Genomic DNA, 48,685 nt, shown 5'->3' on the forward strand with positions numbered 1-48,685 from the left:
CGCCCCGGTGGGCGGTTGAGGGGCATGGGCTACGGTATGCGGTCATTCATACACTTGAGGGTAGTGAAGGAGGCCTTCACGGACTTGGGAGTCAGCCGCGCTTGAACTCCTCCCAGGTCACCTTCTTCACCTGGGGACCGTCGTCCTTGGCGTGGTTCGCCAGGCCGTTGCGCCCCTTGAAGTAGTCACCGGCCTGGGCCTGCGCCTGCGGCGACATGTCGGTGTCGCTGATCGCGATGCCGTGGATGTGCTCGGCCCAGTCGCCCTGGCTCGGGGTGCGGTGCCACGCGGCGAACCCGACCTCACGCAGGGCCTTCACCGCGGCGGTCTTGTTCGAGATGTTGTTCACCGAGATGTCGACGGCGCCCCCGCCATCGTGCGTGCCGCCCGAGGCGCCGACGCCACCGGCGTTGTACGAGCCCTGGGTGACGGTGAACTTGACCCCGGCCTTCTTCTCGGCGGCCGCGATCATGTCGGCGGTGCGCTTGTTCACCGTCTTGCCGTCCAGGCTGGTCTTCGAGCCGACGCTGATCGGCGCGGTCACGGTGTAGCGACCCTTGCCCAGTTCGGTCAGCGAACCCTTGCCCGGCAGACCGGTGGCGGCCAGGCCGCTGTGGCCCAGCGACTTCTGGTACTTCTCGTAAGCCTTGACCGTCGAGGTGCCGAAGTGGCCGTCGACCTGCTTCTTGTCGAGCAGGTTCTTCGCCGCCAGAGCCTCCTCGACCACCTTGACGCTCGGACCGGATCCCGGAGTGATCGCCTGGTCGGCCTTGTACGGGTCCCACATGGCCGCCTTGATCACGGCCTCCATGTCGACCGTCGGCGCGGCCACCGCGGGCTGTCCCGCCGTCACCCCCATGAGCGCGGCTCCGGCCAGAGCGGTGAACGTCGCGGCGGTTGCCACCTTGCGCATGACTGCTCCTTCACTCGGTGCTGCTCCCTGTGAACAGCTTGTGACCGACACTGCCCTGGACGGCGGGCGTCCGGAAGCGCCTGTACGGAACGTCTGACGTCAAAAACCGCAGGTTGACAGCGTTTGACAGTGCCACGGCCAGGGCGATCCCGCTGGTCGGCACGGCGATCCGGACGAAGTTCGCGATATAGTCACCTGACCGCGCAGGGTGACGAAAATCGTTGTCACGTTGGACACGAACGCGAGGGGAAGCGTGCCGGGAGCGCAAGCGGGAGAACGAGCGCCGGAGCTCGACGCGTTCATGGACGAGCTGCGGAAGCTCCGGACGCGAGCCGGGGAGCCCTCCTTCAGGAAGATGGCCGCGAAGTCCGGCGCCGTGTCGCACGCGACCCTGCACCTCACCGTCACCGGCAGGCGGCTCCAGCCGTGGGAGACCGTCCGGGAGTTCGTCCGCGCCTGTGACGGCGACGAAGAGGAGTGGCACGCCCGATGGCAGGGCGTCCAGCTCGTGCTCTCCGCCGAGCGGGAACCGGAGCCCGCACCCGCCCGGTCGCGATGGCGGTCCAAGCGGGTCCTGGTACCGCTGGCCCTCGTCCTCGTGGCCGCGATCGCCGCCGTCGTGGTCGTCCTCCTGCCGGGTGGCGAAGACGCGTCCGAACCGCCGCATCCCGGCGATTCGAGCAAGTTCGTCGCCGACGTGACCATTCCCGACGAGACCGTGGTCAAACCGGGTACGCAGTTCGTGAAGGTGTGGGAGCTCAAGAACACCGGCACGGTGGACTGGAAGAAGCGGTACCTGCGCCGCACCGATCTCCCGGTCGCGCCCGGCGCCTGCCGCACCCCGGAGCGGATCCCGGTCAACGACACCGCGCCGCAGGGAAACGTGCAGGTGACCGTCACCGTGGGCACTCCGCCGACCGCCCCGGCCGACTGCAAGGTGTTCTGGAAGATGGTCGACGAACAGGACCGGGAAGTGTTCCCCGGGAACAGGCCGATCTACTTCTCCGTACTCGTGCGCCCCTGAATCACGCGTGTCGTCCCGCTGATCACGTGTGTCGTCCATCTGATCACGGCAGCGCCACCGGACGACACGCGTGATCAGACGGACGACACTCGTGTGTGAATGGACGACACGTCCGGCGAAAACACCTCGTTCGACCGGAAAAGTGCGCTAGCCCCCGCTTTCCCGGCTGCCTACGCTGAATTCCGCGCACGGAAATCACAAAATTCCTCGGGAGTCTCCAGTGAGAAAAACGAGAATCGTGTTCTGCGCCTTGGTCGCCCTCGGCGCCGCGTGCCTTTCCCCGACGGTCACAGCGGCTCCGAACGCGTTCACCCTGTCCAGTACCGCTTTCGCCAACGGCGGTCTCATTCCCCGAGTCCACGAGTGCACCAGCGGTGGCGGGAACGATCCGGCCAAGAAGAACGAGTCGCCGCCGCTGGCCTGGTCGGGTGCTCCCGCCGCGGCCAAGAGCTACGCCATCGTCATGCGCGACCTCGACAACAACAACCTCATCCACTGGGTCATCTACGACATCCCGGCGGCCACGGCCTCGCTCCCCCAGAACGTCCAGCACGTCTACCAGCCGCCCGTTCCCGCCGGCTCCCGCCAGGTCTACTACCGCGGGAGCGCGAGCCTCTACGGCTACCAGGGCCCGTGCTCGCCCTCGACCGTGAACACCTACGAGTTCGTCGTGCACGCCCTCAACCGGGCGTCGCTCACCACTCTGAACAACACTTCGTCGACGCAGACCGCCGCCAGGGCGATCGCCGCGGCCTCGATCGGCACGGCGAGGATGACCGGCGAATCGTAGCTCGGTGACACCGCCGGGATACGCAGAGCCAACCGGTGTCCGCGCCGGTGGGGCCGCTGATCACCCGTGGCAAAATCGGCCCAATGCAGATCGGGATGCTGGGTTCCTTCGAGGTTCGCACGGATGACGGCGTCCTCGCCGACGTCCCGGGCGCCCGGCTGCGCGGGCTGCTGATCGCCCTCGCGCTCGAACCGGGCCGAGTGGTCCCGAAGGCGACGCTCGTCGACTGGATCTGGGGCGAACAGCCGCCCGCCGACGCGACGAACGCGTTGCAACGCCTGGTTTCCCGGCTGCGGAAGGTGCTGCCGGAAGGGGTCGTCGAGGGACAGACCGACGGCTACCGGCTGAAGGTCGCGCCCGAGGACGTCGACGCCGTGCGGTTCGAGCGCCTCGTCGGCCAGGCCCGTGGCGACGAGGGGCCGAAACGGCTGCGCGAGGCCTTGGCCCTGTGGCGCGGCGCGGCCATGCAGGACGTCGGTCTCCAGGACAGCGACGCGTTCGACGCGGCGGTCACCCGGCTCGACGGGCTTCGCCTGACGGCGTTGGAGGACCGGTTCGACGCGGAGCTCGAACTCGGGCACGGCGCGAACCTGGTCACCGAGCTGACCGACTTGGCGGCCGCGCATCCGCTGCGGGAGCGGCTCGTCGCCGCGCTGATGCGGGCCCTCGCGGCGACCGGGCGCGACACCGAAGCGCTGCTCGTGTACCAGCGCACGCGGGAAGCCCTGGCCGACGCGCTGGGCGTCGACCCTTCGCCGGAGCTGTCCGCGGTGCACGTCGCGCTGCTGCGCGGCGAACTGGGACGGCGGGAGGAGAACCGCAAGACCAACGTGCGCGCCGAGCTGACCAGTTTCGTCGGCAAGGACGCCGACGTCGCCAAGGTCCGCGACCTCGTCGCCGAGCACCGGCTCACCACCCTGATCGGCCCCGGCGGTTCGGGAAAGACCAGGCTGGCCACGGAAACCGCGCGCACCCTGCTCGGCGACCTGCCGGACGGCGCGTGGCTGGTGGAGCTCGCCGCCATCGGCCCGGACGGCGACGTCGCCCAAGCGACACTCGCCGCGCTCGGACTGCGGGACGCGCTGCTCGGGGACTCGCCGAACGCCGAACCCGCCGACCGGATCATCGCCGCGATCCGCGACCGCGAAGTCCTGCTGATCCTCGACAACTGCGAGCACGTCATCGAGACGGCCGCGGCCTTCGCCCACCGGGTCCTCGGGGAATGCCGGCGGCTGCGGATCCTGGCGACGAGCCGGGAACCGCTCGGCATCACCGGCGAGGCGTTGTGGCAGGTCGTCCCGCTGGCCTTGCCGGGCGAGCACGCCGCTGCCGGCGAGATCGAATCCTCCCCCGCCGTCCGGTTGCTGCGCGACCGGGCTAGCGCGGTGCGCAAGGATTTCGTGGCCGACGAGGCGACGCTGGCCACGATGGCTCGCGTGTGCCGGGTGCTGGACGGGATGCCGCTGGCGATCGAACTCGCCGCGGCCAGGTTGCGCACCATGTCCATCGACCAGCTCGCGAACCGGCTCGACGACCGGTTCCGCCTGCTGACCGGCGGCAGCCGGACCGCGTTGCCGCGGCACCGGACGTTGCGCGCCATGGTCGACTGGAGCTGGGAACTGCTCAGCGACGCCGAGCGGACGGTCCTGTGCCGCCTCTCGGTGTTCTCGGGCGGGGCGAGCCTGGAGGCGGCCGAGCACGTCTGCGTGAGCGAAGCCGTCGAACAGTACGAGGTGCTCGAACTGCTCACCGCGCTGACCGAGAAGTCGCTGCTGGTCGCCGCGGGCGACGAGGCGCCGCGCTACCGGATGCTCGGCACCATCAAGGAATACGCCGAACTCCGGCTCGCCGAGGCGGGCGAATCGGCGCTGGCCCGCGACGCGCATCTGGCCTATTTCACCGAGCTCGCCGAGGCCGCGGAACCGATGCTCCGCCAGGCCGAGCAACTGGCATGGCTCGCGAAGCTCAACGCCGACCACGACAACATCACTTCCGCGATGCGCGGCGCGCTCGCGGCGGCCGAGGCACCGGCGGCGATGCGGCTCGCGGCGGCCTGCGGCTGGTACTGGTGGCTCAGCGGGCACCGCACGGAAGGCATGGAGCTGGTCAAGGCGGCCGTCGAGACGCCGGGCGAAGTGCCCGACAACGTCGCGGCCATCGTGTACGGCCTCGTCTCGCTCTTCGTGAGCTCCGGCTTCGCCGACGAGAACACCGCGGCGGAGTGGATCCACGAGTCGTACCGGCTCAGCCGGAAGACCGACGACAACCACCCGCTGCTCGGGCTCGTCGTCGCGCTGGAGCGGATGCTGACCGGATCGGAGGCGCTGTCCGCGTGGGAACCGGTGCTGGAGGACGAAAACGCGTGGGTCCGCGCGCTCGCCCGGCTGCACCTGGGCAAGATGCGGATCACGCTCGGCCATCCCGGCCGGGAGGCGGACGAGTACCTCGGACAGGCGCTCACCGAGTTCCGCGCCCTCGGCGAACGGTTCGGGATCTCGTTCGCCCTGACCGAATTGGCGGACCGGATCGCCACGCGCGGCGAGTTCGCGACCGCGTGCGAGTACTACGAACAGGCGATCACGGTGGTGACCGAGGTCGGTTCCGTCGAGGACCTCATCCGGCTCCGCTCGCGGCAGGCGCAGCTGTACTGGCTGATGGGTGACGAGGAGGCCAGCGCCGCCGCCGCGGCCGACGCGCAGCGGTGCGCCGAACAGGTCACGTGGCCGGGCGCGCTGGGCATGCTGGCCCTCGCCCGCGCGGAACTCGCGCACTGGCGTGGTGAGGCCGGGGAAGCCGCGCGGGAGCTCGACATCGCGATGAGCGTGATGGGCGACGAAGCGGAACTGGGTCACGTCCGCGCCATCGCCCACGACCTGCTGGGCTATTTCACGGACGACCTCGAAAAATCCCGGGAACACCGGGAAGCGGCCTGGCAGGCGGCGGCCGAGGTGCGGCACGTGCCGCTGATCGCCCACATGCTCGTCGGGGTCGCGGACTTCGCGCTGCGCAAAGACGACCCGGAGCAGGCCGGGCGGCTGCTCGGTGCCGCCGACGAGCTGCGCGGGCTGCCGGACCGGTCGCGTCCGGACGTGACGAGGATCGAGGAGACAGTGCTGCGCCGCCTCGGCGAAACGAAGTTCGCGGAGACGGCGCGAGAGGGCACCACTGCGGAGTGGAAACAACTCGTCGAGGTCACGCTCGCTTCTTGAACGTCGAGGACGCCCACAGGTAGCCGACCAGCGCGATCCCGGCGCACCAGCCGAGGGCGGGGAACACGTCGCTCGCGGCAGGCGCCCCGTCGAGGAGCCCGCGCAGGGTCTCGATGATCGGGGTGAAGGGCTGGTACTCCGCGAATTCCCGGAGGCCGGGGCCCATCTTCTCGGCAGGCACGATCGCGCTGCTGAAGAACGGCAGCATGACCAGCGGCACGGAGGCCATACCCGCGGTTTCCGGGGACTTCGCCGCCAGGCCCAGTGCGATGGTGAGCCAGCCCGCCGCGAACCCGAGCAGCACGACGATCCCGACGACACCGAGCCAGTCGAGGAAACCCGCCGACGGCGAGAAACCCAGCAGGAAGGCCACCCCGGTGAGCGCCGCGATGGCGATCAGGTTGGTCAGCAGGCTGGCGACGACGTGCCCGGTGAGCACCGCGCCGCGGGAGACGTCCATGACCTTGAAGCGGTTGATGATGCCCTTCGTCATGTCGGAGTTCACCGCGGTCGCGGTGGCCCCGAGGCCGTAGCAGACGGCGAGCAGCATCAGGCCCGGCGTCGCGTAGTCGATGTAGTCGACGCCGACGCTGAACGCGTCCCCGAAGACGTAAACGAACATCAGCATCATCACGATCGGCATCAGGATCGCGTTGAACACCGACGTCGGATTGCGGGTCAGGTGCTTGAAGTTACGGCGCAGCATCACCAGTGAAGGGGACTTGGCGCGCGCGGCCGAGGTGGTCGTGTTCTGCGTGGTCATGGTTCGAGTGGTCATTTCGCTGCCTCCGTGTCGTGGCCCGTCAGGGCGAGGAAAACGTCGTCGAGATCAGGGGTTCGGACGGAAAACTCTTCGGCGCCGAGCGCGTGCTCGTCGAGCCGGTCCAGCAGCGCCCGCAGGGATTTCGTCCCGCCGTCGCTGGGGACCCGCAGGGCCAGCGCCTCGTCGTCCCGGGTGGCGCCGGGGAAGATCCCGGCCGCCGTGTCGAGTTCGGCGACGGTGGTGAAGCGGAGCCGGACGTGCGTGCCGGGCATCCGGCGCTTGAGTTCGCCGGGGGTGCCGGTGGCGACCAGGTGCCCCTGGTCGAGGACCGCGATCCGGTCGGCGAGCTGGTCGGCCTCTTCGAGGTACTGGGTGGTGAGGAAGATGGTCACGCCGCCCGCCACGAGCTCGCGGATGATGGACCACATCGTGCGACGGCTGCGCGGGTCCAGCCCGGTGGTCGGCTCGTCGAGGAAGATGATCCGAGGATCGCCGACGAGCGTCATCGCCAGGTCCAGCTTCCGGCGCATGCCGCCGGAGTAGGTCGACGCCGGCTTCTTCGCCGATTCCACCAGGTCGAAGCGCTCCAGCAGGTCGTCCACGACCCGCTTGCCGCCGGGGGCTCGCCGGTTCAGGTCCACCATCAGCTGGAGGTTCTCCTGGCCGGTCAGCAGTTCGTCCACCGCCGCGAACTGGCCGGTGACCCCGATCGCCGCGCGGACCGCCTTGGCCTCGGCGAAAAGGTCGTGGCCGGCGACCTTGGCCGTGCCGCCGTCGGCCTTCATCAGGGTGGTCAGCAGGTTCACCGTCGTCGTCTTGCCCGCCCCGTTCGGGCCGAGCAGGGAGAAAATGGTGCCTGCGGGGACATCGAGGTCGATGCCGTCGAGCACGACCTTGTCGCCGAAGGTCTTTCGCAGTCCGGAGACCGCAATCGCTGTGTCGTTCATGGTGGCCACTTTGGGCGGCCGGACTGACACGCCCCCGCCACGGCGCTGACACGCGTGGTGTCAGCGCCGTGTCAGCCGCGTGTCAGGTCCCGCGAGGAGAGTGGTCGGCACAACCACCACGAAAGGCGACCCGATGACTGAGACGGTTCCCGTACCGCAGGGCCTCCCGACGCAGCGCGACGCGGGTCCCTTCGCCCCGCCGAGCGAGATCACCCGGCTGCGCGAGGCCCGTCCGGTGAGTCCGATGGTCTTCCCGGACGGGCACGAGGGCTGGCTGGTCACCGGTTACGACGAGGTCCGGCAGATGATGGCCGACACCCGGTTCAGCTCGCGCCAGGACATCGGCATCCTCCACATGCCGTACGAGACGCCGGGGATGCCCGCCCCGACCGAACCGTCCCCGCCGATGCCGGGCATGTTCGTCGCGATGGACCCGCCGGACCACGGCAGGCTGCGCAAGCGTCTCACCGGCGCTTTCACGGTGAAGAGGATGAAGCAGCTCGAAGAGCACATCGTCGAGATCACCGAACAGCACCTGGACGCGATGGCGAAGCTGGTCCCGCCGGTGGACCTGGTCAAGGAGTACGCGCTGCCGGTGCCGTCGCTGGTGATCTGCGAGCTGCTCGGCGTCCCCTACGAGGACCGCGAGAACTTCCAGGCCAACTCCGCCCAGCTGATGATCAGGGACCAGACGCTGGAAGAGAAGATGGCCGCGTTCATCGGGATGAACACCTTCCTCACCGAACTGGTCGTCCGCAAACGCGAGACGCCCGGCGACGACATCCTGTCCGACCTGGGCCGCTACGACGACCTGACCATCGAGGAGCTGGCGGGCGCCGCGTTCCTGCTGCTGCTCGCCGGGCACGAGACGACGGCGAACATGCTGGCGCTGGGCACTTTCGCGTTGCTGGAGCACCCCGAGCAGCTGGCCGAACTGCGTGCCGACGCGGAACTGCTGCCCGGCGCCGTCGAGGAACTCCTTCGCTACCTGTCCGTCGGTGACATCTTTTTCCGCTACGCCACGGAAGACCTGGAGCTCGGCGGCGAGACGATCCGCGAGGGCTCGACGGTCATCGTGTCCCTGCTGGCCGCCAACCGCGACCCGCGACGCTTCGAGAACCCCGACGCCCTGGACATCCACCGCAACGCCCGCGGCCTCCTGTCCTTCGGTCACGGCGTCCACCAGTGTCTCGGGCAGCAGTTGTCGCGGATCGAAATGCGCGCGGGTTTCGAGGGCCTGCTGCGGCGTTTCCCGACTCTGGCGCTCGCCGTTCCCGCGGACGAGGTGAAGCTCAAGACCGACATGAACATCTACGGCGTGCACGAGTTGCCGGTCACCTGGTGAACGCTCGTGAGTGGTGAGGACGCGGTTATCGAGACCTCGGTTGTCCGTGAAGGCCTCCTTGAGGGACTCTGGGTCCCTCAAGGAGGCCTTCACGGACTTGGCACCCGAAAGAAAAACTTTGATTAAGTACCCCTATTCTCACCCTTGTCACCTTTCACAACCCCGCCGCCGCACTTTCTGGAAAACCTCCAGCGCCACTTCGCTCTCCGCTTGGAATGATCACGGGATCACCCCTCGACACCTTTCGGAGACACCATGCGTTCCTTGAGCCGCAGGACACTGCTGGCCGCGGCGGCCCTCACCGTGACAGCGGCGCTGGTCCCGCAGACCGCCCTCGCCGCCCCCGCGACCAGTCCGCGCGTTTACGAGAAAACGGGACCGCACAAGGCGGTCAAGGCGCCCGGCGGAGCAGCGCACACCCTCTACTTCCCCGCGGACATCGCGTCCGACGCCACCGAACATCCGGTCCTGATCTGGGGCAACGGCACCGGCGCCACCGTCGACCAGTACGAACTCCTGTTCACCCACCTCGCGAGCTGGGGTTACGTCGTCGCGGCCGCGAACACCGGCCAATCGGGCTCCGGTGCGGAGATGCTGGCGGGCGCCCGTTATCTGATCGCGGAGAACTCTCGCGAAGGCAGCGTGTTCCGGGGTCGCGTCGCCACCGGGAAGATCGCCGCCGCCGGTCACTCACAAGGCGGAGGCGGCGCGATCGCGGCCGGCGCCGACCCGCTCGTCAAGACCACGCTGCCGATCATGCCCGGCCCGCAGGGGAACGTGAACAAGCTGCACGGTCCTGCCTTCTTCGTGTCCGGACAAGCGGACACGGTCGTGCCCGCCTTCTACGTCCACGGCCGTTTCCTTGCCTGCGACCAGGTTCCCGCCGTGTACGGCCAGCTCAAGGGCGCCACCCATTTCCTCCAGGGTGAGACCCGCTACCGTCTCGTCGGCGCGATCACCGCGTGGCTGCAGTACCATCTGGCCGGCGACCAGAACGCCAAGAGTGTCTTCTACGGCACCGGTTCCGGTCTCGACCAGGACAAGGACGGCTGGTCCGCGAGCGAGCGGAACAAGAAGGCCGGCTGACCGGGCGATGGCCCTCCCCCGGCCAAGTCGGGGAGGGCCACCCCGTGGTCGCCGCCACTCCGGCAGTGTGATCGTTCCCCGGAAATCCCAGTCTGGAATGCGCGATCCGTCTCCGGACAGTGCACGATCGGGCAGGAAAAGACTTCGCTGCGTTCGCGGCCGCGTCCGTTCGTACCAGTGTGGAGCAACGCGGTTATACCTTCGTGTAATGACCGAGATTCGCGGCGGCCTGCTGCGGCCGTTGGTGGCTTTGGTGCGGGAACTGCCGGGCGACCGGCCTGCTTTCACCGACGAGCGCCGGACCCTGACCTTCGGGGAATTGCTGGAGTCGAGCGGCAGGCTGGCCACGGGGCTCGGAATCGCGCGCGGCGACCGCGTCCTGCTTCATCTCGGCGCCCGCGTCGAGTTCCCCGAGTACTGCCTCGCGGTCCTGCGCGCGGGCGGGGTCGGGGTTCCGGCGAGCGCCCGGTCGACGGCGGCCGAGCTGACGCGGATCGCGGACGACTCCGGCGCCGTCCTGCTGATCACCGAGGCCCGCCACGCGGAAGTGGTGCGCGAACTCCAGGCCGAGCTCCCGCGGTTGCGGGTGGTGTTCGTCGAGGACGAGCCGCTGCCACCGCGGGGTGAACCGCGCGACGACCTGGGCCTCGACGAGCCGGCCTGGCTGCTCTACACCTCCGGCACGACCGGCCGCCCCAAAGGCGTCTTGACCACGCAGCGCGCGATTCTCTGGTCGTCGGCCGCCTGCTACGGCCCGCTGTACGGGATCTCCGGCACCGACACCCTGCTGTGGCCGCTTCCGCTGCACCACGCGTACGCGTTGTCGCTGGCTTTCGCCGGGACGATCGCGCTGGGCACGCACACGAGGATCGTCGGCCACGACCTGCGGGGAGCGCTCACGGCGCATCCGGGCGGCGTCCTCGCCGGTGTCCCGGCGACCTTCCTGAACCTGCGCCAGGAGGTGCGCGGCGAGCTCCCCGCGCCACGGCTTTGCCTCTCCGGCGGCGCGCCCTGCACGCCGTCGGCACGCGCCGCGGTCCGGGAACTGTTCGGCCTCCCCGTCCTCGACGGCTACGGCAGCACGGAGACCGGCGGCAAGATCGCCGTCCAGGTCGCCGGGGACGAAGGCCTGGTTCCGGTGCCGGGTATGGAGATCCGGATCGTCGACGGGCAGATCGAGGTGCGGGGTCCCGGGGTGGCGCCGAACCTGGAGGTCGTGGACGGCTGGTACCGGACCGGCGACATGGGCGCCCTCGCCGGCGGACGGCTCACGCTCGACGGGCGGGCCGACGACGTCATCGTGTGCGGCGGCCAGAACGTGCACCCGACGGAGATCGAAGCGGTCATCTCCGAACTCCCGGCGGTGCGGGACGTCCTCGTGACGGGAAGACCCGACGAGGTCCTCGGCGCGGTACCCGTGGCGTTCCTCGTCTCCGACGAGCCGGACCTCGACGAAGTCCGCCGCCTGTGCCACCGTCGGCTCTCCCCCCACAAGGTTCCGGTGGCCTATCACCTGGCCGGGCGGCTCCCCCGGACGCCGTCGGGCAAAGCGCTGCGGAGAGAGTTGCGGATTCCCCGCCCGGACGACGTGGAAGCGCTGGTGCGCGAGGCGATCACCGAACTGTGCGAGGAGACCCCCGGGGAACGCTGGCGCGACCGGCCGTTCGCCGAACTCGGCCTGACGTCGCTGGGCGGGGTGCATCTGCGGCACCGGCTGGCCGAGGCGACCGGCCGCGAACTCCCCCAGTCGCTCGTCTACGACTTCCCGACTCCGGCGGCGGTCATCGGCGAACTGGAGCGGCTGCTGTCCGGGCACCGCGGTCCGGCCACGACGAGAACCGCGCCCGCCCGCGTCGACGACCCGATCGCCATCGTCGCGACGGCGTGCCGGTTCCCCGGCGGGGTGACCTCGCCCGAGGAGCTGTGGAACCTGGTGGCCGGCGGAGTCGACGCCACCGGGGACTTCCCGGCCGACCGGGGCTGGGACCTGTTCGTGCGGTACGACCCGGACCCCGCTCGGATCGGCGGCTCCACCACCCGCCGCGGCGGGTTCGTCCACGACGCCGCGGATTTCGACCCCGCCCTGTTCGGCATGTCGCCGCGCGAGGCACTGTCGACCGACCCTCAGCAGCGGCTGCTGCTGGAGACGTCGTGGGAGCTGTTCGAACGCGCCGGTCTCGACACCGCGACGCTGCGGGGCAGCGACACCGGCGTGTTCGTCGGGGTGATGAACGAGGACTACGCCGGCCGCCTGCAAGGGCATCAGCTGGAAGGACGGCTGGGCATCGGGTCCTCGCACGCGCTCGCGTCCGGCAGGATCTCCTACACCTTCGGCCTCACCGGCCCGGCGGTCACCGTCGACACCGCGTGCTCGTCCTCGCTGGTGGCCCTGCACTGGGCCGTGCGCGCGCTGCGGGCCGGTGAGTGCTCGCTCGCCGTGGCCGGTGGCTCCACGGTGATGTCGTCACCGCGCACCTTCCTCGAATTCAGCCGTCAGCGCGGCCTTTCCCCGGACGGCCGGTGCCGCTCCTACGCGGCGGGCGCGAACGGCACGGCCTGGGCCGAAGGCGCGGGCGTCGTGCTGCTGGAGCGGCTGTCCGACGCCCGCCGGAACGGGCATCCGGTGCTGGCGCTGGTGAGCGGTTCGGCCGTCAACTCCGACGGGGCGTCGAACGGGATCACGGCGCCGAACGGACGCGCGCAGCGGGCGGTGATCCGATCCGCGCTGGCCGACGCCGGGCTGTCCGCGCCGGACGTCGACGCCGTGGAGGGGCACGGAACCGCCACCCCGCTCGGCGATCCGATCGAGGCGGAGGCGCTGATCGCCGCGTACGGCGCGGGGCGTGACCGCCCGTTGTGGCTCGGGTCCGTGAAGTCCAACATCGGGCACACCCAGGCCGCGGCGGGTGTGGCCGGGGTGATCAAGATGGTGGAAGCGCTGCGGCACGGGCAGTTGCCGCCGTCGCTGCACGCCGGCGATCCGAGCCCCCGTGTCGACTGGTCCGCGGGCGACGTCGCCCTGCTCGCCGAAGCCCAGGACTGGCCTGCCGGACCGAAACCCCGCCATGCCGGGATTTCCGCGTTCGGGATCGGCGGCACCAACGCGCACGTGCTCGTCTCGGAAGCGCCTCCACAGCCCGACGCCGGACGCAAGACGTCGCTGACGGCGCCGTGGCTGCTGAGCGCCGCGAGCGACGACGCGCTGCGGGCGGCCGCTTCCCGGTTGCTGGCGACGGCGGGCGGCCGGGACGAGGACGACGTCGCGTTCACCCTCACCACCCGCACTCCGCTGGAGCATCGCGCGATGGTGTCGTCCGGTGACCTGGGCGCCCTGCGCGCTCTCGCCACGGGCGAACGCCGCGGCCGGATCGCGCGCGGACCGGCGGCCACGGCGTTCCTGTTCAGCGGGCAGGGCGCGCAGCGTGCGGGCATGGGCAAAGAGCTTTCGGCCACTTTCCCGGTGTTCCGCGCGGCCTTCGACGCCGCTTGCGAGGCCGTCGGCGGTCAGGTCCGGGACGTCGCTTTCGGCGGCGGCGAACTGCTGGACCGGACCGATCACGCGCAGGCCGCCTTGTTCGCCTTCGAGGTCGCGCTGTACCGGCTCCTCGAATCCTGGGGCGTCCGGCCCGGTGCGGTCGCCGGGCACTCGATCGGGGAAATCGCCGCCGCGCACGTCGCCGGGGTCCTCTCCCTCGAAGACGCCGGCGCCTTGGTGTCCGCGCGGGGCCGCCTGATGGCCGCTTTGCCGCCCGGAGGCGTCATGGTCGCGGTCCGGGCGGCCGAAAGCGAGGTCGCGCCGCTGGTCGGGGAATTCGCCGACCAGGTGGCGATCGCCGCCGTCAACGGCCCCCGATCCCTCGTCCTGTCCGGATCCGAGAGCGTGACCGAAGCCGTCGCGGCCCAGTGGCCGGGTTCCACGCGGCTGCGCGTCAGCCACGCGTTCCATTCGCCGCTGATCGACCCGATGCTCGCCGAGTTCCGCGAGGTCGCCGCCCGGCTTCCCCATCACAGTCCGGAAATCACGCTGGTCTCCGGGCTGGCCGGCCGCGCGATCACCGACCTCGGCCCCGAGTACTGGGTCCGGCAGGCCAGGGACACGGTCCGGTTCGCCGACGCGCTGGACGCCGTGGCCGCCGAGGGAACCGGCATCTGCCTGGAGATCGGCCCGTCGGCCGTGCTGAGCCGCGCCGCGGGAGCGGTACTCCCCACGGTGTCCACTATGGACACCAGTCGGGCGGTGCTCGAAGCGGCGGGAGAAGTGCACACCGCCGGAGTCCCCGTGTCGTGGCCCTCGGTGTTCGCCGGAAGCGGCGCCCGGAGGGTCTCGCTGCCGACCTATCCCTTCCAGCGCGAGCGTTTCTGGCTCGATCCGCAGCCGCGCCGGAGCCCGGCCGAGGCCGGGCACGCGATGCTCGGCCCGGCGCTGGTCGCCCCCGACTCGCCCCGGATCGTGCACGGCGGATCGGCGGGCGTGCGCACGCACGGATGGCTCGCCGACCACGTCGTCAGCGGCACGACGCTGTTCCCGGCGACCGCTTTCGTCGAACTGGCCTTGCACGCGGGCGGAACCGGGCTGGCCGAGCTGACGATCGAGGCGCCGCTGCGGCTCGGCCGGACCGAGGACGTCGCGCTCCAGGTGGTCGTGAACGAATCCCGGGTCGACATCTACGCCCAGGATTCCGGCGCCTGGATCCGTCACGCGACGGGGCGCCTGGGGCCGTACGACGTCTTCGCGCAGCCGTGGAAGGGCGAGTGGCCGCCTCCCGCGACCGCACCGGTCGACCTGGAGCGGGCCTACTCGGCCCTCGACTACGGTCCCGCGTTCCGCGCGGTGACGGGTTTGTGGCAGGACGGTGACGAACTGTTCGCCGACGTCGCCCTTCCCGAAGGAGTCGACGGCACCTTCGAACTGCATCCCGTGCTGCTGGACGCCGCCGTGCACACCTTGGCGCTGGCCGGGCCACCGGACGCCGAGGTGCGGGTGCCGTTCCTCTGGACCGGTGTCCACGTGTTCGCCGCGGCTTCGCGCCGGGCACGAGTCCACTGTGTACGGTCAGGTCCCGGCGAGGTCCGCGTCGAGCTCTTCGACTCCGACGGAATGCCCCTCGCGGTGGTGGAATCGCTGCTCACCCGGCCACTGCCCGCCGGGAGCACGATGCTCTACCGCCCGCGGTGGGTCCGCGTACCGGCCGCGAGCGCGGCCGACGTCCGGATCATCGACGCGCGCGGCGAAGACGTCCGTATCGTGCTCACCGCGTTGCAGGACACGCTCCCGCGCGGAGAACGCACCGTCGTCGTCACCGGTGACGACTCCGATCCGGCGGCGGCAGCCGTCTTCGGGCTCGGTACCGCGGCTTCGGCCGAATACCGCGGCCTGGTCACCGTCGTCTCCTCCGATCTGCCGGTGGAACAGGTACGCGAACTCGTCGGCGGCAACCCGGAACCGCAGCTTTCGATCCGGGACGGCGTGCCGCACGCGCTGCGGATCGCCCGGACCGCGCCCGCGTCCGCCCGGCCGATGGATCCGGCGGGGACCGTGCTGATCACCGGTGGCACCGGCGGACTGGGCGCGGCGCTGGCCCGGCACCTCGTGTCCGCGCACGGGGTCCGCCACCTGCTGCTGGTCAGCCGGCGCGGCCCGGACGCGCCCGGCGCGGAGGAACTCCGGCAACTGCCCGCCGACGTGCGGATCGTCGGCGGCGACATCGCCGATCCCGCTTTCGTCCGGCACCTGGTCGACGCCTGCGATCCGCCGCTCACCGCCGTGGTGCACTCGGCCGCCGTCGTCGCCGATTCCGCGTTCACCGCGCAGACGCCCGCCGGATTCGACACCGTCTTCCGCCCCAAGGCCGACGCCGCCAGGGTCCTGCACGAGGCCACGCGGCATCTCCCGCTGTCGGCGTTCGTGCTCTTTTCCTCCCTGGCGGGCATTTTCGGGAATGCCGGACAGGCGAACTACGCGGCCGCCAACCGCGTTCTCGACGCGCTGGCGGTCCGGCGACGGGCCGAGGGCCTCCCCGCGACGTCGATCGCCTGGGGCCTGTGGGATCTGGAAGCCGGGCTCGGCGCGCAGATCCCCGACGCGGCGCGGCATCGCATCGAGACCTCCGGGGTGGTGGCGCTGACGCCGGAGCAGGGAATGGCCCTGTTCGACGCCGCGCTCGGACATGCCGAGCCGGTCCTGATCGCCGCCCGGCTCGACCCGACCGCCGCCGGCCTTCCCCCGATCGCCGACGGCCTCGGTCGCCCCGCGCCGAGACCGGCACCGCCCGCACCGGACCGGCACTGGCCGGACGATCCCTCCGAACAGGAGCTGCGGGACCTGCTCCGCGTCGAACTCGCCGAAGTCCTCGGCCACCAGGACCCCGGCACGATCCCCGAGGACAAACCGTTCACCGATCTCGGGCTCGACTCGCTGGCCGTCATCGACCTGCGCACCCGGCTCCGGGAACTGACCGGGGTGGAGGTCCCCGCCCGCGTCCTGTTCGACCATCCGACCGTCATCGAGCTCGCCGGGCACCTGCGAGCGTCTGACTGAGGGTCAAGGCGGTGAGGGCGACGGCGAATCCGGTCAGCTGCCAGCCGGTGAGGGTCTGGCCGAGCACCAGGAAACCCGCGGCGGTGGCGACCAACGGGTTGGTCAGCGTCAGCAGGGAGACCGACGTCGGGGCGAGCCGTTCGATGCCGCGGAACCAGAGCGGGTAGGCCAGCGCGGTGGTGACGACGCCGATGTAGCCGTAGCCGATCAGGTTCGCCGTCGTCAGCGAGCCGGGGAGGCCTTCGAAGAGGAGCGTCGCCGGGGCGAGGACGAGCCCGCCGAGGGTCAGCTGCCAGCCGGTCATCGCCAGCGGATGGCCGGGGCGGCCCCATTTCTTGGTGAGGATCAGGGAAACGGCCATGAGCGCGACGGCGGTGAGCATCGCGGCCAGGCCGAGCGGGTCGAGCCGGGCCTCAGCCGAAAGGGTCAGCAGGGCGACACCACCGGCGCCGACGATCGCGGCGAGCAGGATCGGCGCCGGGGTCCGGACCCGCAGCATCGGCAGCGCGAGCAACGCCACCAGCAGGGGTTGCAGCGCGCCGAGGGTCGCGGCGACACCGCCGGGAAGGTGGTACGCGGCGTAGAAGATCAACGGCAGGAAGGCGCCGAAGTTGAGCATCCCGAGCACCGTCGTCTTCCACCACCAGGACCCGCGCGGGAGCCTCCGGGTCAGGGCCAGCAGGAGCAGCCCGGCCGGGAGTGCCCGCAGCGCGGCGGCCAGGAGCGGCCGGTCCGGTGGCAGCAAGGTCGCGGTGACGACGTAGACGGTGCCCCAGCTGGCGGGCGCCAGTGCGGCGAGCCCGGCGTCACGAAGCGACGGTTTCGCGGGCTCTGCCTGGACAGGCCGTTCGGCGATGATCGCCATGATGTCTCCTCACTGATAATCTCAACGTTGAGATAACACCAGCGGGTTCTGTCAATGTCAAGTCTCTTAATGTTGAGACAATTGGAGGTGTGCCGTGGCCGACGCGGTGGACGCGGTGATCGGGCTCTGGCGGCGCGAGCGGCCGGATCTCGAAGACAAGCTCTGGCCCGCCGAGGTGATCGGGCGCGTCCAGCGGCTCTCCCGGATCCTCGACCGGAAGCTCAAGGAGTTCAACGCCGAGCACGACCTGGAGTCGTGGGAGTTCGACGTGCTCACCACGCTCCGCCGATCCGGGGAAGCGGGCGGCCTGACGCCGGGCGCGCTGCTCAAGGCCGCGATGGTCACCTCGGGGGCGATCACGAACCGCATCGACCGCATGGAGGCCAAGGACCTGGTCGAGCGGGTGCGTGACAGCGACGACCGCCGTTCGGTCAAGATCCGGCTGACCGACAAGGGACGGCAGGTCGTGGACGAGGTTTTCGTGCTCCACCTGGAGAACGAAGCCAGCCTCCTGCCCGAGCTCAAGCCCGGGCAGTGGACCGAACTGATCGGCGGCCTGCGACTGCTGCTCGAACACTTCGGTGACACGTCATTGGAGTGACTCCAGCGCGGCGGCAGCGGCGGTCAGCGCCTCACCCTGGTCGGCGCCGAGTTCCCGCGCGGCGCGGGCGTATTCGTCCGCCGCGGCCCGCAACAAGGCGGTCTTCCCCGGACGGTCGGCGGCTTCGGCGACGACCGTACCCCTGGCGCGGGCGGTGTGCACCCAGCCGTTCTCTTCCAGCTCACGGTAGGCCCGCGCCACCGTGCCCGAAGCCAGCGCCAGATCCCTGGCGAGCTGCCGGATGGACGGCAGCCGGGTGCCCGGCGCCAGCTCGCCGGTGGTGATCAGATGGACGATCCGGTCCCGGACCTGCCGCCACGGCGCGATCCCGAGATCCGTGTCGACGACGACCTTCAGCGGCATCAAGCGGTTTCGGGGCGCGATCGGCCCTCGGCACGCGACCGGTGGGCGAGGTTGAACCAGCCGGCGAACCCGGCGAGGACCAGGAGCCCGGACACCGGATTCATCACTTCCGGGATCGACAGCGTCACCGTGGCGGCCAGCCCCAGCCCGGCGGCGACCCGGGCGCTCCGGACCCGCAACGCGGCGTCGGCCACACTGTCCCCTGTGGACGGTCGGCGGACGGCGAGCAGGATGACCAGCCACGTCACCGCCGAGATACCCGCGGCGACCCCGAGCTGCGCCCACCAGTGATTGACCGCGATCCACACCGCCACGGCCACGGCGACCACCGCGTAGGTAACCAGACCCCAGACGGGAATGAGCCCGCTTACGCCACGCCGCTCCAGCGTCGCCTCGCGGCGGACGCCTTTCCGGGGCCGCTGCGCCAGCACCTCGGCGATCAGCGCGCCGGCGAGCAGGGTACCCAGGATGGACGACATGCTGTCGCCGCGCACCCCGGCGGACCCGGCCACCAGCGGCAACCCGAGGTAGAGCCACGGATACCAGAACCGGCGGCGGCGCAGATACCGCACGGCCTCGTCGACGTCGGACGTCGAAGGATCCTCGACACCCCACCGCCGCAGCACCTTGGCGCCCTGCTTTTCGCCAGGCCACAGCACGATCAAGATCACGAGACCGAACAAGCCCATGAACAGGGCGACGGCCAGAATGTTGTCGAACGGCACGATCAGCCTCCCAGTCTTGTATCAAGTACACGATACAAGACTGGCTGCGATGCCGCGCGATGAGCGTGTCGTCCGTCTGATCACGCGAGTTCGCCGCCTGATCACGCGAGTTCCGTTCCTGATCACGCGAGTCACACCTTTCGGCCCGGTAAGCAGGGGTCGTGAGTGGCGATTCGGGTTCTCTTGAGGGACATGGCAAAGGTGTCGTGTTCGGGCGAGATGGGCGATCACGCGTGATCAGGCGGCGATCTCGCGTGATCAGAGACGGAACTCGCGTGATCTCTTTCCCGTGGCTGTCCGGCGCAGCCTGACCGGCAGGGTTGCGGGTAACGACTGTGTGGATATGGGAACGATGAACGTCCCCATATCCACACACCCCTCACCCCGAGCAACACCCGCCCACCGGACACCTTCGCCTTACCCCTCAACAAAAGGGCCACGCACGACCACCGGTACCGCCGCCCCGATCAGGCAGGGTCGGCAAGGATCCCGTTGATGTAGGTCCCCGGGTGCGTGGCCGCGTCCTGCCGCAGCACCGGAAGGTCCGACGGCCAGTTCGCGGTGAGCGCCTCGGTCTGCCCCGGCGGGATGGTCGTCACCCGCGTCGGCGTCCACGTGGACTCACCCGCCGCGGGCTTCAGGACGGTGATGGTCGCGGTCGCGGTCGAACCGGCCGGAACGTCGTTGTACTTGACGCCGTTGTCGACCCTGGTCAGGTGGTAGACCGGGCCGTTCGGGTCGGCGGGCCCGTTCAGGTCGGCGCCCGGCACGCCGTACAGCGAGCACGTCCGGGACGACTTGTTCTTGTAGGTCAGCGGCACGTCGAGCTGCGTCGGCGAGTTCGGCGACGGCTTGGGTGTGCCGAGGGTGAGCGACAGATCCGCTGTGGCGCAACGGGGATTGTTGCCCGACCCGGCGGGCTTCCCGGTGGCGGGCTGCTTCGCCGCCCCCGTTTCCTTACCTTGCGGCGCGGGAGTGCCGGTGGCCGCGGAGGTGGCGGTGGGCGCTGCGGACGTCTCGACCCCGCCGCCCGCCGCCGCGGAGGACTGCGGCGCGGCCGACGGGGTACCGGAGTCGTTGCAGGCGACGACGGCGAGCACACCGGCGCAGGCGGCGATCACCTTGGCGACCGTCGAGGCGTTCGTTCGAATGGATCGGTGGCTCATCATCTTCTCCCCGGTCGGTCCCGCACTCTGTGGATCATTCACCAAGCAGGATGCCCAGCGGGGCCGGAAAGATGCGTCACGATGACGCTGCTCTCACAAAAGCAACCTCGGCGGCCGTCACGCATCTTTCCCGTTAGGACAGTGGACTCTGCCCGTTCGGTCACGGCCAGCCGAGCGGGGTCACCTCCGCCGCCGACGTCCACGGCCCGCGCCCGCCCGCCTCGGTGAGCGCGCGGAACCGCACATAACGGGCCCGGGTCGGCCAGAACCGGAACGTCTTCCGGGCGGCGTCATCAGGGAAAGTACCCGCCGCGACGGGACTCCCCCAAGCCGAGCCGTCGGCGCTCAAGTAGACCTCGTAGCCACCGACGCGGCCATGATCGGAACCGTCCTGGCGCGGCAGGTAGTCCAGCCCGGTGACCGTGCGCGCGGCGCCCAGGTCGAGCTGGAGTTCGTGGGGCAGCGGGTCCTCCCCGCCGGACCACTTGGTGTGCCAGTGGGTGGCGGGGTTGCCGTCGACGGCGTTCGTCGCGGCGCCGGATTCGCCCGAGGTCTCCTGGCTGTCGGCCGAGCGGACGGTGGCGGCGAGCGACCCGGAGCCCATGACCGGGTCGCTGATGGTCTCGGCGCCTGTCTCGACGTGCCCCGCGAAGCGGCGAAGGAAGCCGTCCGGCCCCTGAACGGTCAGGTCGTACCAGCCACCCATGCCGCCTTCGGTGCTGAACCAGTCCTCGACCGTCGCGCCCGAAGCGACCGTGTACGTCCACGGCCCGCCGCCGCGGTTGCCCGTGCGCACTGTCAGCTCGCAAGCCGCGCCCGCGTTGGTCATCTTCAGGTACACGACACCGGATCCCGGCCGCAGCACGACTTCCGGATTCGGCTTGCCCCCGGTGGTCGCGGTGATCCGATTGCCCGCGAACCGCCGCAGGAAACCGTTGGGGCCGTGCGTGGTGAGGTCGTACGCCCCGTCCGGGGTACCGGCCTGCCAGTAGTCCGAGAGCGTGGCGCCGGCGCCGACGGTGTAGCGCCACGGCCCGTCGGTCCGGTGCGCGTTGGCGTAGACGTAGAAGTGCGCGCCGGCGGATCCGGTGTTGCCGAAGTCGACCCAGAACCGCTCCGCCGTCACCCGTCCCGACGCGGTCACCTGATAGGGCAACGGGCGCGCCGTCCGGACCCCGGTCTCCGGCACCGGCGGCTTCTGTACGGAAGGCGGTTGCGGTTCGGTGTTCCACGGCCCGCTCGTCGGCATCGGTTTGGTCAGCGCCGGATAGGTGGCGCCCGGTGCCGTGGTGTCCAGCGCCGACGTCAGATCGCCGCAGACGGTGCGCCGCCACGGCGAGATGTTCGGTTCGGCGACGCCGCTCCACCGTTCCAGGAATCGCAGCACGGAAGTGTGGTCGAAGACCTCCGAACACACCTTGCCGCCCCGGCTCCACGGCGAGATGACGAACATCGGTACCCGCACGCCCAGACCGATCGGCTCGCCGGAGACGAATTCGTCGGTCGTGGCGACGGAACTCTTGCCTTCGTCGTCGGAAACGGGCGGCGCCGGCGGCGGCATGTGGTCGAAGAATCCGCCGTCCTCGTCGTAGGTCAGCAGGAACAGCGTCTTGTTCCAGACCTCGGGCTTCGAGGCGATCGTGTCGAGGATCGACTTGACCAGATCGGCGCCGGTGTTGGGCCCCCAAGCGGGATGCTCGGTCTGCGATTCCGGTGCGACGATCCAGGACACCGCCGGGAGCTTGCCCGTGTCGACGTCGGATTTGAAGGCGCTCAGCAACTGCTTCGGCGCGACCCGGGCCAGGCCTCGGTCGTACAAAGCGCGCTCGGTCGCGGTCAACGTCGCCACGCCCGCCGCCAGCCCGTCGAGCAGCCGGGTGCGTTCGGCGGCCGACGCCGAATCCAAGGCGTAGTAGAAGTACTCCAGCTTCGGGAAGGCCTTGCCCGCGGAATCCTTCACCTTCGACAGCGCCTTGGTCCCGACCGCGAGGAAACTGCTGAAATAGTCCAGCGAATTGTCGCCGTAATTGTCCCATTCCTGATAGACCCGCCAGCTGCGGCCCGCGGTCTGGAGACGTTCGGCGTAGGTCTTCCAGGTGTAGCCGGTGTGGCCAGGGTTCTGCCAGGCGGCGTTGCCGATGGCGCGGGTCTTGCCGTCCGGTTCGAAGCCGAGTTTGCCGGTGAACAGGTACATCCGGTTCGGGTTGGTGGGTCCCATCTCCGAGCAGTGGTAGGCGTCGCAGACGGTGAAGGCGTCGGCCAGTTCGTGATAGAAGCGCAGGGCCGAACGCGTGTGATAGGTCAGCGAGCGGACACCCTTGGCCGCGCGCCACGCGTCGTGACGGCCCTTGTTCCACGCCCGGTGCCCGCCGGACCAGCTGTGGTCGACGTCGGCCATGAACTGGTCGTCGATCGCGTAGGGCAGCAGAGTGCCCGCGCCGTCGGGCTGCTGGAAGACCGACGCGCCCGAAGGCAGCTTGATCGCGGCGGGATCAGTGAAACCGCGTACGCCGCGCAGTGTCCCGAGATAGTGGTCGAACGACCGGTTCTCCTGCATGAAGACCACGACGTGCTCGATGACGTCGAGTCCGCCCGTCGGCGCTTCGGCGGCGAGCGCCTGCCGGACGCTCTCCGGGAGCAAGGTGAAGGCGGTGGCCGCGCCAGCGGCCTTCAGCAGGGTACGACGGCGCACGGAGCCCTCCAGAAATTGCATTGAACCCGCTCGAATGTGATCGAAACTGCACCTTTGATGCGATCTGCGAGCAGATCGAAACATAGGTGCCTGCGTGGTTCAAGGGTTCCACCGCCGAGCTGCATGATCGGAGCAGCAGGTCGCGACTTTCGGATGGTCACGCGCTCGAAGCCGAGGTGGGGGACGCCCCCCTTGAGCGTCCCCCACCCGGTTCACCCGGCCCGGACCGGCCGGACGTCATTCACTTTCCGGTTCGGACCTCCCGGACAAGACCGCCAGCGACAGCACCATGACGACCGGCCAGATCACGACCGTCATCGAGGCTCCCCCGAGCGTGATCGCCGTGACCGAAACCGCCGTGGCGATCAGCCCGCCGACGGGCGACACGTAACAAAGCCCCAACGGTCCCAGGAAGAGCACCCACACCAACGCCGTCTTCACCGACTTGGCGGGCGGGCGGGGAACCGGGTACCGGCCCGACCCGAGGACCTCGTGGTCGTCGCTCTGGTACCACCCGCCGGACATCAGCGGCGGATGCGGCGCGAAGGAGGCCGGTCTTCGCCCGAACGCCTTGGGCGTGCGGAAATCCTCCTCGGCCGGCGCGTGGCGGTAATCCTTCGGCCGTCGCATGACACTTTCGGCACTGCGCATGACACCCTCCCCCGTCGCCGGCCCGAGGCCTGGTGAAGTGACCTCTTGCCTGGCACAATTACCGGTTGCGGTTCGAAACTTTCCGGGTCGTTCTGCCCACTGACCATGCTGACGAGTCGGGGGACTGGCTGATGCGTCATATGGAACACAGCGCCGAAAAGGACCACGACGCCGAACCGGCCCCCGGCGAACCGGAGGGCCAGGATGACCGGTTCCGCCACGGGTGAGCACGGGGGCCTCGGGGCCTGGCGGCGGCTGACCCCGGCGGAACAATCCGCGCTACGGAGCGCGGGACATGTGAAGGTGTGGCAGCCGGGCCAGATCCTCGCCCTCCAGGGCAGTCCGCCCACCAGCATGTTCGTCGTCCTGCACGGCTGGGTGAAGATCAGCGCCACCAACTATCGCGGGGAAGACGCCCCGCTCGCCGCGCGCGGTCCCGCGGAAATCGTGGGCGAACTGGCCCCGATCAGCGGGCTCCCCCGGTCCGCCACGATGTCGGCGATCGACGAGGTGCACACCCTCGTCGTGCCCAAGGAGAAATTCCTCGGCGTGCTGCGCGACAAGCCGCGGATCGCCGAGGAGATCTTCCGCAACGCGGCGATCCGGTTACAACAGTCCGACCGGTTGCGCCTCGAATCCGGCGGGCCGGATTTCCCGCAACGCCTCGCCGCGGTCCTCGTGGAACTGGCCCTGCAGCACGCCGTCGACTGGACGGAGGCGAAACAGGTCGATCTCCGTTTCAATCAAGGGGAATTGGCCGGTTTCGCCCGGGTCTCGCGCAGCACCCTGATCCGGGGCCTCGAAGAGCTCCGGCGGCTGGGGGTGGTGCACACCGCACGTCAGCGCGTCACCATCACCCGCCCTCGCGCACTGCGGGAATTGGCCGCCGGACGTCCTCCACCGGACGACAAGGCCTGATCGAACCCGAAATCTCGGCTATCCTTGGTCGAGGTTCAACTCTCGCAACCGTTTCACGGGGTGGAGGGAATCGGCACGATGAGTTCTTTTTCGGCAAGCACGGAACCGGACATCGAATCGGCGTTGATCGATCTCGACGATGTCTCGTTCACCGCGTTACGAGAGCTGGACGGTGAAGCGTTCCGCCGGTCGGCGCACCACGTCGTGGAACGCACCACCAACGTCCGCGCCCGCTACAGAAGTGCCGGTGCCGGGGGCGGCGAACGGATCGACTGATGCCGCAGGCAGCAGGGTCTCGCCCTGTGTTCCACCGCTTGTCTTGGCGAGACTTCGACGCACTCGCGCGCCTTGACGGCGATGAGGACATGGCACGCCGCCTGCGACGGGCGGAGCGAAGCCGTCGCAAGCTGTTGATCCACACCTTGCTGACCGAGGCCGAGAAGACGCCCGGCCACGCGGGGCCCTTGCCGCCACTGGATTCTGCGTGGGAACTCCTCGCACGTGCCGAAGCACGAGCACCCCGGGCCGTGAACCGGATGCTCACGAATCCGTACACTGGCAGCTGGGCGGGCTACACGACTCGTCTGATGCGCAAGGGAATCGACGGTGTCGGTCCTTTGTGGATGCACCTCGGGCATGCGCACGCGATCGCGGCGGCCGCGGCGATCAGGGCCGAACTGGATTTCGAGACCACCGTTCCTGCCTGGCACGGAAACGCTGTCCTCCCCTCGCTCGGCATGGCCAGGTTCCCCGGCACGGGAACGTTTTCCTCGGTCACCGTGCGCGGCGTGAACGGCCGCTACTTCGTGTCGAACGCCGAAACGACGGTCCGCCTGCCGACCGCACCCGAATCCGACGCCCCGGGTTGGTGGGGGATCCGGCGGGTGCGAAGCCAGGTCGGCTCGCAACGGTTCTCGTTGTGGCTCGACGACCTCGATCCCTATCGCGGGCTCTACGAACCGGTCCCGCCGGAACGGTTGCCGGGCGGGGATCTGGCGGACTGGCAACGACTGATCGACGAGGCCTGCCGCCTGATCGCCGCCCACCTGCCCGGCCTCGCCCGGATCATGCCGGTCGGGTTGGCTTCACTCGTCCCGAAACCCCACGTGCTGTTCCGGAATCCGAGCGCGTCGACCGGGGAGGCGTTCGGCAGTGCGGTGGTCGGCCTGCCCGCCGATGGCATGTCTCTCGCCGAAACCCTGATCCACGAGTTCCAGCACATCGTGCTCGGCGGGCTCCTGCACCTGGTCGAGTTGTACGAGCCGGATCCGGGTGAACGGATCTACGTCGCCTGGAGAGATGATCCGCGACCCGTGAGTGGCGCACTTCAAGGGGTGTATGCCTACTTCGGTGTCACCGCGTTCTGGCGCGCGCTGCATCAGGCAGGCCAGAGTCCGCAGCGCTCTGGCTTCGAATTCGCGTACTGGCGCGAGCAGACGTGGCGCACCTTGCGGGTTCTGCGCACGGACGCGACCTTGACCGACGCCGGGCGACGGTTTCTCGACGCCATCGCCGGGCGCCTGGGCCCCTGGAGGGAGGAGCCCGTGCCGTCGGAGGCGAGCAGGCTGGCCACCGCCGCGCGCCAGGATCATCTCGCGGGCTGGCGGGTCCGTCACCTCCGCCCGGACCCGGTCGTGGTCGCCGAACTGGCGGGTGGCTGGCTCAGCGGACGGCCGAGGCCACCCGCCACTCTCGACGCCACCGGTCTTCCCCCGACGCCGGTACCGGACGGCGGCTGGTCCCACGCCCGGATGGACCTGATCCGGCTCGCGGTCGGGGGCACACCGGCGTCGCCGGACGGACGGCCGCCGGTGGTACCCGGAGCCACCGCCGCGGATCTCGCTTACACCGGCGGTGACTTCCTCGAAGCCATCGCCGGTTACCGGCGAGAACTCGCCGCTGATCCGGATCGGCCCACCTCTTTGGTCGGGTTGGGCCTCGCGCTGTGCGCGCGAGGCCCTCATCCCGCGGCCCGTGCCCTGTTGCACTGTCCCGAGCTCGTTCGTGCGGTGCACCGGCGTCTGAGAGTTGTTCCTCAGCCGCCGACCGTGGAACAACTCGCCTCGTGGATCGGGCAACTCGTGCCGGACTGATCTACATCAGCATCGGGTCGATGTCGCAGTCGGCACGGGCACCACGGCCGGCCGCCTGCGTTCCCGGGTGAGCCTCACCGAGGATCTGGCGGTACTTCACCAGGATCGGGTCACGGAACGGCGCCGCCTCCTCGTCTCGGCCGAGAGCGGCCAGATCCAGCCCGAGGTTGAAGGTCGCCGCCAGCACCGTGGGATGGCCTTCCCCCAGCACTTGCCTGCCGCGTTCGACCGCGTCCCGGCCCAGTTCGATCGCCCTGTCGAACTCACCCAGCGCGGAGAGATCGCTCGCCAGGTTGATCGTGACGATGACGGCGTAGGGATGATCCGGGCCGATGGTGGCACGGAAATACTCGAGTGCGCGCTCGTCGAGAACGCGAGCGGCCGTGGGGTCGCCCATGAGCCGCAACGTCACTGCGAGGTCGGCGTTGGCGGCGAGAGTGTGCGGATGGCGCTCGCCGAGGCCACCCCGGTATCGCTCGAACGTTTCTTCACCGAGCTTGCGGGCCCCTACCAGATCGCCCGCATGCCGGAGGTCGATCGAATGAGCGAGGGCACAGGCCGTGGTCGTGGCGTGGTCGTCACCGTACGCGAGCCGGAACCTCTTGAGTGCCTCCATGGACAGACTGAGCGCGCCCGGGTGGTCGCCGTCCTTCCGTCTCGTGATCGACAGCATGAACGTGTTGATCGCCGCGTCGGACTGGTCCGAACCGAAGCGGGCCAGGAAGTTCTCCGTGAGCCTTTCCTGTTGGACCCGCGCCTTGCCGTATTCCCCCGCCTCGCGCAGGTCGACGATCAACGAGCTGTTGACGCCGAAGGTGCGGACGTGATCGCGGCCGAGAACCTCGATCCGGCGGCGGAGGGTGTCCTGGTCCAGCTCCGCGGCCTCCCGGTAGGCCCCGGCCAGCCGGAGACTGATCGCGTGCTGGTACGCGGCGTTGAGCGTTTCCGGGTCGTCTTCGCCGAACATGCGCTTGGACTTGTGGTAGATCTCTTCGCTCAGTTTGGTCGCCGCCGGGAAGTCGCCCTGCGCCCGGAGATCGATCGTGATGTTCCGCTGAAGCGCGAAGGTCTCTTCGTTCTCTTCGCCGGACACCTGAAGACGCAGTGCGAGGGTGCGCTGATTGAGTTCCGCGGCTTCGACGTATCGGCCGATCGCCCACAGGTAGAGACCCAGCCTCGACGAGACTTCGAGGGTCTGCGGATGTGTGGGGCCCAGGTTGTCGGTGAGTCGCTTCCGCGCTTCGAGACCGAGCCGGGCAGCCTCTTCGTGGTCGCCGTACTCGAACAAGTACCGCATCAGGTTGATGTGGAGCTGACGCGGCCAGTCGTCGTCGCAGTTCAGCACATTCGCCGCATAGGCGTGCGGCAGCAATTCACGATAGCGCGACCAGTTCCTGCTGGACTCGGGGTCGTTCGGGTCCAGCGCGGCGAGCAACTGATGGGCGCCGTGTTGCATCCGCGCGTGCACCTGACGGGCCATGACCCGGTTGCGCAGCACCAGCTGGACCAGCCGGTGCAACTGGAGAGTGTTGTTGCCGTGGTCGATCTTGGCGAGGCCGTACCGGTTGATGTCACGGATGGCGCGGGCCAGTTTGATCGGATCGCGCAGCGCGGCGTCGAGTTCCGGGGAGATGGACACCCGGCTGACCCCGGTGAGCAGGTCACGCGAGATCGGCTCCGGGGAGAAGAAGGCACAGATGTGCAGGATCTGGTGCGCCGCCGGGTTGCGGGTCTTCAGCTCTTCGAACGATACGTTCCACGCCGCGGCGACGGAAACCTCGTAGTCGGGCGCCGAGGCGGTGTCGAGGATTTCCTCCACCGACTCGTCGAACAAGCGCAAGTATTCCTGCACCGGCATTCCGGTCACCGCGCGCCAGGCCGCCGCCTGTTCGACGGCCAGCGGGAGATCGCCGAGTTTCTCGGCGAGCTGGTCGGCGTCGGCCGGATCGATCTCGGGGCCGCGACGGCCGAGCAGCTCGACGCTTTCCTCGCGTTTGAACACCGCCAGCTCCAACGGGCGCGCGATGCCGGCCCAGTCGGAGTTCCGCGAGGTGATCAGGATTTCACCGGGGCCGTTGCGCGGGAAGAACGGCAGCACGCTCTCCGGGCTTTCCGCGGCGTCGAACACCAGCAGCCAGCGCCGGAACGGCCGTCCGGTCCGCAGCGCCTCGATCACCGCGGGAACCGCGACGTTCGCTTCGGACGCGCCTTGCAAGCCGAGAAGACCGGCCAGTTCGGTGAGGCCCGCGCGGATCTGCGTGGTGTGCGCGGCGTCGATCCACCAGACGAGGTCGTAATCCTGCAGATGCCGATAGATGTACTCGGCCGCCATCTGGGTCTTGCCGATACCACCGAGACCATGCAACGCCGAGGGGAGCACCGCGGTCGTACCGCTGCTCAACCGCTTGGTGAGCTGATCCAGCAACTCGTCACGACCGGTGAAGTTCGGATTGCGCGGCGGGACGTTCCCGAAAACCAGGGGCGGATCATCAGGCTGGCGTTCGGGAAAGGTCCGGGTCGTGTCCGACGCGTTGGGATGGGCGATCCTGGTCGTCGGCTCGTTCGATTCGGGTTCGCCGAGATATGACGAGTGCGCCTGCGTCGTCGACGACAGGGCTGGAGGGGGACCAGGCATCTTATGGCTCGCGCTCTCACTTTTCAGAGTTGTCCGCTCAGGGGCGGACACCGGCATCAACGGGGCAAGATCCTTTACCGATTGCCGCAGCCGGTCAGCCCTTGACAAGTAAGGGCCGGAGAGCGCACGCATCACGACGCTCTCCAGTTCCACATCAGCCGACGACGCGAGACTGAATTCTGGATCCGGAGTATTGTGCGGGTCGGCGATGGCCGCCCGGAGGTGGTCTAGGAGCGGAATCCGGCCACCGAAATGAGTGGCGGCCACTCGGACGACCTTGGCCGTGTCCGACCGCCGCGCACCACTGAGCAGCAATTCCCTGACTGCTTCGGGAAAAGCAAAAAACCCAGTCGTGTCCCAAGCGGACTTCCCCTCCTCGCGGCCGGGAGCATACATGATCCCCGACAGCAGCAGTTCGAGGAGATGCTCCAGTTTTGCTTCGGGCACGAACTGCTGCCCGACCAGCTTAGCCACATCCAGTCGGACCGGTACCGCCGCAAGCAGCTGCGCCAAGCGTAGTGCCGGCGGCGACGCAACACTGCGAAATCTGTGCACTCTTTCGGATGGTGACAAAGTTTCCGGAGAACCAGCGGAAACGGACTGGGAGATCCGCTCCGTGGCCAGGACGACCGTTCCTTCGGCGGCCGTGTCGTTTTCGCCGGTCATCAGCCCGGCCCACCATCCCAGCGCCTGCGGTCTCAGTTCCAGCACCGGCACCGGCACGATGTGATCGGGTACTTTCGAACCGGGTTCGAGCCAGGCGTCCGCGAGGTCGCACATCCATCGACCGTTGGGGGCCAACACGTTCGGAACCTTCAGCCAGGCCCTGTGCGGACTCATGCCACACCGGCTCCACAGCCATTCCGGGAGCAGGTGCACGATGCTGACCGGCATCTTCCGGCCCCATCGTGCCAACATCGAGCTCAGCGCGTCTTTCTTTTGCCACGCGTCCCCGACACCGTCGGTCAGCAGCAATACCACCCGCCGTCCCGAAGAATCCATGATCTCGTCGGGATCGCGGGCGGGCGCACCGGACGTGCCACCACGGAGAACGAGATCTTCCTGGTCGTTGTCCTTCGCGGTTTCCAACAGCCGGACCTGAATGGTACGGAATGCACCCACTTGCCGGAGTAATTCGACAAACGTGGACACGCGCGGGCGCCACAAGGCCATCGAGGGGCCGTTGTCGAGGACGAGCGTCAGGTCCAGCCAGCGCTCTTTCCTCGATCGGGTGACAGGCCACCATCGCCCGGTCTCCGCGGCCCGGACGGCGGTCGCCACTTCGTCCAGGACCACATTGTTGTGTCGCAGCGAGGACCTTTCCCGTTTCAAGGTTCTCAGTGCGCGGAAGTAGGCCAGCGACTCGAGGGCGACGGCGCCACCCGGCCCCGTGCCGTCCACCGCGGGTTCGGGCAGCTCACCGTGAATGGCCTCGATCGCGACGGGCACGGTGTCTTTCTCGTCCGACCGTGGGGCTTCCAGCCTCGTGGACAGCGCCGGTTCGGGAGGTTCGGGGATCTCCCCGCGTTCCGGGAGAGCGTTGCGGATCCGCAGGTCTTCGGCAGGCGACTCCGGCTCTTCGACGGATACGGACTCGCTACTCGCGCTCCGCGGCGCGATGGCCGCGGCCAGCCATACGATGTCCGCGACATCGGTCCAGTTCAGGTCCGCGAACTCGAACCGCTTACCCCGTTGAGGCAGGCCGGTCATCCGCCGCTCCGCCACCGGAGCGGAACGCGTCTCGGAAGTATCTCCCGGCCCGGCCATGTCACTGCACCGTCAGACGTTGCCAGAGAGCGTTCACCAGCCGCGGCCATGCCTCCTCATCCGGCTGGTACGCGCCCGACGTCGCCAGATAAACGGCGTCGAGAAGCCTGTCCGTCGGAAGGCCGCCTTCCGCCTTGCTCCGTTGAGCGAATTCGCGGATCAGCTCGTCCCGGTGCGCCCCGTCCTCGCCGACGAGATGACCGGCCACGATCGCCGCCAGCTGCTCCTCGTCCGGGTTCTCGATCCGCAACTGCAGGCAACGGCGCAGGAAGGCGGGCGGGAACTCCCGCTCCCCGTTACTGGTCATGATGACGATCGGGAAGGCGTGGCAGGCGACCCTGCCATCACGCACGACCGCGGTGCGCTGCGGGTCGGCTGTATGCACGGTGACTTCAGGATGCCGGTTGCGCACCCGCGCCAGCTCCTCGACGGGGAACTCGCCGTCCTCGAAGATCGACAGCAGATCGTTGGGAAGATCGGCCTCGGACTTGTCCAGCTCGTCGATCAACAGCACTCGCGGCAATCTGCTGGGCAGGAAAGCGGTGCCCAGTGGCCCGAGCCGCACGAAATCACCGATGGGTGGTTCTTCGGCCTCGCCACCGCGCTGGGCCTGACTGGTCGCCGCGGCCTGCACCCTGCCGATCGCGTCGTAGCCGTACAACCCGGAACTCAGCTCCGTATGGCTGGTGATCCCCCACCGCAGCACTCTGCCGAGCCCCAGTTCCCTGGCGATCCGGTACGCCAGACTGGACTTTCCCGTTCCGGGATTTCCCGTGACCAGCAAAGGCCGCCGAAGATAGAGCGCGGCATTGACCATGTTCAGTTCGTCCGCGTCCGCGTCAGCCTCGGAAAGTGTGAACTCGGTTCCCAGACGACGTTCCGCTTCTCCGTCGTCCGGCGGCGGCACATCGTCGTTCTCCGGCGGCGGATCGCCACGATAGGAACGCCAGGGTGGCGGCGGATCCAGGAGTTCCGCGACGTCGATGTCGTGGATCGGCCTTCCACTGCCCCGATAAATCCACCAATCGGGTGCATCGACTTGAGGCGTCCGGCCGCTCACGGTCGCGTCCTGATCGTTCCCGCTCATCCGCGGCATCCCCTTACAGTCGAGTCGGGATCAACGGCTGGTCCAGGACGATTACCCGTTTCGGGTCGTCCCACATTACCACCAGATCGTGAGCCAGAAAATTCTTGAACGGTGCGGACATACCCGAAATCGCCAGTTTGCGGCGATCCGGAAGTTCGATGAATCCGTGCTCCGCGGCCAGTACCCAGTCGAGCAGCTCGCGCAGCTTCTCCGGCCCGGCGTCCGGATGCCACAGCACCACCGGCAGGCCACTGGACAGCGCACTCGTCAGCTCGTCCGGCTCGGAACCGGGCGCCACCCTGGACGACGGAGGTCCCGTCAAGACGAGCCCGACCCAGTGTTCGTTGCTCAGAATCGCGTCGATCGGGTGTCCCTCGAACTCCGCACCACCTGGATAGTGCAACCGGTCCGCGTCCGGATCCTTCATCATCGAGTCCCAGCGGACGTTCCATGCGCGATGCCAATGCTTCGTCCGCATCCTCTCCAAAGACCGTATTGCGAGCCGGTATCCGTAGCGCAGCGGCCGGGGATGGCCGGTCTCATGTTCCTTCGCCCACCGCTGCACGGGCAAATTGATCAACGTCCGCGGCAGCAGGAATTCCACCGACGCGGACATGCTCTGATCCGCCCAGAAGGCCTCAGTCTCCAGGATGACGTCATCGACCCTGAACTCGACCTCGTCCAAACCGATTTCACGCACTCCGCCGAATGCCGGCGGCCACACTTCCGGGTCATCCTGACGCCAAAATGCCAGCTTGCACCGCTCGGGATCGCCGGAAACCGGTTCCAGCATGATCACCAGATGCAGTGAGGGGCATTTCGGAATGGGCGGCCTGATCCGTTGCTGATTCCCGAGAGCGGGCTCGAGCCGCAGCGCCCTGGCCTGGCCTGCGATCCAGCCCGCGATCATGGTGCTCTGCTCGCCTTCCAGGTTCTCGGCGAGCAGCTGCAGGAACGTCACAGCGGGCGGTATCCCGTCCGGTCCGGCATTGAAATCGGCAAGCAGCTGAAAAGCCCCCCACGCGTCGGTGATGCCCTCGATCATGGGCAGCGGTACGGCGGGACCGAGCGCCCGGCTTACCATCACGGCCAGATGGGGCACCACCATCCGGGTCAGCTGGTGGCGCAATATCAGGAGATCCTTGTGGGGGATCAAATCCATGACTTCGCCGTCCATCAGATCCGCGATGACCAGGTCCTCGGCGGCCAGCACCGCGGGAACGGGCGGTTGCGGGGCAGGAGTGGCGACTTCGCCGTGCAACCGTAAATAAGCCATTCCAGTGAAAGTCTTCACCGAAGCCGGTAACGCACGGTACGACTCGGGCAACAGACCCGGGTCCTTCTCGATGACGTCGGTGAAAAAACGCTCCGAAGAGATGAACGCGATCATGCGCCCTGATTCCGCGAAGGCGTCCTTCACCGGCTGCGCGTCCAGAATGCGGAAAGCGGTGTCGACCGCTTCGCCGACCCATCCGTTCCCGTCGTTCAGCACCTCGCCGGAGTTGACACTCACTCTCAACAGCATTCGCGCCTGCGGGGTCCGCGTGTGGTTGTACCGGCGGAGCGCGACCACCATGCGATCCGGCAATCGGTCGGCGACCAGGCTTTTCATCGTTCCCGGCGGGAGCAGGACCAGGGCGCCGTCGCCGCGGTCCTCGCGCGCGCAGGAATCGAAATCGAGGCCGCTCTCGGCGAAAGCGGTCTTCAGTACCTCGTACATGCCTTGGCGCACGGCGAGCCGATCGAGCGAGTTGCGGTCCGGGGCGGTGAAGCCCACGACGTCCACCACGACGATCGTGCGGTCGAGAGCCTGCGTCGGATGCGCCACTGGCCCCCTCCCAAGGTCCACAGCGCCGACACCGGCGCCGAACGCCACATTATCGCGTCATTCGGCCCAGAGTTGAGTGTCAATTGACAAATGAGTCCGGACATTTCCGTGCCGGTGATTCGCCCACAAGACACGGAGCCCTCCCCGACCGCGCCGGGGAGGGCTCCGCTTTCACCGGCGATCAGACGCCGGCGACCTGCTGGATCCAGCTGCGGTACCGGGTGATGTTGGTGTAAGCGGTGTTGTTCGACCGGTCACTGGTCGAGGCGACACCGACCTGGCGGCCACCGGAGAACATCGGGCCGCCCGAGTCGCCGCCCGCGGTGATGCCGTCGACGCGGTTCGCGCAGACCGCGACACCGCCGTTGTAGTCACTGCAGTTGACCGAGTTGACCCGGACGGTGGCGACCTTCAGGTAGCGGGACTGGCAGTTGATCTCCGAACCGCACTGGCTGGTCGCGCCCCAGCCGTAGACCTGGACGTTCTGGCCGACCGCGACGCTGCTGGTGGTGCCGAGCGGCGAGTAGGTGGCGTTGACCGAACTGGTCAGCCTGACGATGGCGAGGTCAGCGCTCGCGTGGCGGGTGATCGTCGACCCGGTGGCCATGGTGCCACCGCTCTGCTGGTCGAGGCTGCCGATCCGGAAGGTGTAGCTGCCGCTGCTCGCGACACAGTGCTTGGCGGTGAGGATGTACTGCGGCGCGATGATCGTCGCGGTGCAGTTCTGCTGGCCGTTCACGAACAGCCGGGCCGCCCAGGGACCGCTCTGCGCGTTCTGGCCTCCGATGATCATCGGCTGCGCGCCCGAGGGCTCGGCGGCGGTCGCGGCGGGGGCGGTCGAGCCGAGCAGCGCCATGAAGGCGGTGCCGGCCAGCAGGACGAGGGAGCGCAGTCGCATGTTCCGACTCATTTCTGCGGCCGGGGGTACGGGCCGCGTCAGTGGGGACCAACGCGCTGATTCTGTGTCGCGCCAAGGGAATGCGGAAACCGACGAAAGTTCGCGTCGGCTACCTATTTATTTCCATGACGCGTGGGGGAGTTTTTTGAGTACTCGGCGAAGATCATTAGGTAGTCACTCGCCGAGCAGCCGCCAGACGGTGAGGGCGAGCCGTGCCCGGGTCAGCCCGGCGGGTCCGGTCAGGTCCACGCCCAGGCTCTTCCCGAGCTGGGTGAGCCGCCGGGCGACGCTGCTGTGGTGCAGGTGCAGGGAATCGGCGGCCTGGCGCACGGAACCCGTGGCGCAATAGGCCTCCAGCGTGCGCAGGTCCTCGGGCTCCTCGGCCAGGCCGGAGATCGCGACGACGTCGGCGTTGGCCCGCGCGTCCTCCTCCGGGACGCGCGCGAGCAGCGCCAGCGCGCCGAGGTCGTCGTAGTGGATCACCGGCTGACGTGCGGTCGTGAAACGCAGGGCGGTCTTGGCGTCCTGCCAGGACCGGTGCGGGCATTCCGCCGCTCCGACCCCCGCGCGCACGTCCTCCGGGAACCGGGTGGCGTCCACGGTGGTGGCCAGGATGACGCCGGCGCCCGTGAGCGGCGCGGCCTTGACCGGACGGCCAGGGCAGATCAGGCTCCCGATCTTCTCCAGCGGCACCTTCGAGCGGACGACGACCACCCGGATCGGCGCGTCGACGGGGAAGCCCAGCAGCCGCAAGGCCCGGCTCCTGGCCGCGTCGTCGCCGGCGGCGCTGATCACGAGTTCCACCAGCGCCGGATCGGCCATGGTGGTGCGAGCCGGGCCGTACCGTTCGACGACCGTCGCCGCGGCGATCGCGAGCCGGTCCAGCACCGCGTCGTCGAGGGCGCCGGGCGTTCCCTCGCGCTCCAGCCACACCGTGCCGATCTCTTCGTCGTCGAGGGTGATCACCGTCGTGGTGGACGCGGGCACGGACGACAGCGCGGCTTCGCGGCCGTCCGGGGCCATGCGGATGACGCGTCCGGCACTGTGGAGCCGGATGCCCGCGACGCATTCCGCCAGGGCCGCCGTGGCGCGGGCGAGCGCGGGGAGGTCGACCCGCCGTCGCATCAGGGTGTCGTAGAACATCACGACCCGGATCGCTCCCTCGACGTCGGGATCCAGATGCGACAGCCGCGCGGCCAGAGCCTCCATGGCCGCGAGCGTACCGGCGATCGTCGCGTGCGAAGGCGATCATGCGCGACGATCGGCGGGCGGCCGGAGGGCCTTGGACTGGAAGGATCGTCGTCATGGATCCCGAACTGGAAGCCTTCATCGCCCTCTTCCCGCCGGCCACACTCGACGACCCCGTGACCGAGCGCGCGAACCTGGCGAAATTGGCCGCGTCGGTGCCACGACCGGACACGTCGGAGATGACGGTCGAGGACCGGACGGTGCCCGGGGAGCCCGCTGTCCCGGTCCGGATCTACCGGCCTTACGAGGCGCACGGCGCCGTCGTCTGGCTGCACGGCGGCGGCTGGGTCATGGGCGACAGGGAGACCGAGCACCCGTGGGCCGCCCGGCTCGCCGAAGCCTCCGGCGCGGTGGTGATCTCGGTGGAGTACCGCCTGGCTCCCGAAAATCCGTTCCCGGCCGCGCTCGACGACGTCTACACCGTGCTGAACTGGGCGGCGGTCCAGGCGGGGGAACTCGGCGTCTCCCCGGACCGGATCGCGATCGGCGGGCACAGCGCGGGCGGCGGGCTCGCGGCGGCGACGGCGTTGCGGGCACGCGACGAGGACGGGCCGCGGATCTGCTTCCAGCTGCTCAATCAGCCGGGGCTCGACGACCGGCAGGAGACGTGGTCGGCGAGGCGGTTCACCGACACACCGTGGTTGAACCGCGAAAAGGCCACCGCCATGTGGCGGCACTACCTCGGCGATCGCCCCGCGCCCTCGCCATACGCCGCTCCTTCACGGGCCACCGATCTCTCCGGCCTGCCGCCCGCGTACGTGGCCGCCGCCGAACTCTGCCCCAACCGCGACGAGGACATCGAGTACGCGGTCCGGCTGCTGCGGGCGGGGGTCTCGGTCGAACTGCACCACTGGCCCGGGACCTTCCACGGCTCGCAGGCGATCCTGTCCGCCGAGGTGTCCCGCCGTCAGATCGGTGAATTGGGCGACGTCCTGCGCCGCGCGCTGGCCGCTTGACCGCGATGATGCAGCGTCACCAGGCGGCCTTAGCCGTCCCCCGGGCCCGGTCCCAGAGCGCGGACGTTCGTTGACGCCCGGTCGTGCCACTGCTCTACTCGGGCGCATGCTCTGTACGGCCTGAATCAGTGTCCGCCCACCTTCGAAACACCCGGGAATTCCGGGCGCTCCGCCCTGCCCGGAATTCCCGTTCGCCCTCGCACAGAACGGAATTCATCCATGACCACGACCGAGAACCGGGTCCGGTCCACCACCGAATGGCTGACCGTCGCGAAAGAGGTCGCCGCCGAACTCGCGGTGAGCGCGGCCGAACGCGACCGGAAGAACGCAACACCTACAGCGGAAGTCCGGCTGCTCAAGGAAACCGGCCTGGTGACGCTGCTCGGCCCGGTGGAGCACGGCGGTGGCGGCCAGACCTGGGAGACCGCCTATCGCGTGACCCGCGAGGTCGCGCGCGGCGACGGGTCGATCGGCCAGATCCTCGGCTACCACTATCTCTGGGCCTGGGCCGCGCGACTGGTGGCGACCGACGAGCAGATCACCGCGGTCGAAGAACTGTACACGCGCAACGACTTCGTGTTCGGTGGCGCGGTCAATCCCCGCGATTCCGATCTGACGATCGCCGAGGACGGCGACGAACTCGTCTACAATGGACACAAGTCGTTCTCCACCGGCAGCAGGATCTCCGACCTGACCGTGCTCGAAGGTGTCCTCGAAGGCACCGAGGACCACATCTTCGCCATCGTTCCGTCCGAACAGGACGGTATCGTCTTCCACGACGACTGGGACAACATCGGCCAGCGACTCACCGAATCGGGCAGCGTGACCATCACCGACGTCCGCGTGCCGTGGGCGAGCGCGGCGGGGTACGTGGACAAGAAGTTCCAGCCCTTGACCTACAACACGCTCAACGTCCCGACGATCCAGCTGGTGTTCGCCAACTTCTATCTCGGCATCGCGCAGGGCGCGCTGGAAACCGCGCTGGCGTACACGCGGGAGCACACGCGTGCCTGGCCGTACGGCGGCGACAACAAGACGACTTCCGGCGAGGAGTGGTACATCCTCGAAGGCTACGGCGATCTCCAGTCGAAGCTGTGGGCCGCCGAAGCGCTGGTGGACAAGGCGGGGACGGCGATCTCGGCCGTACTGCACGCGCCGCGCGAAGAGCTGACGCCCGAGGCACGCGGCGAGATCGCGGTCCTCGTCGCCGCGGCCAAGCAGCGCGTGATCGACACCGGACTCGAAATCGGCACCAAGATCTTCGAGCTGACCGGTGCCCGCGCGAGCGCCACGAAGTACGGCCTGGACCGCTTCTGGCGGAACCTGCGGACGCATTCGCTCCACGACCCGGTGGCCTACAAACGCCGGGAAGTCGGCGCCTACGCGCTGCTGAACGAACTCCCGGAACCCACCTGGTACACCTGAGCCCGGTCGGCCCCGCCGCGCCGCCGGAGCTGGCCCGGTGCTTTCGCGTGACCGGGTGGACGGCACCTGTGATCAGACGGACGACACGGGTGACTGGACGGACGACACGCTGCGACAACGAGTCCCGCCGTGTGTCGTCCGTCCGGTCACGCGAAACCGTAGGTGCTTAAGACACGATTGGCTCTGACGGACCGGTGTCTGCGTACCGGCTGGGGGCTGAGCGGGGAGGATTCCGGACGTTGAACGTCCGGAATCCTTCACCGTGGAACCCGACGCCAGCCGGGATCGCGAGCCCCGTGCAGACCAGCGGCAGACAGGCAAATACCGGTCCGCCCCGGACCCCTCACGAGCCGCCGGTCACTCCTCGAAGCCTTCGTCTCCCCCGTCGAAGACGTCCTCCATGACCTCGCCGAGGATCATGCCGCCGACCACACCGGCCGCGGCGCCGGCGACCACGCCGCCCATCCCCGGGCCACGCCTGCCGTGCCCGCCATGGTGGCCGTGGTGGTCGTAGTCGTGGCCGTAGTGCTCCTGGTGCCCTTGGTGCCCGCCGAACATGGCGTGCCCGCCGCCGGATTCGGCGACGTTGGCCAGCCAGCCGTCGATGGCCGCCGCCCAGTCGGTGCGCAGCGCTTCCTCGTGCGAAACGTGGAAGCGGCCGAAGGAATCACCGCCGGACCGGAACATGCCGCCGCGTTTGTCGGCTTCCAGCACCACCACCAGCTCGTCCGGGCTCGCGACGAAGGTCAGCTCCACCTGGTTGACCCGGCCGGCGTAGCGCGACGGCGGGAAGAACTCGATCTCCTGGAAGAACCCGAGCTCCTGCCGCACACCGTGCAGCTGCCCGGCCTCGACGTCGGCGCTGCGGAACGAGAAGCCCAGCTCGCCGAACGCCTCCAGCACCCGGTCCTGCGATGCGAGCGGTCCGACCAGCACCGGGTCGAGGTCGCCCTTGTCCGGCGCGCCGGCGATGACGAGTTCGGTCCGCACGCCGATGACCATGCCCGGCAGCTCACGTCCGCCGACCGCGCTGATCGGCGTCTCCCACGGCAGCGCGATCTGGAACGGCACGGTGGTCGGCTGCCCCGCCGTCACCTTCACTTTGCGGCCCGCGCTGATCCGCAGGAACTCCGCCGTCCCGGCGCGTTCGTGGTCGCCGTGCTCGACCTCGACCCGGGTCACCAGCGAAAGCAGGATCTCCTCGATCTGGGCGTCACTCGAACCGCCCTGGATGCGGACCTGTCCGGTGATCACCTCGCCGGGCACCGCGTGCGGCGAGTCGAGCACGGTGTCGACGGACGGGCCGCCGACCCCGAAGGCGCTGAGCATCCGTTTGAACATCAGGGATTTCCTCCGCTGGGTACTGGAACTGGGGTGCCGCGAAAGCGGACACTTCGACTACTACCGAGATCAGCCGCGACACGCCAGGCAAACCGGATCAAAAACCCCTAAACGGGCGCGGCGTCACTACTTTCCCAGATCGGCCTGGCGCACGTCGTGCAGGTGGATGACGGCGTCGTAGGAACGTCCGAGGGAGATGGCCACGGGGTCGACGGGGAACAGCGTGCCGATGGCGCGAGTCGGCCGGGCGGCGTCCAGCCAGGCGCGGGCGGTGGGCGGCGCGGTGCGGAGGTCGAGGTAGAAGTCGTCGAACCGGACCTTGTCGAGGGTGTACTCGTTCGACCCCTGCGGCGCGGCCGGGACGGAGAACCGCTTCCAATCGCCGCCGATCGCGGTGTCCTTGGACAGGAAGGACCCCCGGTCGAAGCTGAAGCCGATCGGCAGGTAGTCGCGGCCCAGCGCCTCGCGCAGGAAGGCGCCCTGCGTCTTCGGGTACATCGCCGGGTTGTCCGGGACGTAGGCGACGTGGGTGTTGTGCGCGGAGAGCAGGACCTTCTGCCCGGTCCGCCGCTGCCACCAGGCGACGTTCTGCGCCATCGCCTGGTCCCGCAGGATCTGGAAGCCGGGCAGCGACTTCGGGTCCGAGAGGTCGACGCTGAGGAAGCGGGTGGTCTGCGCGACGAACCGGGCGTGCTGAGCGGTCCAGTCGAGCTCTCCCCCGCCGGTGAACCCCTTGATCAGCTCGAAGGCCTGCTCCGCCTGGGTGGCGAGCCGCTTCCGTTCGTCGAGCGGTTTGCGGAGGTAGGCGAGATGGTCGTCGATCGGGCGAATACCGGTGTAGAGCTGGTTCAGCCTGGGCAGCGCCGCCGGATGGTGCTGCCGCACGTAGTCGGTGATCCTGGCGAAGAACGCGTCGTTGATCGAAGGCCCGCCGAGATCGTCACCGACGAAGTGCACGGTGCGGGTGGGGTGGGCGCGGTTGTAGTCGCGCATCCACTGGATCAGGCTGACGAACTCCTCGCGGTCCCACGGGGAACCGGCCAGCGTCCGCTTCAGGATCTCGCGGGCGTCACCCCGGCCGGTCTGGACGTAGTCGTCGATCTCCATGCCCGCCGACCAGCTCGCCTCCAGCGCGAACGCCCGGAACCCCTTCTCCTCGACGAGATAGCGGAACACCCGCTCCTTCATCGCGAAGAACTCGTGCGAGCCGTGCGTGGCCTCGCCGAGACCGACCACCTTCGCGCCGCCGATCATCGCGCCCAAGGCCCGCAGGTCGGCGTTGTTCCGGCCGGGTTCGGTCGACCGCAGCGGATGCGCCGCGAGGTCCAGCGACCACACCGGGTCCCGCCAGGACTTCGCCGTCTCTGTCGTCTCCGCCGCGTTCGCCACGGGCGCGAGCATCGCGCCCGTGGCCACCACCGCGGCGACAGCCAGACCCCGTCGCCCCCAGTGCTTCCGGTTCTTCGTCATACCAGGTCACCCCTTCGTTCCGATGTCGGAATCGATCATCGTCCGAGGGGAGGCGTCGGCGCGCTGTAGCGAAGCTCCTACTTGGGGTGGGGAAAACCCCACCCCAGGACGAGAAGGCGGGTGGACCCCCGCCGCCGGAGTGTGGGTCCCGGCGGCGGGAATCCACCCGCGTTTATCTCCCTCCGCAGCGGCTGCTCGTCACTCCGCGCGCCACAACGCGGGCGTGTTCGGCGGCTCCCAGCCGGGCTGGGCCGTGTGCGCCTGCAAGCACACGTAACCGCGGCCGCTGTAGGTGACCCGGGTACCCGCGGAATAGCCGGTTCCCGCCGCCCAGGTCGTCCCGCCAGGCGGGTTGGAGGTCGAAGTGGGCGGGTTGGAGGTCGTCGGGTTCGAGGTGGTCGGCCGCGACGTCGACGTCGGCGTCTGCCGCACGTTGAGCACGAAGTCGAACGCGGCCTCCTTGCCCGCGCCCGCGTCCCGCACGTCCATCAGCAGCCGCGGGTCGAAGATCGTGTCGGTGTTGTTGCGCGGCTCGTTGGGGAAGTAGAGCTGCGTGGTCAGGATCGGCCTGCCGGGCGCCTGGACCTTGACGTGGATGTGTCGCGTGCGGCCGGGGTACAGGCCGGGCACGATCGTGCTCAGCGAGAACCTGCCCTGGTCGTCGGTGTACTGGTGACCGCGGAAGGTGTACCCCGAGTTGTCGTAGTTGCCGTTGACGTCGGCCTGCCAGAAGTCCAGCAGCGCCCGCGCGATCGGCTGGCACGCGAGGCCGAACACGAAGCCGGAGACGGTGAGCCTCGTGCCCTGCGTACCCGGGGTGACGAGCGACGTCCGCTCCGGGGAGTTCGGCTTGAAATAAGGACCTTCGGTCTGCGCGATGGTCGGGGCGTCTCCATCGTGGCATTCCGGGGTCAGCTCGGGCGTCTGCCCGCTCGCGACGGTGGTGCGTGCGAGAGCGGGGCCCCCGACCAGCGCGACCGGGGCGACCACACCCGCGGCGAGCGCGGCCTTCAGCACAGTCTTTCGGCTGAGCGTGTTCTCTTCGTCCATACCTGCTCCTCGTGGGGGCTTCGGGAATCACCCTCGACGGTATGGAGAAGATCAGCTGTGGACGATGGACTGACTTGGTCAGTCGTGGTGAATCTCCGGGGGTGCGTCTCCGGTCCTGCGATAATCACCGGGGCTCAACCCCGTTTCCCGTCGGAAGAACCGGCAGAAATAGGCCGGATCCGCGAAACCGACCCGGCTGGCGACCTGCCGGACGGTGAGATCCGTGCCGAGCAGGAACCTTTTCGCTTCCCTGGTCCTGGCTTCGCGCATCAACTGTGCCGCCGTCCGGCCGGTCGCCGTTTTCACCGCGTCGGTCAGATATCCCGGCGTGACACCGATCCGTTCCGCGAGCGCGCCGACCGACCAGAGCCCGAGATCGGGTCTGCCGAGCAACCGCGCGAATTCCGTTCCCACCGCCTGCGCCCTGGCCGGCGGACGCGGATCCGCGAGTCCGGGCAGCCGTCCCGCCCGGACGATCAGCACGTGCATCAAGGCCCGCAGCACCGAATCGGTACCCTGTCCGCCACAACGGAATTCCTCGTCCAGTTCGGCGACCAGCCGCGCCGTCTCCTCGGCCGCGCGTTCGTCGAGCCGCCACGGCTTCTGGCTCAGCCGTCGCAGGGTTTCGCGATCCGCCGGATGTTCGAGCAGGAAGTCGTCGGTGAACAGCACGACGAATCCGGTGAGATCGCGGGCATCCCAATGATGCACCTGCCCCGGCGTTATGACCGCGAGTTGCGGCGGCCCCAATTCCCAGCGCGTGAAATCGATGACGTGGTCACCGCTGCCGCCGGTGACATGGACTATTTCGTAGAAAGTGTGCCGGTGCGGGAATGCCGCCCGCGACATCGGCCCGATCGTGTCGAAGGTGCCGACCGTGAACGGCAAAGCGTCCGGGGCACGCACCTCGAGTCTGTGCAAGGGTAATTCCCCCGCCTTCGGTTTCAGGCAAGGAGTCCTGGGCAACACCGTCGTTCCGCGCATGGACAGGTCCCTTTCACCACACTGGGGAAGGAAAAGTCTAGACCAATGTTCGTACCGTGACTGCCAACGGAAGTCGCATCTCGCCCGCCGGGTACAGTCGTGATCATCGACGCACGTCCGAAGGGTCACCGAGCGATGTCTCCAGTCACGTCGCGCGGTCGGGCCTGGTGGCCGGTCTGCGCGTTCGCCGCCCTGGTGCTCGCGTGCGTCGTGGCCTGGGCGACGACGGGCGATTCCCACAGCGACCTCGAGATCTACCGGTTCGGCGTCGACACCCTGTGGAACGGCGGCGACCTCTACGGCGCCTTGCCCCTTTCCGACGCCGGTATCCCGCTGCTGTTCATCTACCCGCCGTTCGCCGCTCTCATGCTCACCCCGCTGGCGCTGGTGCCGTGGACGGCCTCCGTGTTCCTGCTGTTCGCGCTGAGCCTGGCCGCGCTGGGGGTCACCTTCTACGCGGTCACCCGCACGCTGTGGCCGTCCGGGGACCGGCGGAAGGCGCTGCTCGTCGCGTCGCTGGCGATCACCCCGGCGCTCTTCCTCGAACCGGTCCGCCAGACGCTCGGCTTCGGTCAGATCAACCTGCTGCTGATGGGCCTCGTCGCGGCCGACTGCCTGCTCGCCCGCGGCCGCTACCGGGGTATCGGCGTCGGGCTCGCCGCGGCCGTTAAGCTGACGCCGATGGCGTTCCTGCTGTTCTTCCTCGTACGCAAGGACTTCCGCGGCGCACTGACCTCGGTGGGCACGTTCGTGGCCGCCTCGGCCGTCGCGTTCGCGGTCGCCCCGGAGGCCTCCGCGCGCTACTGGTTCGGCGGGCTCGCCGGCGCGTCCGGGATCAGCGGCACCTCGTTCCACACCAATCAGACCCTGCAGGCGGTGCTCGCGCGGTTCGGCGTCGAGTCCGCCAAGCCGTGGTGGCTCGCCCTCACCGCGGTCCTGCTGGCGCTGGTGGCGCTGACCATGTACCGCTCGGCGGCGGTGCCCGCGCTGCTGCTGAACGCGACGTTCGCCCTGCTCATCTCGCCGACGTCGTGGTCGCACCACTGGGTGTGGATCGCCCCGGCGCTGTTCACCACCGCGGCCTTCGCGGTGCTCCACCGCCGGGATCGCCGCCGCGCCTCGGCCTGGCTGGCCGTCACCGGGGTGATCGCCACGGTCTTCGTCGCGGCGCCGTTCCGGTACTTCCCGGCGTTCGACCGGCCCAGCCAGACCTGGACGACCGCCCAGCAGTGGCTGGGAAACTGCTACGTCCTCGCGGGCCTGGTCTTCCTGGCCGCCTCGGGCGTACTGGCGCTGCGGAAGGGACCTCGATGCTCGACCTGACCGGCACCACCACCCTCGTCACCGGGGCCAGCGGCGGCATCGGCCGGGGCATCGCCCTGCGTTTCGCCGAGGCGGGCAGCGCCGTCGCCGTGCACTACCACCGTGACGAGACCTCGGCGCTCGCCGTCGTCGAACGCGTCGAGGCGGCCGGGGGCACCGCCGCCGCGTTCACCGCCGACCTGACGGACGACGACGAATGCCGACGGCTCGTGGCCGCCGCCGCGGCCTGGACAGGACGACTGGACGCCCTGGTCAACAGCGCCGGCGTGCAGCCGATCGAGCCGCTGCCGGGGATGTCCGCGGAAAGCTGGCGCGCGGTCCTCGACGCGACCCTCACCAGCGCGTTCTCGTGCACGCAGGCCGCGGCCGAGGTGATGGACGGCGGCAGCGTCGTCCACATCGCCTCGATCGAGGCAACCCAGCCCGCGCCGGGACACGCGCACTACAGCAGCGCGAAGGCCGCCTTGGTCATGCACGCCCGCGCCGCCGCGCTCGAATACGGCCCGCGAGGGCTCCGCGTCAACGCCGTCTCCCCCGGCCTCGTCGACCGTCCCGGCCTCGGCGACGCCTGGCCCGACGGCGTCCACCGCTGGGAGCAGGCCGCGCCCCTGGGCAGGCTCGGCACCCCCGGCGATGTCGCGAACGCCTGCCTGTTCCTCGCCTCGCCGCTCGCGTCGTGGATCACGGGACACAACCTGATCGTGGACGGCGGGGTTTCCGCGCATCCCACCTGGTGATCATGGAGCTGTGACCTCCGCCACATACGGCGAGCCGGTCCGCTTTCACTGCGAGACAGCCCGGTACACCATCGGGTAAGGATTCCCGCGAACTTCATCATTCCGATTGCCTTCACCGTGACGGATTGTCGATCACCGTGGCGGTAAACGTTTGCCGCACCCGCTCGTGCGGATCCCTTGCCACCGCACGCATCCGCTGACGCTCGGTCGCCTCGCTGCTACAGTCCGTTCCGTCCGGCGCAGTTCGATTTCCGCCGAATTTCCGGACCGTCCCCACGCTTATCGCGCCGACTTCCGGCATTTTCCTCAGAAAAGGCATCACTTGACGGATCTCACCAACCCGTGGAACGTGACCGCGTTCCACGGGGCCGACACCTGCCTGCTCGACTCCGTGCGCGAACTCCGCGCACGGATCCTGTTCGACCACGGCCGCCGTCCGGCCTTCCGCCGGGCGGACGGCTCGCACGTCGACGACCAGGACCTCGACTTCGGGGCCTGGCATTTCCTCGCACGGCAGCAGCCGGACGGCCCGCCGCTCGGCTACATCCGGCTCTCCACCCCGGCCACCGGCGACAACTTCCAGTCGCGGTCCTATCTCGGCGCCGAACCGTATGAGAACTTGCTTGCCGCACAAGGGTTCGAACCCGGACGGGTCTTCGAGCACAGCAGGCTCGTCGTCGAGCACCGGTCCCGGAAACTCGGGCTCGGGCAGTACCTCAACGCGCTCGCGATCGGTGCCGCGCACCATCTCGGCGCCCACGCCATGATCGGCACTTCGGGCACGAAGGACGGGCAGGACCGGTTCCACGAGCAGTTCGGGTTCCGTACCATGCCGGGCACCCGGCGCTATGTCGAGCAGTACACCGAAGACGTCGTGATCATGTTCCACCGCGTCGCCGACGGCGCCGGACGGCACCACGATCTCGTCACCCGGCTGCGGGACGAGTTCCCCGGGATCGCCGCCGCCACACCGGCTCCGGTCACCCGCGGGACGTCGCCGAGCAGGCCCGCACCCGCCGCGCTCGGCACCGTCCCCGGACCCGACCGCGGACTGTGGCGGCCGACCCTGCTCGCGGCCCGCGACGCGATGGACTTCCAAGCCCTGACGGCCTTGCTGGCCTACGGTGACGTCCGCGAGGTCCACGACACCATCGAGGATCAGCTGACCGAACTGGTCCGCAGCCGTGACCCGTCGTGCCGGGACGACGCCGAAATCGAAGCCAGGAAACGGGAACAGCTCGCCGGGCTGGCGCTTTGGGAATACGGCACCTGGGTCTGGTACCCGTGGTCGCGGCGGCTCGTGCACGTCCTGCCGCGCGACGAGTTCCGGCTCGTGCGCACGGATCGCAACCGCGGCAAGATCGACCGGCCGGAGCAGCGGCGTCTGCTCGGCAAGCGGATCGGGATCATCGGTCTTTCGGTCGGCAACAGCGCGGCTCTCACCTTGGCGCTCGAAGGCGTCGGCGGCGCCTACAAACTGGCGGACTTCGACGACTTCGGCCTTTCGAACCTCAACCGGCTGCGCGCGGGCGTGCACGAACTCGGTGTCAACAAAGCGGTCCTGTCCGCGCGACAGATGTTCGAGATCGACCCGTACCTCGACATCGAGATCCATCGCGACGGCCTGACCGAGGACAACATCGAGGCGTTCTTCACCGGCGGGCAGGGCGCGATCGACCTCCTGATCGAGGAATGCGACACCCCGTGGGTCAAGATCGCGGCCCGCGAGTACGCGCGCGATCTGCGGGTCCCGGTCGTCATGGACTGCAACGACCGCGGCATGCTCGACGTCGAACGTTTCGACCTCGAACCGGACCGCCCGCTGCTGCACGGCCTGCTCGGCGACATCAAGTCCGTGGACGTCGCCGACCTGGACCACCAGCGGAAGGTCGACCTGATCCTGGCCATGGTCGACGCCGACCGGATCAGCCCGGAACTGGCCGCCTCCTTCGGCGAACTGGGCCGCACCCTGAGCAGCTGGCCGCAACTGGCCTCCGGGGTCGCGCTGGGTGGCGCGCTGTGCGGCGAGGCCGCGCGGCGCGTCCTGCTCGGCCTGCCGTGCGCGTCCGGCCGGTTCTACACCGACCTCGACCGGCAGCTCGGCCCGGAACGGAGCACGGTCACGTGACCCCGCTGCCCGTCCGGATCGCCGGCACCGGCGTCCACCTGCCCCCGGACGTCGTCACCAACCGGCGGCTCGCCGAAACGCTCGACACCTCCGACGAGTGGATCGTCGACCGCACCGGGATCCGGGAACGTCGTTGGCTCGCCCCGGATCTCGCCACTTCGGACATGTGCGTGTCGGCCGCCCGGCCCGCCCTCGCGGCGGCGGATCGCACCGCGCGGGACCTCGACGCGATCATCGTCGCGACCTACACCTCCGACCAGCCTCTGCCGTCGACCGCGCTGATCGTCAAGGAGGCTCTCGGCGCCTTCCGGGCGCTCACCTTCGACATCACGCAGGCCGCCTGCGCGAACGGCGTCCAGGCGCTGTTCCTCGGTTCCCTGCTGATGCAGACCGGTGCGGCGGAACGGGTTCTGGTGATCGCGGGTGACAGCGCGTCCCGCGTGACCGACCCGGAGGACCGCACCACCCGGGTCTTCTTCGGCGACGCCGCGGGCGCAGTCGTGCTGACCCGGGCGACGACGCCGGGCACCGGCCTGCTCGGCTGGGACTTCGGCGCCGAACTGTCCTACGACGTCGAGATCCCGGCCGGCGGCTCGCGGCAGCCCGCCGGTCCGACGACGTTCGCGGATCGGCGGCACTATCTGAAGATGAACGGCCGGACGGTCTGGGACACCGCCACCCGGTGCCTGCCGGACAGCGTCCTGAACGCCACCACCCAGTCCGGGTTGACGGTGGACGAGGTGAGTCATTTCTTTCTCCACCAAGCCAATCTGAACATCGTGCGGGCGGCGATGGACAAACTCGGCGTGTCACGCGACCGCGCGCCGATCACCGTCGACAGACTCGGGAACACCGGTTCCGCCGGGGTTTTCACCGTTCTGCACGAGGGTTTCTCCTCGGGGGCGGTGCGGCCCGGTGACGCGTTCGTCGTTTCGGCGATCGGGGCGGGGTTCCAGTGGGGCACTTTGTGCTTCAGGGCCTAGGTGCCCGGTCGGTCGTGAGTGGCGACCCTTTTTCTTGAGAGGAACGGTGTCGTGCTCTACCGCGCGGGCGCCTGTCGGCCTTGAGTGTCGGGGGGGTCCCCAACTGTGCGGTGGTGGGGGGTGTCGCATGGGTGGG

The 48,685-nt window shown here is 69.1% G+C and carries 34 protein-coding genes; 16 read left to right on the plus strand and 18 right to left on the minus strand.

Annotated features, from left to right (window positions below):
• Positions 1–91 precede the first annotated feature (91 nt).
• Complete coding sequence (locus tag AB0N89_RS32370; protein ID WP_364212486.1) at positions 92–913, minus strand: peptidoglycan-binding domain-containing protein; 822 nt, start codon at positions 911–913, stop codon at positions 92–94.
• A 229-nt stretch (positions 914–1,142) separates the two neighbouring features.
• On the opposite strand from AB0N89_RS32370, the gene AB0N89_RS32375 reads away from it, so the two are divergent.
• The 3 genes from AB0N89_RS32375 to AB0N89_RS32385 all read left to right on the plus strand — a co-directional run bounded on the left by AB0N89_RS32375 (position 1,143) and on the right by AB0N89_RS32385 (position 5,936).
• Positions 1,143–1,937: an NBR1-Ig-like domain-containing protein gene (locus AB0N89_RS32375; RefSeq protein WP_364212489.1), complete on the plus strand. Its 795-nt coding sequence runs from the start codon at positions 1,143–1,145 to the stop codon at positions 1,935–1,937.
• A gap of 238 nt (positions 1,938–2,175) precedes the next feature.
• A complete protein-coding gene (locus tag AB0N89_RS32380) occupies positions 2,176–2,727 on the plus strand; it encodes a YbhB/YbcL family Raf kinase inhibitor-like protein (RefSeq protein ID WP_364212585.1) in 552 nt (183 codons plus the stop codon).
• A gap of 83 nt (positions 2,728–2,810) precedes the next feature.
• Positions 2,811–5,936 (plus strand): BTAD domain-containing putative transcriptional regulator, encoded by a 3,126-nt coding sequence (locus AB0N89_RS32385; protein WP_364212492.1) that lies wholly within the window; start codon positions 2,811–2,813, stop codon positions 5,934–5,936.
• On the opposite strand, the gene AB0N89_RS32390 is transcribed toward AB0N89_RS32385, so the two are convergent.
• Both AB0N89_RS32390 and AB0N89_RS32395 read right to left on the minus strand, forming a co-directional pair.
• Complete coding sequence (locus AB0N89_RS32390) at positions 5,920–6,642, minus strand: ABC transporter permease (protein WP_364212588.1); 723 nt, start codon at positions 6,640–6,642, stop codon at positions 5,920–5,922. The genes AB0N89_RS32385 and AB0N89_RS32390 overlap by 17 nt on opposite strands.
• A gap of 68 nt (positions 6,643–6,710) precedes the next feature.
• Complete coding sequence (locus AB0N89_RS32395) at positions 6,711–7,646, minus strand: ATP-binding cassette domain-containing protein (RefSeq protein WP_364212494.1); 936 nt, start codon at positions 7,644–7,646, stop codon at positions 6,711–6,713.
• Between the two features lie 133 nt (positions 7,647–7,779).
• On the opposite strand from AB0N89_RS32395, the gene AB0N89_RS32400 reads away from it, so the two are divergent.
• From AB0N89_RS32400 to AB0N89_RS32410, 3 genes are all read left to right on the plus strand, one after another.
• Positions 7,780–8,991 (plus strand): cytochrome P450, encoded by a 1,212-nt coding sequence (locus AB0N89_RS32400; protein WP_364212497.1) that lies wholly within the window; start codon positions 7,780–7,782, stop codon positions 8,989–8,991.
• Positions 8,992–9,255: 264 nt separating this feature from the next.
• Positions 9,256–10,077, plus strand: a complete 822-nt coding sequence (locus AB0N89_RS32405) for an acetylxylan esterase (protein WP_364212500.1) — start codon at positions 9,256–9,258, stop codon at positions 10,075–10,077.
• Positions 10,078–10,285: 208 nt separating this feature from the next.
• Positions 10,286–16,615 (plus strand): type I polyketide synthase, encoded by a 6,330-nt coding sequence (locus AB0N89_RS32410; protein ID WP_364212503.1) that lies wholly within the window; start codon positions 10,286–10,288, stop codon positions 16,613–16,615.
• Here AB0N89_RS32410 and AB0N89_RS32415 read toward each other — a convergent pair.
• The gene (locus tag AB0N89_RS32415; RefSeq protein WP_364212506.1) at positions 16,578–17,480 is read right to left on the minus strand and encodes an EamA family transporter; all 903 of its coding nucleotides are present in this window, start codon (positions 17,478–17,480) and stop codon (positions 16,578–16,580) included. The two genes, AB0N89_RS32410 and AB0N89_RS32415, sit on opposite strands and share 38 nt — an antisense overlap.
• Before the next feature lie 94 nt (positions 17,481–17,574).
• Between AB0N89_RS32415 and AB0N89_RS32420 the strand changes: the two genes are divergently transcribed.
• Positions 17,575–18,081, plus strand: a complete 507-nt coding sequence (locus tag AB0N89_RS32420; RefSeq protein ID WP_364212509.1) for a MarR family transcriptional regulator — start codon at positions 17,575–17,577, stop codon at positions 18,079–18,081.
• Here the strand turns inward: AB0N89_RS32420 and AB0N89_RS32425 are convergent.
• From AB0N89_RS32425 to AB0N89_RS32445, 5 genes are all read right to left on the minus strand, one after another.
• On the minus strand, positions 18,070–18,444 hold the full coding sequence (locus AB0N89_RS32425; RefSeq protein ID WP_364212512.1) for a GntR family transcriptional regulator: 375 nt from the start codon (positions 18,442–18,444) through the stop codon (positions 18,070–18,072). The genes AB0N89_RS32420 and AB0N89_RS32425 overlap by 12 nt on opposite strands.
• Entirely contained in the window at positions 18,444–19,169 is a 726-nt protein-coding gene (locus AB0N89_RS32430; protein ID WP_364212515.1) for a hypothetical protein, read from the minus strand. The genes AB0N89_RS32425 and AB0N89_RS32430 overlap by 1 nt, the downstream gene beginning before the upstream one ends.
• Before the next feature lie 467 nt (positions 19,170–19,636).
• A complete protein-coding gene (locus AB0N89_RS32435; RefSeq protein ID WP_364212518.1) occupies positions 19,637–20,335 on the minus strand; it encodes a DUF4232 domain-containing protein in 699 nt (232 codons plus the stop codon).
• Positions 20,336–20,495: 160 nt separating this feature from the next.
• Positions 20,496–23,027: a phosphocholine-specific phospholipase C gene (locus AB0N89_RS32440; protein ID WP_364212521.1), complete on the minus strand. Its 2,532-nt coding sequence runs from the start codon at positions 23,025–23,027 to the stop codon at positions 20,496–20,498.
• Between the two features lie 237 nt (positions 23,028–23,264).
• Positions 23,265–23,678 carry a hypothetical protein gene (locus AB0N89_RS32445; protein WP_364212524.1) on the minus strand — a complete coding sequence of 138 codons (414 nt, stop codon included), beginning with the start codon at positions 23,676–23,678 and terminating at the stop codon, positions 23,265–23,267.
• A gap of 204 nt (positions 23,679–23,882) precedes the next feature.
• Between AB0N89_RS32445 and AB0N89_RS32450 the strand changes: the two genes are divergently transcribed.
• The 3 genes from AB0N89_RS32450 (at position 23,883) to AB0N89_RS32460 (ending at position 26,689) form a co-directional block, all read left to right on the plus strand.
• Positions 23,883–24,596 (plus strand): Crp/Fnr family transcriptional regulator, encoded by a 714-nt coding sequence (locus AB0N89_RS32450; RefSeq protein WP_364212527.1) that lies wholly within the window; start codon positions 23,883–23,885, stop codon positions 24,594–24,596.
• A 78-nt stretch (positions 24,597–24,674) separates the two neighbouring features.
• Complete coding sequence (locus tag AB0N89_RS32455) at positions 24,675–24,872, plus strand: hypothetical protein (RefSeq protein ID WP_364212530.1); 198 nt, start codon at positions 24,675–24,677, stop codon at positions 24,870–24,872.
• Positions 24,873–24,961: 89 nt separating this feature from the next.
• Positions 24,962–26,689, plus strand: coding sequence for an HEXXH motif-containing putative peptide modification protein (locus AB0N89_RS32460; RefSeq protein ID WP_364212533.1), 1,728 nt, complete (start codon positions 24,962–24,964; stop codon positions 26,687–26,689).
• A gap of 1 nt (position 26,690) precedes the next feature.
• Here the strand turns inward: AB0N89_RS32460 and fxsT are convergent, their stop codons facing one another.
• The 5 genes from fxsT to AB0N89_RS32485 form a co-directional block, all read right to left on the minus strand.
• Positions 26,691–31,091 carry an FxSxx-COOH system tetratricopeptide repeat protein gene (gene fxsT / locus AB0N89_RS32465; RefSeq protein WP_364212536.1) on the minus strand — a complete coding sequence of 1,467 codons (4,401 nt, stop codon included), beginning with the start codon at positions 31,089–31,091 and terminating at the stop codon, positions 26,691–26,693.
• A gap of 1 nt (position 31,092) precedes the next feature.
• On the minus strand, positions 31,093–32,178 hold the full coding sequence (locus tag AB0N89_RS32470; RefSeq protein ID WP_364212539.1) for a MoxR family ATPase: 1,086 nt from the start codon (positions 32,176–32,178) through the stop codon (positions 31,093–31,095).
• Between the two features lie 13 nt (positions 32,179–32,191).
• A complete protein-coding gene (locus AB0N89_RS32475) occupies positions 32,192–34,006 on the minus strand; it encodes a hypothetical protein (protein WP_364212542.1) in 1,815 nt (604 codons plus the stop codon).
• A 181-nt stretch (positions 34,007–34,187) separates the two neighbouring features.
• Entirely contained in the window at positions 34,188–34,904 is a 717-nt protein-coding gene (locus AB0N89_RS32480) for a trypsin-like serine protease (protein WP_364212545.1), read from the minus strand.
• A 174-nt stretch (positions 34,905–35,078) separates the two neighbouring features.
• Positions 35,079–36,113: a helix-turn-helix domain-containing protein gene (locus AB0N89_RS32485; RefSeq protein ID WP_364212548.1), complete on the minus strand. Its 1,035-nt coding sequence runs from the start codon at positions 36,111–36,113 to the stop codon at positions 35,079–35,081.
• Between the two features lie 95 nt (positions 36,114–36,208).
• Between AB0N89_RS32485 and AB0N89_RS32490 the strand changes: the two genes are divergently transcribed.
• On the plus strand, positions 36,209–37,108 hold the full coding sequence (locus tag AB0N89_RS32490; protein WP_364212551.1) for an alpha/beta hydrolase: 900 nt from the start codon (positions 36,209–36,211) through the stop codon (positions 37,106–37,108).
• A gap of 219 nt (positions 37,109–37,327) precedes the next feature.
• Positions 37,328–38,533, plus strand: a complete 1,206-nt coding sequence (locus AB0N89_RS32495; RefSeq protein WP_364212554.1) for an acyl-CoA dehydrogenase family protein — start codon at positions 37,328–37,330, stop codon at positions 38,531–38,533.
• A gap of 357 nt (positions 38,534–38,890) precedes the next feature.
• Here the strand turns inward: AB0N89_RS32495 and AB0N89_RS32500 are convergent, their stop codons facing one another.
• From AB0N89_RS32500 to AB0N89_RS32515, 4 genes are all read right to left on the minus strand, one after another.
• Positions 38,891–39,874: a sporulation protein gene (locus tag AB0N89_RS32500; protein ID WP_364212561.1), complete on the minus strand. Its 984-nt coding sequence runs from the start codon at positions 39,872–39,874 to the stop codon at positions 38,891–38,893.
• A 126-nt stretch (positions 39,875–40,000) separates the two neighbouring features.
• Positions 40,001–41,344: an erythromycin esterase family protein gene (locus tag AB0N89_RS32505; RefSeq protein WP_364212564.1), complete on the minus strand. Its 1,344-nt coding sequence runs from the start codon at positions 41,342–41,344 to the stop codon at positions 40,001–40,003.
• Between the two features lie 198 nt (positions 41,345–41,542).
• Positions 41,543–42,394 carry a carbohydrate-binding protein gene (locus AB0N89_RS32510; RefSeq protein ID WP_364212567.1) on the minus strand — a complete coding sequence of 284 codons (852 nt, stop codon included), beginning with the start codon at positions 42,392–42,394 and terminating at the stop codon, positions 41,543–41,545.
• A gap of 78 nt (positions 42,395–42,472) precedes the next feature.
• Positions 42,473–43,378: an AraC family transcriptional regulator gene (locus AB0N89_RS32515; protein ID WP_364212570.1), complete on the minus strand. Its 906-nt coding sequence runs from the start codon at positions 43,376–43,378 to the stop codon at positions 42,473–42,475.
• A gap of 135 nt (positions 43,379–43,513) precedes the next feature.
• On the opposite strand from AB0N89_RS32515, the gene AB0N89_RS32520 reads away from it, so the two are divergent.
• The 4 genes from AB0N89_RS32520 to AB0N89_RS32535 all read left to right on the plus strand — a co-directional run bounded on the left by AB0N89_RS32520 (position 43,514) and on the right by AB0N89_RS32535 (position 48,549).
• Positions 43,514–44,701: a glycosyltransferase 87 family protein gene (locus AB0N89_RS32520; protein ID WP_364212573.1), complete on the plus strand. Its 1,188-nt coding sequence runs from the start codon at positions 43,514–43,516 to the stop codon at positions 44,699–44,701.
• Positions 44,689–45,438, plus strand: a complete 750-nt coding sequence (locus AB0N89_RS32525) for an SDR family oxidoreductase (RefSeq protein WP_364212576.1) — start codon at positions 44,689–44,691, stop codon at positions 45,436–45,438. The genes AB0N89_RS32520 and AB0N89_RS32525 overlap by 13 nt, the downstream gene beginning before the upstream one ends.
• A gap of 322 nt (positions 45,439–45,760) precedes the next feature.
• A complete protein-coding gene (locus AB0N89_RS32530; protein WP_364212579.1) occupies positions 45,761–47,566 on the plus strand; it encodes a ThiF family adenylyltransferase in 1,806 nt (601 codons plus the stop codon).
• The gene (locus AB0N89_RS32535; protein ID WP_364212582.1) at positions 47,563–48,549 is read left to right on the plus strand and encodes a ketoacyl-ACP synthase III; all 987 of its coding nucleotides are present in this window, start codon (positions 47,563–47,565) and stop codon (positions 48,547–48,549) included. Before AB0N89_RS32530 ends, AB0N89_RS32535 begins: the two co-directional genes overlap by 4 nt.
• Positions 48,550–48,685: the final 136 nt, after the last annotated feature.

The organism is Amycolatopsis sp. NPDC089917, from assembly GCF_040684635.1.
In the GTDB taxonomy this organism is placed as follows: Bacteria; Actinomycetota; Actinomycetes; order Mycobacteriales; family Pseudonocardiaceae; genus Amycolatopsis.

Coding starts and splice junctions, on each gene's coding strand:
- AB0N89_RS32455 (WP_364212530.1), top strand. CDS start 24,675: ATGAGTTCTTTTTCGGCAAGCACGGAACCGGACATCGAATCGGCGTTG.
- AB0N89_RS32395 (WP_364212494.1), bottom strand. CDS start 7,646: ATGAACGACACAGCGATTGCGGTCTCCGGACTGCGAAAGACCTTCGGC.
- AB0N89_RS32500 (WP_364212561.1), bottom strand. CDS start 39,874: ATGTTCAAACGGATGCTCAGCGCCTTCGGGGTCGGCGGCCCGTCCGTC.
- AB0N89_RS32495 (WP_364212554.1), top strand. CDS start 37,328: ATGACCACGACCGAGAACCGGGTCCGGTCCACCACCGAATGGCTGACC.
- AB0N89_RS32525 (WP_364212576.1), top strand. CDS start 44,689: ATGCTCGACCTGACCGGCACCACCACCCTCGTCACCGGGGCCAGCGGC.
- AB0N89_RS32415 (WP_364212506.1), bottom strand. CDS start 17,480: ATGGCGATCATCGCCGAACGGCCTGTCCAGGCAGAGCCCGCGAAACCG.
- AB0N89_RS32505 (WP_364212564.1), bottom strand. CDS start 41,344: ATGACGAAGAACCGGAAGCACTGGGGGCGACGGGGTCTGGCTGTCGCC.
- AB0N89_RS32385 (WP_364212492.1), top strand. CDS start 2,811: ATGCAGATCGGGATGCTGGGTTCCTTCGAGGTTCGCACGGATGACGGC.
- AB0N89_RS32445 (WP_364212524.1), bottom strand. CDS start 23,678: ATGCGCAGTGCCGAAAGTGTCATGCGACGGCCGAAGGATTACCGCCAC.
- AB0N89_RS32460 (WP_364212533.1), top strand. CDS start 24,962: ATGGCACGCCGCCTGCGACGGGCGGAGCGAAGCCGTCGCAAGCTGTTG.
- AB0N89_RS32425 (WP_364212512.1), bottom strand. CDS start 18,444: ATGCCGCTGAAGGTCGTCGTCGACACGGATCTCGGGATCGCGCCGTGG.
- AB0N89_RS32470 (WP_364212539.1), bottom strand. CDS start 32,178: ATGAGCGGGAACGATCAGGACGCGACCGTGAGCGGCCGGACGCCTCAA.
- AB0N89_RS32490 (WP_364212551.1), top strand. CDS start 36,209: ATGGATCCCGAACTGGAAGCCTTCATCGCCCTCTTCCCGCCGGCCACA.
- AB0N89_RS32370 (WP_364212486.1), bottom strand. CDS start 913: ATGCGCAAGGTGGCAACCGCCGCGACGTTCACCGCTCTGGCCGGAGCC.
- AB0N89_RS32520 (WP_364212573.1), top strand. CDS start 43,514: ATGTCTCCAGTCACGTCGCGCGGTCGGGCCTGGTGGCCGGTCTGCGCG.
- AB0N89_RS32510 (WP_364212567.1), bottom strand. CDS start 42,394: ATGGACGAAGAGAACACGCTCAGCCGAAAGACTGTGCTGAAGGCCGCG.
- AB0N89_RS32435 (WP_364212518.1), bottom strand. CDS start 20,335: ATGAGCCACCGATCCATTCGAACGAACGCCTCGACGGTCGCCAAGGTG.
- AB0N89_RS32390 (WP_364212588.1), bottom strand. CDS start 6,642: ATGCTGCGCCGTAACTTCAAGCACCTGACCCGCAATCCGACGTCGGTG.
- AB0N89_RS32450 (WP_364212527.1), top strand. CDS start 23,883: ATGACCGGTTCCGCCACGGGTGAGCACGGGGGCCTCGGGGCCTGGCGG.
- AB0N89_RS32485 (WP_364212548.1), bottom strand. CDS start 36,113: ATGGAGGCTCTGGCCGCGCGGCTGTCGCATCTGGATCCCGACGTCGAG.
- AB0N89_RS32515 (WP_364212570.1), bottom strand. CDS start 43,378: ATGCGCGGAACGACGGTGTTGCCCAGGACTCCTTGCCTGAAACCGAAG.
- fxsT (WP_364212536.1), bottom strand. CDS start 31,091: ATGGCCGGGCCGGGAGATACTTCCGAGACGCGTTCCGCTCCGGTGGCG.
- AB0N89_RS32480 (WP_364212545.1), bottom strand. CDS start 34,904: ATGCGACTGCGCTCCCTCGTCCTGCTGGCCGGCACCGCCTTCATGGCG.
- AB0N89_RS32400 (WP_364212497.1), top strand. CDS start 7,780: ATGACTGAGACGGTTCCCGTACCGCAGGGCCTCCCGACGCAGCGCGAC.
- AB0N89_RS32410 (WP_364212503.1), top strand. CDS start 10,286: ATGACCGAGATTCGCGGCGGCCTGCTGCGGCCGTTGGTGGCTTTGGTG.